Consider the following 55,299-nt stretch of genomic DNA (forward strand, 5'->3'; position numbering starts at 1 on the left):
TCGGTGCGGCCATCGCCGAACGCCTGGGGCATGACGGCCACACGGTGGTAGTGGCCGACATCAACCTCAACGCCGCCGAGGAGATGGTCGCCGGCCTGCAGGCCCAGGGCATCGATGCCCTGGCCCTGGCCATCGACATTGGTGACGCCGCCTCGATCAGCGCGCTGTTCGCCACCCTGCGTGAGCGCTGCGGGCGTTGCGACGTGCTGGTGAACAATGCCGGCATCGCCCGCACCCAGCCGTTCCTCGACACTGAACTGGAGGGCTGGCAGCGGCTGATGAACGTCAACCTCACCGGCACTTTGCTGTGCAGCCAGCAGGCGGCGAAGCTGATGCGCGAGCAGGGCTGGGGGCGGATCATCAACGTCGCCTCGATCAGCGGCATGCGCGCCAGCATGGGGCGCACCGCCTATGGCACGTCGAAGGCGGCGGTGATCGGCCTGACTCGGCAGATGGCCATCGAACTGGCCGAGCATGGCATCACCGTCAACGGCATCGCCCCAGGGCCGGTGGACACGCCGCTGACACGCACCCTGCATTCGGCGGCGACCCGCGAGTCGTACGCCCGGGCGGTGCCGCTGCGGCGCTACGGCACACCAGCGGAGATGGCCGGGGCGGTGGCGTTTCTGGCGTCGGAAGATGCGTCGTACATCAGCGGGCATGTGATCCCGGTGGACGGCGGGTTCATGGCCTCGGGGATTCTGGAGATCTGAGTCGCTGGTTTCGCGCAAAACCAAAGGCTGGCGCGGTCGTTGTGGGAGCGGGCTTGCCCGCGAAGCAGGCGACGCCGTGGATGGCACGGGCTCCGCCCGTGTTCGCGGGCAAGCCCGCTCCCACAACGACCGCGCCAGCTTTTTGAAGTCGGGCAAGACAGTTTCGCCCAGAGTATGGGGGTCAGTCTTCAGTCTGGCGCCGCGCCTCATCCTCCCGCGTCGCCTGCTCGCCGGCCTGCAGCGCGGTGTCGACGAAGGTGGCGATGCACGGGTTGTGGTTGTCGGCCTTCCACACCGCCACCACCTCGATCACCGGGGCCTCGCGCAAGGGCCGGAAGCTGGTACTGGCCAGGCGCATGTTGCGCATCGAACGCGGCACGATGGCCACCCCCAGGCCTTCGCCGACCAGGTTGACGATGGTCTGCTGCATGTTGATCTCCAGGCCGATGTTCGGCGTTACCCCGTGCTGCAGGCAATAGCTGCAGATCATGTCGTGCAGGGCAGGGGCGATGCGCCGGGGCACGATGATGAAGGTCTCGTCGGCCAGTTCCCGCGGCTCCACCAGTGCCTGGCCGGCCAGGCGGTGGCCGGGGGGCAGCACCAGGGTCATTTCTTCGCGGTACAGCGTGACCGTCTCCAGGCCGGTGCAATCCTGCGGGCGGTACATGATCGCCACATCCTTGTTGCCGCTGCTGATGTCCTGGGCCAGGTCCAGCGGCAGGGTCTCGGTGAGCTTGAGGTTCACCTGCGGATACAGCGCGGCATAGCGCCGGGTGATGGCCGGGGTGATGCTGTAGGCGGTGGACATCATGAAGCCCACCGACAGCCCGCCAGCCGCACCCCGCGCTGCGGCCAGGGCATTGCGCTTGGCCTGCTCGAAGGCGGCGAACACCGTGCCGGTATCGAGGTAGAAGCGCTGGCCGGCCTCGGTCAGCTCGACCCGCCGGCGTGAGCGGTCGAACAGCTTGACCCCCAATTCGTCTTCCAAAAACGCGATCTGCCGTGACAGCGGCGGCTGGGAGATGTGCAGCCGTTCGGCGGCGCGGCCGAAGTGCAGGGTTTCGGCCAGGGTGCGGAAGTACTGCAGGTGGCGGAGTTCGATCATGATGCTCTCAAAGGTATCAGTCGATGCTGGATTATGTATTGGAAAATATAACTGCGCCTCCCTAATGTGAACCTGCAACACCCCTTCGGCCCCGGCGGCGCCACAAGCGCCGCCCGCCGGCATAGTCACAAGCTATAGAACAAGAAAAAGGTGACGCTAATGACCGCTTCGACCGACCCTGTTCGCCCGTGCCTGCCCGCCGTACCCGAATGCGACATCGCCCACGACAGCGACCCGCGGGTGCGCCAGGCCTTCCGCCGTGCGCTGCGCCTGATGGAGCGCGGCATCGCCGTGTTGATTCGCGGCGAGACCGGTACCGGCAAGGAGATCCTCGCCCGCGCCCTGCATGCCCACAGCCAGCGCCGCGCCGCCCAGCTGGTGGCGCTGAACTGCGCTTCCATCCCCGAGACGCTGATCGAAAGCGAGCTGTTCGGCTACAGCCGTGGCGCCTTTTCCGGCGCGCTGCCGGGGGGCAAGAAGGGCAAGGTACAGCAGGCCGACGGCGGCACGCTGTTTCTCGATGAAATCGGCGACATGCCCTTCGAGCAGCAGACCCGCCTGCTGCGGGTGATCGCCGAGCGCGAAGTGACCCCGCTGGGCGCCGAGCGCAGCGTGCCGGTGAACTTCGCCCTGGTCTGCGCCACGCACCAGGACCTGGCGGCACGGGTGGCCGATGGCAGCTTCCGTGAAGACCTGTTCTACCGCATCGCCACCGGCGTGGTGGAGCTGCCGCCGCTGCGCGAGCGCAACGACCGCGGCGAATTGCTGTGCAACATGGTCGCCTACGAGTTGCCAGGCTGCGACCCTCGCCAGGTGCTTGGCGACGTCTGGGCGCTGCTGCTGGCGCACCCCTGGCCGGGCAACCTGCGCCAGATGCGCGCGGTGGTGCGCTATGCCTGCGCAGTGATGGAAGGCGCGCGCATCCAGCGCAGCGACCTGCCGCTGGACTTCCTCGGCCAGTGCCAGGCCCCGCGCCCGCTGCCGGCCAACATCACCCCGATCCGCCGCCCGGTGCAGCAGGGCGATGAACGCGCCGACGTGCTCGACACCCTGCAGGCCTGCCGCTGGAACATGTCCGCCGCTGCCCGCGAGCTGGGCATCTGCCGGCCCTCGCTGTATCGGGTGATGCGCCGGCTGGACATCCCGCCGCTCAAGGAACAGCTGGCGCTGGGGGCCTGCGGCAGCGCCTGAGCCTGTTTTCGTTCGCACATTCGATCAACGCCCTTTGCCATGCAGAGGGCGCGCCTGGCTACGGCCTTCTGAAAGGACAAATCACCATGAGCAACACTGCCGTGCACGCTGCACTGAACTTCACCCTGGCCGGGCGCACCGCGCTGGTCACCGGCGCCGCCCGAGGCATCGGCCATGCCATTGCGGCGGCGCTGGGGTATGGCGGGGCGCGGGTCGCCCTGTGCGATCTGGACCCGGACGCCGCCGAACAGGCCGCAGCACGTTTGCGCGAGCAGGGCGTCGAGGCGGTTGGCGTAGGGGTGGATGTGGCCGATGAGGCGCAGGTGCAGGCGATGGTCGAGCAGGTCGAGGCGCAGCTGGGCGGTGTCGACATCCTGGTCAACAACGCCGGCATCGTCTCCACCGCACCGCTGCTGGAACTGACCACAGCGGAGTGGAACCGGGTGATGGCGATCGACCTCAACAGCGTGTTCTTCTGCGCCAAGGCGGTATTGCCGGGCATGATGGCGCGGCGCGACGGGCGCATCATCAATATCGCCTCGGTGGCCGGCAAACGGGGCGGCGGGCTGTTGGGCAACAGCTGCTATGCAGCGGCCAAGGGCGCGGTAATCGCCCTGACCAAGGGCCTGGCGCGTGAGGCGGGGCCTTACGACATCACGGTCAATGCCGTGTCACCTGCATTGACCGATACCGAGATGACCAGCGTGCTCGCGCCGCACGCAAGGGCTCAGGTGCTGGCGCAGATGCCGCTGGGGCGGGCGGGGACACCGCGGGACATCGCGGCGGCGGTGTGCTTCCTGGCGTCGGCCGAGGCGGGGTTCGTGACCGGGGAAATCATGGATGTGGATGGTGGCTTCATGCGTGACTGATAGAGGGTAGGGGGCCGTAACGCAGCCCCCGGGCATCTCAAGCCTGCCAGATCCCTTTGCCCGCCAACCGCTCCCGGTCATGGGGCTGGTTGAAGTCCTGCAGCGGGCCTTTTGGCACGATGCCGTTCGGGTTGATGGTCTTGTGGCTCATGTAATAGTGCTTCTGGATGTGCTCCATGTTCACTGTACTGGCCACGCCCGGCCACTGGTACAGCTCACGCAGCCAGTTGGACAGGTTGTGGTAGTCGCTCAGGCGGCGCAGGTTGCACTTGAAGTGGCCATGGTAGACCGCGTCGAAGCGCACCAGGGTGGTGAACAGCCGCACATCGGCTTCGGTCAGGTATTCGCCGGCCAGGTAGCGATTGCGGCCCAGCAGGTCTTCCAGATGATCCAGTTCGTTGAACACCTCATCGAAGGCCGCCTCGTAGGCGTCCTGGGTGGTGGCGAAGCCTGTGCGGTACACGCCGTTGTTCACCGCCGGGTAGATGCGTTCGTTCAGTGTTTCGATGGCCGGGCGCAGTGGCTCTGGGTAAAGGTCCAGGGTGTTGCCGGTCAGTTCGTTGAACGCGCTGTTGAAGATGCGGATGATCTCGGACGACTCGTTGTTGACGATGCGCTTCTCTTGCTTGTCCCACAGCACGGGCACGGTCACCCGGCCGGTGTAGTGCGGGTCGTCCTGGGTGTAGCGCTGGTGCAGGTACTGCAGGGCGTCGAGGTGGTCGCCGGTGGAGCCTTGCTGCGTGTCGAAGGTCCAGCCATGGTCCTGCATCAGCCAGCTGACCACCGACACGTCGATCAGCGGCTCCAGGCCTTTGAGGGCGCGCAGGATCAGGGTGCGGTGGGCCCATGGGCAGGCCAGCGAGACGTACAGGTGGTAGCGACCGGCCTCTGGAGCGGGCAGCTGATTGCGGCGCTGGGCGTTTTCGCGTTTGAAGGTGCCGTCCTTGCCGTTTTCATACCACTGGTCGTGCCAGCGGCCGTCGATCAAAAGGCCCATGGTGAGCTCCTCGGAAACAAAAGTGTTTGTCGTTGGAGCCCAGTCTAGGGGAAATCGTTCGAATAACTAACGCAAAGAATGCCCTTTTACTATCTAGTTATTCGATTGGTCTCGTGTGGCCCAGTAACCCCGCGCGGTGGCAAACGCCTGTTCGCCATCCTGGCCCAGGCCACGCAGCGCCAGGGCCATGGTCGCGACCACAGCCATTTCGCCGTAGCTGTCTTCGGCCTCGCCGTGCCAGACCGCCAGCAACTGCTCGGGCTGCAGGCTCGGTGGTTTCACGTGGCGGCGTTCGCTCAGTGCCGGCCATTCCTCGTCCCAGGCTTCGCCTGCGCGGGTGCCGTAGAGGTGGCTGATGACATCGGGGTTGACCTCGATCTCGCCGCCATCGCCCTTGATCACCACGGCGTGGTCGCCGAGCAGGCGGCTGGCTTCGCGGTGCACCGCCTGGTAGCCGGGGTGGAAGATGCTCTGCAGGCCGCATCGCGCCCCCAGCGGATTGAGCACCCGCGCCAGGGAGTGGATGGGCGAGCGCAGGCCCAGCGTGTTGCGCAGGTCGATCATCCGCTGCAGCTGCGGCGCCCAGTCGTGCAGCGGGGCGAAGGCCAGGCGCTGTTGGTCGAGGGCCTGGCTGACCGCTGCCCAGTCGCGGCACAGGGGGATCTGCAGCAGTGCCAGCAATTGTTCGGTATACATGCGCCCGGCGGTGTGCGCGCCGCCGCCGTGCATGAGGATGCGCACGCCATTGGCGGCCAGGCACTTGGCGCTGAGCAGGTACCAGGGCAAGTGGCGCTTCTTGCCGGCATAGGTCGGCCAGTCTATATCCACGTCGATACGTGGCGCCTGCAGGTGCGCACGCAGGGCTTCGGTGAAGCCGGCGAGCTCTTCGGCGCTTTCTTCCTTGTGCCGCAGCAGCATCAGGAAGGCACCCAGCTGGGTGTCTTCGACCTTGCCTTCGAGCAGCAGGGTCATGGCGGCGCGGGCTTCCTCGCGGGTCAGGCCGCGGGCGCCGCGTTTGCCTTTGCCAAGGATGCGCACGAATTCGGCGAACGGGTGTTCGGCCGGGGTTTCCAGGGTCAGCGGACGGGCGTCGGTCATATGCAATTGGTCGGCTTGGGCAGGCCCGCCAGCTTGGCGGCGAGTTTGGCGGGGGTGCCGTTGAACAGGCGGTTGAGGTGCGGGCTGTTGCCCTTTTCCGTGCCCAGCTTGAGCGCGGTGTACTTGATCAGCGGGCGGGTGGCCGGCGACAGCTGGTATTCGTCGTAAAACTGGCGCAGCAGTTCGAGGATTTCCCAGTGGTCGGCGGTCAGGGCGATGCTTTCGCGCTCGGCCAGGGCCTCGGCGACCGGGTGCGACCAGTCTTGCAGGTCGACCAGGAAGCCGTCCTTGTCCAGGGCGATGGCGCGATCGCCAACGTTCAGCGTACTCATAGCCAGCTGTTGACCTTGTCGTAGTGCAGCGACAGCTCGACGAACGCCTGGTAGTCCACGGCCTTGGCCAGCGCGCTGCTGATGGCGCGGGCCTGCAGGTCTTCGTCGAGGGCGAACAGGCGCTGAGCCAGGTTGGCAGCCTGCAGCTGGCGCTGGGTGTCGCTACCCTCGCGCAGGGCATAGACCGCATCGCCGCACAGCAGCACGCCGTCGTCGGCGCCCAGCAGGCGCAGGCAGCTGTCCAGGCGCTCGTCGCCGAACGGGGAGTGGGATAACACGTGCAGGGTTGGCATCAGAGCGTCACCACTTGGTCGTAACGGGCAATCAGGGCTTGCAGGGCGGTATCGTCCAGCACCTCCACCGGCAGTGCCAGGCCATCGGCGGCCAAGCCACGGCGTGCCAGGCTGTGCTGGCAGGCGAACAGTGCTTCGACGCCGAACATAGGCAGCGCCTGCAGGTTGGCGGCAAGGTTCTTCTGCTCCACGGCGGCCGGTTGCTGGCCGGGCGCCAGCTGGAACACGCCGTCATCGAGGAACAGCATGGCCAGCGGCAGGTCGAAGGCGCCGCCGGCCAGGGCGATGTCCAGCGCTTCGCGGGCGGACGGGCCGTTCCACGGTGCCTGGCGGCTGATGATCAACAGGGATTTGGCCATTTCAGTCGCCTCCGAAGCAGACCAGGCGGTCGGCAGTTTGCGCGGCTTCATGCAGCTGGCCGAGGCCAGACAGTTCCCACGGCTTGGGCAGGTTCACCGCCGGGCGCTGGTAGCGGCTGGCTTCGGCCTCATCGAGCACGCCACGGCGCAGGGCGGCGGCGATGCACACCACCGCGTCGAGCCGGTTGATTTCGATGAAGGCCCGCCATTGGGCGGCGATGTCCTGCTCATCCTGAGGCGCGACCACGTTGGCCGAGGCGCTGTGCACCCCGTCCTGATAGAAGAACAGCCGGGCAATCTCATGCCCGCCAGCCAGCACCGCCTCGGCGAAGCGCAGGGCGCGGCGCGAGGAGGGCGCATGGGCCGGGGAAAAAACCGCGATAGCGAATTTCATGGACAACTCGTGCAAGGGAATGCCGCCATGATAAAGCAAAAAAGCCCGCGCAAGTGGGCGCGGGCTTTGTCGGCAGGGCAGGCGCGGATCAGGCGTTTTCTTTGCTCTCCGGCAAGAACCAGTTCAGCAGCAGGGCGCAGATGCCGCCGGTCGCCACACCCGACTCCAGCACATTGCGGATCGCCGCCGGCATGTGCGCGAGGAATTCCGGCACCTGTGCCACACCCAGGCCCAACGCCAGCGACACGGCGATGATCAGCAGGGCACGACGGTCCAGGCGGGTACTGGCCAGAATGTTGATGCCCGACGCGGCAACCGCACCGAACATGACCATGGCCGCGCCACCCAGCACCGGCTCGGGCACTGCCTGAATCACACCGGCCACGCTCGGGAACAGGCCCAGCAGCACCAGCATCACGGCAATCCAGATACCGATGTGGCGGCTGGCAATACCGGTCAGCTGAATCACACCGTTGTTCTGGGCGAAGATCGAGCTGGGGAAGGTGTTGAACAGGCCGGCCAGCAGCGAGTTGGCACCGTTGACCAGCACGCCGCCCTTGATGCGCGACATCCACAGCGGGCCTTCGACCGGCTGGCGCGAGACCTTGCTGGTGGCGGTGACGTCACCGATGGCTTCCAGCGAAGTCACCAGGTAGATCACCAGCATCGGAATGAACAGCGCCCAGGAGAAGCCCAGGCCGAAGTGCAGCGGCATCGGCACCTGGAACAGCGCGGCCTCGTGCATGCCGGTGAAGTCCAGGCGGCCAAGGTAGCCGGCCAGGGCATAGCCGACCGCCAGGGCGATGACGATGGCGCAGCTGCGCATCCACACCACCGGAATGCGGTTGAGGATCACGATCACCGCCAGCACGGCGCCCGACAGCAGCAGGTTTTCGCCGTTGGCGAAGGTGCCATTGGCCATGGCGCCGAAGCCGCCACCCATGCTGATCAGGCCGACTTTGATCAGGGTGAGGCCGATCATCAGTACGACGATACCGGTCACCAGCGGGGTGATCAGGCGTTTGACGAACGGCAGGATGCGCGACACCCCCATCTCGACGAAGGAGCCTGCGATCACCACGCCGAAGATCGCCGCCATCACGCTTTCGACCGGCGTGCCTTGCTTGACCATCAGCGCACCACCGGCAATCAGCGGCCCGACGAAGTTGAAGCTGGTGCCCTGCACGATCAGCAGCCCGGCACCGAACGGGCCGAAGCGCTTGCACTGGACGAAGGTGGCGATACCGGAGATCACCAGCGACATGGAGACGATGAGGTTGGTATCGCGAGCCGAAACCCCCAGCGCCTGGCAGATCAGCAGGCCTGGGGTGACGATCGGCACGATGATCGCCAGCAGGTGCTGCAGGGCTGCCAGCAGGCCGATCAACAGCCGTGGCTTGTCCTCGAGGCCAAGTACCAGTTCGTTGGCAGGCGCCGCCGCGCCTGGGCTGTGTTCGTGTGAGCTCATCGGTGAAGCTGCCCCGGAAGAAAAAAGGAGCGCATTCTACGGGCAGAAGGGCGATTGCGGTAGGGGAAGGCACGATGGCGGCATGATCGCCGACCATTTGCCTTGTTTTCTGACTTTTAAGTCAGTGTTTGGGGTGGGATTTGAGGAGGGAGAGGGAGGCTGGCAGTTGTTCGTCGGGCGCTGACCCCCTCAAGGCGAACACCCTGCAGCCCACCACATTTCCAGCGCACAAAGAAAAGCCCGCCGAAGCGGGCTTTCTCAATCAGCAATCAATCAGTCATCACGACCCATGATGCCAAACAGTTGCAGCAAGCTGATGAACAGGTTGTAGATCGATACATACAGGCTGATGGTCGCCATGATGTAGTTACGCTCGCCCCCATGAATGATCGCGCTGGTCTGGAACAGAATGCAGACCGACGAGAACAGCACGAAGCCAGCGCTGATCGCCAGTTGCAGGCCGCTGATCTGGAAGAAGAAGCTGGCCACCACCGCACCCAGCAGGACAAAGAAGCCAGCGGTGATGAAGCCGCTGAGGAAGCTCATGTCCTTGCGGGTGATCAGCACATAGGCCGACAGACCCCCGAACACCAGTGCGGTCATGGCAAACGCCGAGCTGACCACTTCGGCGCCACCGGCCATGCCCAGGTAGCGGTTGAGGATCGGGCCGAGAATGAAGCCCATGAAACCGGTAAGGGCAAAGGTAGACACCAGGCCCCAGACCGAATCACGCAGTTTGGCAGTGAGGAAGAACAGACCGTAGAAGCCGATCAGCACGACGAACACGTTCGGGTAACCGACGCGCATCTGCTGGGCGACGAAGGCCATGACACCGCTGAAGGCGAGGGTGAGAGCCAGCAGGCTGTACGTGTTACGCAGGACCTTGCTGACCTCCTGCTGCTCGGCTTGCTGGCCGTGGTGTACGGCATAATCCTGTTCGCGCATGGCGACACTCCTTATGGAACCGTGGTTTGAGACGTTCAGATGCAAGCAGTCTAACAGAGGCTCGGGAACCCGCGACACAGAGAGTTTGACAGCGTGTTTCATTACGGTATTATGGCGGCCGCAAAACGAGCTGGAAGCGTGGCCGAGTGGTTTAAGGCAACGGTCTTGAAAACCGTCGATGGGCAACTATCCTAGAGTTCGAATCTCTACGCTTCCGCCACATTATTCAGCAAAAGCCCCGATTATTCGGGGCTTTTGCGTTTCTGGTATGGGACGTCCCCAAAATTACCGCAAAGGGATGCCTCTTCAAAAGCCTGGGGTGATCAGGCCCTCACTCATTGCATCATCCCCAACTCAGCATCATCCATCAGCGCCTTGGCCAGCGCACTCAGATAATGGGCAGCCCAGATCATCATCGGCTTTTCATCCATCAACCCGACAATCGTCAGCTCCCGCACATACCCCATCAATTCCGAAGCCTGTTCCCGGGCACTCCTGCAAGGAATACCTGCTTCGATCCGAAACAGCGGATGTGCCTGATTTTCTCCCTGAAAAAACGTGGTCTTGCCGACGGTGAACCTGGTGTCGTCTGAAGTCATTGTCTTCCCCTCAAAATCTCCCGCTGCCTGGGTCGACCTTCGGCAAGCCAGTTCCCACAGATGCGGCGCAAGCTTCAGGACTGCCGGCGCCCGGCCCAGGCAGCACATGGTTTGCGGCTTAGTGCAGCGTTCGCGGTTCGGTCGGCATCTGTACCTGAATCAATGCCGCCTCAAGCAACAACCGCAGCGTCTCAAGTTCATGTGTCGACGCCATCATCAACGCCGCCGCAGGCGACTTGGGCTGTAACAGCATTGCTTGCTGCGAAACAGCTAGTGCACAGAGTGCGTAGTCCGCAGCCTGGATGAGGGTGTCTTCGAGGGAGTGGAGAGTGCGGGGTGGATCGGGGACCATCTTCAACATCATTCAATTCCTTGTAGGTGCCGCCACCTTTCTGCTGTCAAACGGAAGGGTGGCAGCTGCACGTGGGTTGACAGACCGGCGGAATTGATAAGTTCCGGCGCACGCAAGCGTGCCCGCACGTACAGCCACCATAAGGTGTGCCATAACTCAAAACCGTTACGGCCTGTCAAAGCCGTGTCACTGATGTGCAGCGACAGGCCGAGACTAGAGCGCTGGCACAGCACCCGCAACGGAAAATAGGCGGCAGCAGTATCTTTCAGAAACAGACTACAAGGAAGGTAAAAATTCTGACTTTTCGAAACATTTGTAGTGGTTTCAAGCGTGGTGTGGCCACGGCGCTGGCTGTAGATGGGCTATTGAGTTCAGCCCGAACATGCAGCACCGATGGCTGCTAGCCTTACGTCGCGTGAAGGCATTCTCAAGGTCCGCAGCGGGGCTGGAGGAAACATGAAGTTTCACGACTACAACACCAGTGGAAAAGCCCCAACGCCCGGCACAGCGAAGCCATTCGAGCCATTCACGGCATGGGCCAGAAATTGCTGGCCGCTACCAATCCTGTTGCTCGCCACGCTGGTCCGGCTGTATGGCTCGACCGCCTCCGCCATATGGTGCGACGAGGGCTCCAGCTTGTTGATGAGCCAGTACTCACCCTCGCTCATCTGGATCCACAGTGCCCATGATGTACATCCACCGCTTTATTTCCTGCTGCTACACGCCTGGATAGGCGCCTTTGGGGACGGCCTCTTTTCGATCAGGTTTCTCAGCGTGCTACCCGGTATCGGTACGGTGGCCCTTGGCATGTGGCTCGTCTACCAGGTCGCAACCCGCCATGCAGCCATCGTGGCGGGCGTGTTACTGGCCTTGTTGCCAATTGCAGTGCGTTACAGCCAGGAAGTACGCATGTACTCACTGATGGGGCTATGGCTGCTCGGCGCAACCCTCGCGCTTGTGTATTGGGTGAGAAAACCTGAGCGCCACCGTTACCTCGTCATTTATGTGCTGTTGATGGCGGCCAGTTTCTATACGCATTACTTCACCGGGCTTTGCGCGCTGTCTCACTGGGCCTATCTATGGGGTGTGCGCGGCGATGAACAACGACTCGTCACGCGGCCAGCATGGTGGGTGGCCAACGGCTTTATCTTTATTCTGTATGCTCCCTGGATACCCGGCCTGATTGACCTGCTGCGGCACCTTGACCAACTCAGGGCGGGTGGCGACATTGGCTGGATCGAGCCCATCATCATGGCGTCACTGCCATCGACAATCTGGCAGTATCTGACCCTTGCGGATGCCCGGGACCTGGGGTGGTTGCTCTACCTTGCATTGCCACTGGCGCTGGCGTTGGTGACAGGCGTTGTCTGCCTGCGTGATCGAAGCGCGCACAAATTTCACGTTCTACTGGCGATCTATACGTTTCTACCGCTGATCGTCGTATTTCTGGTGTCATGGAAGGTACCGCTGCTGGTCGAGCGCTACCTGATGTTTTCCGCGCTGGGCGTGCCGATGATACTGGCCATCGCGATCGATCAGTTGAGGCATCATTTTCGGTATGCCGCAGTCGCCATGCTGGTGATGGTGCTGACGGTAGAGCTGATCGGCTTGCACAATGACTACCAAACGGATGATGAGCAGTTCGACAAGTTGGTCAACTACGTCAATGCAAACTATCAGGCGAATGACCGCATCGTGGTCAGCGATCTTTTCTGGTATTTCAGCTATGTCTACTACAACAAGACCGGCTCGGTGCCGCTGCTCTATACACCGCCACGCGCCGATGGTCTTTCCGGACGGCCAGGCGATTACGGGTTTGGTACTTTGGTCAACAATGACGCCGACAAGGTCTATCTCGACAGCCTTGAAAAGTTATCCTTGGGCCAAACGCGAGTGTGGTTGGTCAGCAACAGTGCACCGCCCGATGATTTCGCTTCCATCCCGAGTAACTGGAACAAGGTAAGCACGCTAAAGGTCGGGGATACCCAAGTCCGTCTTTACACGTCGAGGGGGAAGTAAAACCCTGAACTGCCCGTGCCGCTTCGTCCGCGCACGTAGGCCACCGTCGACACACCGTCGCATAGCCAAACCGCAACGCTGCCATCAGGAACAAAATGAGAAAGTACATCACCGTAGCAATCGCACTGCTGGCCTCACTGGTGCTCACGGCCTGCTCCACAACGGGCTCAGGAAAGCCGCCCGGCGAAACGGCAGTCACCACTGCCAACTACCAGAAAAGTGACCTGTACGGCCTCTGGTATTCCAACGCCGATGACGGCACCTCACAAGCGTTGGCGCTGTTGCTGCTCAAGGCAGACGGTTCAGCAACCGACTTTCTGATCGTCAGTGACAAGAACTCGATGCAAAAAATCGTACAGCAGTCGTCATGGTCGTATGACGCTGAACGCAATGTGTTCGAGCAAACCGTCAGCGAAGTCTCCACCCAGAACGGCAAGGCCCCCGCGACAGTCACTCATCCCCATGAAGTCATCCGGGCATCGGTCGAACTGGTCAAACTGGATAACAAAGTGATGGGCATCAAGTTCAAAAGGGAGGACGGCGAGGTTACTGGCTACCTCAAAGGCAGCGCCGCCATGCTCGAAAAGCTCAAGCACATCCGCTGAGCGCTTGCCTGTGCAGCCTTAGCGCTGGGCTTTGTGCTGCCGTGACCGCTGGATACGGTTGACCGCGATCTGCACGCAGGCTGCCACCAGGCACAGCACGCCGATTTTCCAGCTGCCCTCCAGACCAAAATGCTCGGCCAGTTTCCCCGCGAGGATCACGCTCACGAAAATGGCTACAGGCAGGATCAGTTTGTTCATCAGGACTCCGGGGAGGGGCAAGGAAAGGCCCAAGTCTACTTCACTGGGCTTGCGCCGTGACAACGCACGTCAATAAGCGCTTCTCAGTGGCGCAGCTTCAGGCATCATGCACCCAGCCCCACTCGAAAGCCGACCCTCGCCAATGACCGACAGCACCAAACCCAACCGCGCCATCTACGACCTGGACATGCTCCGCGCCGTGGTCATGGTGGCCGACTGTGGCAGCTTCACCACCGCCGCCGCACGCCTGCATTCCACCCAGTCCACGGTCAGCCAGAAGGTGCGCCGGCTGGAGGAAATGGTCGGCCACCAGTTGCTCGACCGCAGCAACCGTGAGGTGCACCCGACCGATGCGGGAGAAACCCTGTTGCGCTATGCCCGGCACCTGCTGGCGGTCAGCAACCAGCTGAGCGAAGCGATGTCCGGCGGGGTTTCGGTCACGGTGCGCATCGGCCTGCCGGATGACTTTGTCGCGGGCAAGACGATGCAGGCGCTGGCCGCGTTCAACCGGCTCAACCCGACGGTCAAGCTGGAGATCACCGGGGGCCTGAGCCGTGACCTGATGAGCACCTATGACCGCGGCGAGCTGGACCTGGTGCTGGTCAAGCAGCGCCGCCACAGCCGCGAGGCCAATGCCTGCCAACCGGAGCGTATCGAGTGGATCGACAGCGCACAGTACCCGAGCTTTGCCCAGGACCCGATCCCGCTGGTGACCTTTCCGCCACGTGGTTTGTACCGCGATGACATGATCAGCGCGGTCGAGGCCATGGGCCGCAGTTGGCGCATCGGCTTCACCAGTTCGAGCCTGGCGGGTATCCAGGCGGCGGTGGCCAATGGCCTGGGTGTGAGCCTGTTGCCGTCGCGGGTGGTGACACCTGGGCATCGGGTGCTGGGGGCGCAAGAGGGGTTCAAGCCGATTCGGGTGTTCGAGGCGGCGATCTTTCATCGGCCCACGGCAGACCCGATGGTCAAGGAGCTGGCCGAGATTCTGATCGGCATCCTGCGCGCCGAAGCTGAGTGAGAGGGGGATGCTTTGCAGCCCATCGCCGGCAAGCGCGGCTCATACAGGGATCGTGCAAGTGATCGGGACTTCCAGCTGGCGCGATCCTGTGTAGGAGCCGCGCTTGCCGGCGATGGGCCGCAAAGCGGCCCCAAGTAGCTCCCTATCGACGCAATTCGGCTGAAAATTGCGCAGCCTTCAACTGCAACTGCGCAGGCCCGCCCCAGAACGCACCATGGCGTACGATCACCCGCTCATGGATGGCCGCTGCCACCGCCGCCGCCGAATTTGGCGCCCTGAACAGCACGAAGCTGGCTTCGTTGCCCACCTTCAACCCGTAATCCTGCTTGCCCATCACCCCGGCACCGGCCACGGTCGCCATCTCCAGCGCTACCCGCAGCTCCTCGTCGGTATTGAAGCCCGAGCGGTAGCTGACCAGCATCGCCCGTTGCAGCATGTCGCCGTTGCCATACGGCCACCAGGCGTCCTGAATGTTGTCGTTGCCCGTGAACACCCGCACGCCGCCGGCGCGCAGGCGCAGCACCGGTGGGAAGGCGTGTTCGCCGGGGGCGTTGGTCATGATCGATACGCCGGCACGGGCCAGCACTTCAGCGCTGCGATCGACCACCGCGTCGCTGACGTCGCCCAGGCCATAGGCGTGGCTGACCGCCACCAGGCCTTGCATGCCCAGCGCCTGGGTGCGGGCGGCGATGCGCTCGAGCTGGGCGATGCAGGTGTCGCCGGGTTCGTGCAGGTGGATGTCGACCTTCACGCCATGCCGCTCGGCAATGCCGAATACGATGTCCAGCTGAGCTTCGGCGTCGCCGTCCAAGGTGCTCGGGTCGATGCCGCCGACCACCTGCACGCCCTCACGCACGGCGGCTTCCAGTACTTCGGCGGTGCCGGGGCAGGTCACCACGCCGGCCTGCGGGAAGGCCACCAGCTCGATGTCGATCAGGTCTTTCCACGTGTCCCGGGCTTCGAGGATGGCGCGCAGGTTGGTCAGGCCGGTGGTGGCATCGACGTCGACATGGCAGCGCATGGCCAGGGTACCGAACGAGGCGGCCTGGCGGATCAGCGCATCGGCACGCTCGACGATCGGCGGGGCGCTGGCGAGTTCGCGTTTTTCCACCGCCAGCCGCTCGCGCAGGCTGGCGACCGGCTGGTGCGGGCGCCAGCGGTCGCCGACAAAGCTCTTGTCCAGGTGGATGTGGCCGTCTACGAAGCCGGGTAGCACCAGCAGGCCTTCGAGGTCGATGGTTTCGCCGGCTGCGATGCTGGCGCGTTGTGGGCCGATGTGGCTGATGCGGCCGTTGTGTACGGCGATGTTCAGGGGCTGGCCATCGGCGTCGATGGCATTGATGAACTCACGGTCGTTCATGAGGGGGCCTTTTTTTCCGAGGCTTGGGTAGCGTCATACGGTAGGGAGGATCCCGCCCCCTCACAAATTAATTATCAGGATCGACCACAGTGCGTTTCTTGATACAGCCAGGGCAGTGGGCCTGTATTAAAAAGCCCACTGAAGTCGATTCCGATAATTAACTTTCAAAGCCATCAATCTCGGCCCAGGATGGCCCTCGTGACCCGCCCAGCCGCCTGCTACGGGGCTTTCGGCGCAGGTCAACACCCACAATAAAAACAAATGCCGTGTCGGAGTCCTGCCATGACCAATGATTCCAAGCTGCTGCGTGCCGCCTTGATTTTCATTGCCTGTACTTCATTCATCGTCTGTGGTGTGCAACCCATTTTCATGGGGTTGGTCACCGAGCAACTGAGCCTGTCTCTCGACCAGCAGGGCTGGGTGGTGTCGGTCGAGATGATCGGCATGACCCTGGGCACCTTGCTGTGCCCGATCCTGATGAAGCGCCACGGTGGGCGCAGCCTGTGCCTGTTCGTCGGTGCGCTGTGCGTGGCCCTGAGCGTGGCCACGGCTTTTGCCAGCAGCAACACGATGTTGCTGGTGGTGCGTCTGGCGGCCGGCACCTGTGCAGGGCTGGTGTATGCCTATGCGGTGTCGACGCTGGGCCGGTTGCCCAACCAGGACCGTTCGTTCGGCCTGATGCTGCTGCTGCAGACGCCGGAGTACTCGCTGTTCTCCGCAGCGCTGCCGTTGCTTGCCGCACAGAGCGGGACGGTGACCGCGTTGTGTGCGTTTGGTTTGTGGTACTTGCTGATCTGTGCTGCCAGCCTGGTGCTGCCGCGTCGCCCGGCGCTGTCGCTGGCCAGCGGCGAAGGCTCGTCGGCCCAGGGTGGCTCGGCGCGCACGGGGCGCACGGCGCTGCTGGGCATGCTGTTCATGCAGATCGCCATCTATTGCGTGTGGGGCTTCATCGACCAGCTGGCGCGTGACCAGGGCATAGAAGGTGTCGATATCGGCTGGGCGTTCGGCCTGTCGGCCATCGGTGGCTTGCCCGGGGCCGGGCTGCCGAGCCTGCTGGGCGCGCGGGTCAACCGCCAGCTGATGATCGCGGTGGGGCTGGTGGCGGTGTTCATCTCCATTGCCATGCTCACCGGCCACACCCGTACGCCGCTGCAGTTGTTCGTCGCACTGCTGCTGATCAACTTTGGCTGGGTGCTGTCGTTGTCGTACTACATGGCGCTGATCACCACCAACGACCCGACTGGCAAGCTCACGCCGCTGGTCAGCATTACCCTGATGGGCGCGGCAGCGGTGACCCCGGCACTGATTGCCCTGCTGGTGGAGGGCTCCAACCAGCAACTGATTTTCCTGCTGGGTACCGGGGCGTTGGTAATTGCCTTCGCCGTGACTTGCCTGGGGGCGGGGACCAAGGCTGTGCACAGCAAGGCGGCTGTCTGAACGACCGGGCCAAGCCCGCAAGGCCCTGTGCAAACCGCGCCCCGCGCTGACGGGGCGCTTGCCTTTCTACTGCAGCGTCGGCGGTTTGGCCTGAGCCGGCAATGCGGCGATTACCGCTTCTATCCGCGCAATGTCACGCGCCAGTCGCTCTGCCTCTTTGTGCTTGCCTTCGGCTTTCAAACGGTCCCGCTGCCGGCGCAGGTTGAGCAAGTTCTTCTGCAAGGCCAGGCCAGATTTATTGTATTGATCCATGTTTCTCTCGTGCCATTGGCGTCCGTGCCGTTGTAGGAAAAACGGACCGTAGCAGCCCAAAAATCCTGCGGAAACTGAGGTTTCATACAGGAAAAGGCAGATACCGCGATTCTGCCTACATGGCTCGAGTGAAACGTCCTACAAATCGCCCCGCTAGTTGTTTCAACTCATGTGCATCAAATGCCCCGCCGGATGCCCGGATTTGCTGCGGATTGCAGGGCGGCACCCGGTTCACGCGCAGGGGCAGCGCAGCCACGTTGATTTCACCGGTGGCTGAAACGTTATGTAGCAATGTTCAGGTCATTTGAAGAACTGGCTGGGGGTGATGCCGAACTGGCGCTTGAACATGCTGGCGAACGCACTGGGGCTTTCATAGCCCAGCGTGCCCGCCACATCGATGATGCGCTGGCCCAGGGCGATGCGCTCCAGCGCCTGCATCAGCCGCGCCTGCTGGCGCCATTGGCCGAAGGTCATGCCGGTTTCCTTGCGGAACAGGCGCTGGATGGTCTTCTCGTCGACGCCCAGGTGCGCGCCCCAGTCGGCCACGGTCGAAGTGTCGTGTGGCCGCTCGTGCAGGGCCGAGCAGATGGCCCGCAGCCGCGCGTCTTTGGGGTGCAGCAGCTTCAGCGGCAGCGTCGGCAGCACGCAGATCTCATCGAGGATCAGGCGCATGATTCGCGCCTCACGCGAGTCCTCGACAAACGGCCCTGTGAAGCCGACCGACGCCTTGATCAACTCACTGAGCAGGGGCGAGATGCTGATGGCCTTGCTCTGTTGCGGCAGGCCAGCGGCCGCATCGGGGCGCACGAACACGCTGCGCATCTTCACATCGCCGACGCAGCGAATGGCATGCACCTGGCCGCAGGGCATCCAGATGCCGCGGCTGGGTGGCACCGTCCAGCGCTCGGCCTCGGACTCGACCAGCATCAGGCCCTTGATGGCGTAGATCAGCTGGTGCTTGGCATGCGAATGGGGGGCGATGTACCAGTCCGGCGGGTAGTCGGTTGCCCGGCTGCCCACCTCCCAAGGCCATTCATCGACCTCCATCAGCAATTCGTGCTGGGGTTTGACCATGATGTGCTCGTGCAGTCCGGCAAGCGCCGCATCTTAGCAGCAGCGGGTAGGCTGCGCCTTCGAACGGGTCGCCGGCAGCAGTGCGGTGGCCAGGCCGAGCAGCGGCAGGAACGAAATCACCTGATACACCCACTCGATGCCATGCAGGTCGGCCAGCTCGCCAAGGCCCGCCGCACCGATGCCGCTGATGCCGAACATCAGGCCGAACATCACCCCCGACACCATGCCGACGCGGCCAGGCACTGCCTCCTGGGCGTACACCACCAGCGCGGCGAAAGCCGATGACATCACCAGGCCGATGGCCACCGCCAGCACGGCGGTCCAGGCCAGGTTGGCGTAGGGCAGGGCGAGGGCGAACGGGGCCACGCCGAGGAAGGAGACCCAGATCACCGCCTTGCGCCCGATGCGGTCACCCACTGGCCCGCCGGCAAAGGTGCCCATGGCCACGGCGGCGAGGAACACGAACAGGTACAGCTGGCTTTGCTGCACGCTCAGGCCGAAGTGCTCGATCAGGTAGAAGGTGAAGTAGTTGGTGAACGACGCGATGTAGACGAACTTGGCGAACATCAGCACGGCGATCACGCCCACGGCACGCCATATGGCACCTTTCGACAGCCCGGGCGCCTGTTGCCCGGCCAGGCCTTTGAGCTGGGTCTGGCCGTGGCGCAGGGTCCAGCCGGTGACGCGCAGCAGCACGAAGATGGCCAGGCCGGCCGCGAGCATGAACCAGGCGATGGCCGGCTGGCCGTGAGGGATGACGATGGCGGCGGTCAGCAGCGGGCCGATCGCCGAGCCGGTGTTGCCGCCGACCTGGAAGGTCGACTGGGCGGTGCCGAAGCGCCCGCCGGACGCCATGCGCGCTACCCGCGAGGCTTCCGGGTGGAAGGTCGCTGAACCGATACCCACCACGGCAGCGGCGCACAGCAGCATCTCGTAACTGTCGGCGAAGGCGAGCAGGGCGATGCCGACCAGGGTGAACAGCATGCCGGTGGGCAGCAGGTACGGCATGGGGCGCTTGTCGGTGTACATGCCGACCCACGGCTGCAGCAGCGAGGCGGTGACCTGGTAGATCAGGGCGATCCAGCCGATCTGGGCGAAACTCAGCGAGAAGTCGCTTTTGAGCATCGGGTAGATCGACGGCAGCACGGCCTGGATCAGATCGTTGAGCAAGTGGGCGAAGGCAGCGGCGCCGACAATGCGGACCAGGAAACCCTGGGGTTGGTCGACAGCGCTGGCGGGTGGGGCCAAGGTGGCGGCAGGCGTGGTCATGGGCGAGGCTCTTTTTCGAGTGATGGCAAGGCATTGCCCGACGGAGGTTATCCAGCCGGGCAATGCCTGTCTCACGCCGAACAGGCACTCACTGTCGCGATTCGGACATTCAATCGGCCAGGCTACAAGGATTGCGCCAGTCTTCGGCGGCTGAGCAAGACAGTTGCCTGCACAGGTGCTGCTCGATCCCTGTGGGAGCGGGCTTGCCCGGGAAGAGGCCGCTACAGATTCCGACAATCAGCCAGGCAATCGGTGGTTCATCCTGCTATGCCTAAACATGGCGCATTCACCCGCTCCAGGCCCCGGCGCCCCGGGGGTGGGTGTCTGGCTCAGGTGCCGAGCAACTGGGAGGTGCCACATGCTTTTCATCATTCAATGGAGCATTGCCCCGGAAAACCGTAACGCGGTCATGGCCCGCTTCGCCAAGACCGGCGGCCTGCCGCCTGCCGAACTGAAGGTCCATGGCCGTTGGCATGCGGTTGGCGAATTGCAGGGCTTTGCCGTGGTTGAAAGCAATGACCTGCAGCCGGTGTTGCAGTGGACAATGGACTGGAGCGACCTGGCGCACATGCAGGTCAGCCCGGCGATGACCGATGCCGAACTAGGCCCGATACTGGTGGCCGCCGTGAGCAAGATGACGCACTGAGCACTGTCATCAGGATGGCTGGGGTGTGGTGCCTTCTCTGGCCATCCACTTGAGCAAGGTGGCGATCGGTACGCGGCGATGCACTTCGTGACGCTGGGTATCGCCGCCACTGCCGTAACGTTCCCGATAACGGCTGACGATCAGTTCGCGCCCATCCGCCGAGACGCGGGCTTCAAGCTCGTGCAACAGCACAGGCTGCTCGGCCCCGCATTCCACACGGCGGAACAGTGAAACGGCATCACTCACTGGTATTGCCTCCCTGGCACTGGTCCGGGCGCTTGCCGGGTGCGCCGAGCTTGCCCTCGGCAACCCGGTTGGCACGCTGCTGCGCGGTGTAGTCGCGCAGGGCCTGGTAGTAGTCCGGCTGAGTGCGCAGTTTGTCGGTCAGCGGCAACGCCTGTGCCCGGCCATCCACCACGCCACCGGCCATGGCCACGGTGCCCAGGGTCTCGACGGTGTCGCTGTTGTCGCCGAACGGGTCCAGCGCCATGCTCAAGACCCGGCCAGTCGCATCGCGCAAGTTGTGCGTGCCCAGCAGCGGCAGCTCGACGATCGGGCCATCGGCGATATTCCACACGCCGAAGGTCTGGCCGAAGTCCGACTCATGGCGGGCAAGCCCCATCTTGCCGGAGACATCGATCAGGCCCGCCACACCGAGGGTGGTGTTGAAGATGAAGCGGCTCAGGCTGGTCATCGCCCGTTCGCCGTTGCCTTGCAGCAGGTCGTTGACGAACACCTTGGGCTCGCCGAAGTTGGCGGCAAAGTTGTGCACCCCTTGCTGGGCGTAAGTCGGCAACGCGGTATAGCCACGGGCGACCGGCGCCAGCAGGTAGTCGTCGACGCTGCGGTTGAACGCGAACACGGCACGGTTGGCGGGCTCGGCCGGGTCGCTGAGCTGGTAGGCGACTGGGCCGCAGGCACTGGCCGGCGGGCGCTGGCTGCAGCCGCTGGCGGCAAGCAGCGACAAGGCCAGGACCGTGTTGCGGGCAGATGACCGGGCAGCAGAATGAGTAGGCATAGGCACATTCCTGTGAAGAAGTGGCGCCGATGCTGCGTGGGTTTGATTGCCTGGGAATGTCCGGATTGTCTCGCGCCTGACACTTTGTTTCCGGGTTGAAATATATGACGGCAGCCCGGAGATGGCCTTACAGTACGCCGTAATTGCCTTTGTTCGCGGTACCTGTGTGTGAGCCATTTGCTGATTGTTGACGATGATGTTGAAGTACTCGACCTGCTGCAGAAGTTTCTGCGCCAGCATGGCTATGAGGTCGATGTGGCCCGCGATGGCAAAGGGCTGTGGCAAGCCCTGGAACGGCGGGTGCCTGACCTGGTGATTCTCGATGTGATGCTGCCGGGCGACAGTGGCCTGGTGCTGTGCCAGCGCCTGCGTGCCGAGCACAAGGTGGCGGTGATCATGCTCACCGCCATGGCCGAACTGAGCGATCGCGTGGTTGGCCTGGAGCTGGGCGCCGACGATTACCTGACCAAGCCTTTTGCCGCCCGCGAACTGCTGGCGCGGGTGCGCGCGGTATTGCGCCGGGTGAGCGAAGCGGCAGGCGGCGTGGCCGGTAGCCCGTGCACGGTGCTGGAGTTTTCCGGCTGGCAACTGGATGTGCTGCGGCGTGAACTGCGCTCCCCTGAGCAGGTCATGATTCCGCTGTCCAACGGAGAATTCGAACTGCTGCTGGTATTTGCCGAGCATCCGCGGCGGGTGCTCAGCCGCCAGCAATTGCTCGACCTGGCACGGGGTGAATCCTATGAAGCCTACGACCGCAGCATCGATGTGCAAGTCAGCCGGCTGCGACGCAAGCTGGAGGGCGACGCAGGCGCTGAACCGCTGATCCGCACCTTGCGCAATGCCGGCTACCTGTTCACTGCCACCGTGGTCAAGCGATGAGCGTATTTGCCAGGCTGCGCACAGCCCTGCCGCGGCCGCGGATCACCATCACCATCGCCCGCTGGATAGCCCTGACCACGCTGACGGCGATGCTCATCCTGTTGCTGCTCAAAGGGCTGTTCAGCCTGTTGCTGAGCGTGTGGGCACAGCCGCCGTTGCTGGAAAGCGGGGTGATCGAGAAGGTCGCTGCGGTGACCCGCATTCTTGATGCCGCGCCGGTCACGCAGCGGACCCGCCTCGCCAGCGCGGCGGGGGACAGTTCCTACACCGTGCAATGGTTGCGCAGCCATGACGAAGCGGGTGTGCCGGTGCTGGTCGATGCCGAATTCCGCAAGGGCGCGCCAACCCTGCGTGCCTTGCTGAAACGGCCTGACGCGCGCATCCAGGCCTTCGAGCCGTCCGATCTGCCGGAATATGCACCGGCGCGCGGCTATGCCCTGATGATCGAGCTGAGTGACAGGAGCTGGGTGCTGTACCGCGCCACGGACCGCAGCTGGGGCCTGGACGAACTGCCGCGCAACCTGATCATCCTTGCCTTGATGCTTGCCTCCAGCCTGCTGGTCGCGCTGTTCGCCACACGCTACCTGGCCCGCCCGCTCGAGCGTTTCGCCGAGGGCGCGCGACGCTTCGGCAAGGACTTCAATGCCCCGCCGATCCCGGTGGTCGGCCCCCATGACCTGCGTCAGGCCATTCTTGCCTTCAATGCCACCCAGGCGCAGCTCAAGCACTTCGTGAATGACCGTACCCAGATGCTGGCGGCGATTTCCCACGACCTGCGTGCGCCATTGACACGCATGCGCCTGCGCGGCGAGTTCATCGAGGACGGCGACCTGCAGGCCAGGCTGTTCAAGGATGTCGACGAAATGCAGGCCATGGTCGATGCCGCGCTGGAGTTCTTTCGTGACGATGCGCGGCTTGAGCAGACCACGGCGTTCGACCTGGCCGAGATGCTGCAAACGGTGGTGGAAGACTTCAAGGACGCGGGTATCAAGGTCGCGCTCGATGCGCCACGGCGCTGCGTCTATGTCGGGCGGCCGGTGGGTATCAAGCGGGTGCTGGTGAACCTGGTCGATAACGCGGTCAAGTATGGCCTGGCACCTGAGATGCGGCTGGCGGTCACTGCCGAGCACCTGGAAATCAGGGTGCTGGATCGCGGGCCGGGTATCGCGCCGGAATTGCAGGAGCGCGTTTTCGCGCCCTTTTTCCGCATCGAAGGTTCGCGCAATCGCGACACCGGTGGCGTCGGGCTTGGCTTGCCGGCGGTGCGCGCCATCGTGCTGGAGCAGGGCGGCAGCGTGACCCTGGCCAACCGCCCGGGCGGCGGGCTGGAGGTCAAGGTCTGCTTGCCGGTGGGCTGATCAGAGGCCCAGCTCGCTCAGGCCCGGGTGGTCGTCCGGGCGCCGACCGAGCGGCCAGCGGAACTTGCGCTCTGCTTCAGTGATAGGGTGCTCATTGATGCTGGAGAAGCGGTTCTGCATCAGGCCATCATCGGCGAATTCCCAGTTCTCGTTGCCATAGGCGCGGAACCACTGACCGCTGTCGTCGTGGTATTCGTAGGCATAGCGCACGGCGATGCGGTTGCCGGCGAAGGCCCACAGTTCCTTGATCAGGCGGTATTCCAGTTCGTGGTTCCACTTGCGGGTCAGAAACGCCTCGACCTCCGCGCGGCCACGGGGGAATTCGACGCGGTTGCGCCAGGCGGTATCGACGGTGTAGGCCAGTGCCACTTTGGCCGGGTCGCGGCTGTTCCAGCCGTCCTCGGCGAGGCGGACCTTCTGGATGGCGGTTTCGTGGGTGAAGGGAGGCAGTGGTGGGCGGGACATCGGGTGGCTCCTCGGCATTGGTTGGCAGGGAGTAGCGTAGTACTCGCTGGCGCTCCCGAGAATCCGTGCGCTTGGCATTTCATTGTTGCGTTTGGTGGAACAGTCAGCGTAGCTTCAAGTGCATGTCTTGAGTCTTACGGCGCCTATGAGATCAAGCGCCGCCCGCGCGGCGCATCGCGAGCTGCGCTCGATCTCCCAGGCGCAGAAAGTATCAAGCCGGGCCTTCAGCGCAAACGCAATTCCTTATCCACCCCCTCCATCATCACCCTGAAAAACGGATTCGAAGTCGCCCTCGAAAAACTCCCCGCGTCCACGATCAGCGCTCCACGTTCCCCGCGCATGTTCAAGCTGCCCAGGTTCACCCCGTAGTTCTCCTGGCCACTCGGCTGTTGCCCATACAGCGGATCATCGAGGGGGAAGGGCAGCGCCACATGGGACAGCGAGATCAGGCTGGCCGGATAGCTCGCGTCGATCAGGCGCTCGTCGGCCTTGCTCGCCTGGGCGGCAAAGCGCGACGACCTGAGCTGCGCATTGCCGGGACCGCGCGTGGCAATCAGGGTGCGTGCATAGGCGCGGGGCTGGGGAGTGAACATCCTGTCGCGCAGGGCCGCCACCGACGGTCTGAGCATTTCATCGATACCCAGCGAAGCGTTGGTGTCGAAGATCACCAGTTCGCTGCCATTGGCGGGCAGGTGGTCGTACAGGTCGGTCTGGACAGCTTCGGTGCTGACCGTGCCATCGACCAGCGATTGGTAGGTGAGAACCGGCGGTAGCAGGGCCAAGCGTTGCGGTTCTCGGGTTTCGGCCAGCAGATGCTGGCGCACGGCCTCCGTCAGCTCGTACGACTGGCGGGCGGCATTGATCGGAAACGAGTTGTACTTGAACGGGTTGAATTCGGGCAGCACGCTCAACCAGGCAGCCTTGGCAAATGCGGGGAATAGTGCCGGCAGCCCGGCGATGCCGGCAAAGCGGGCAAAGCGACTGACGCCGATCATGGGTGAGATCAGCACCAGGTGGGCTGGCTTGGCCAGGCGCGGGTCTTGCAGCGCGTCGAGGCTGTACTTGACGGCCAGGGCGCCGCCATTGGAGAAACCGACGATGTACAGCGGGGTACCAGCGGGCGCGCGGCGGGTCGCTTCGCGCACGGCCAGGCGGGTGGTGGCCATCCAGTCTTCCCAGTGGGCAGCGGTGAGGCCGGCCGGGACGGTGCCATGCCCGGGCAGGCGGGGGGCGACCACCACATAGCCCAGGTCCTGAAAGTGCCGGGCGAAATGGCGCAGGCTGTACGGCGAGTCGGTCAGGCCATGCAGCAACACCACCGCACCCTTGGCGGCCTGCGTGGGTTCGGCAACATAGGAACGGTTCCAGTCATGGCTGAGATTGCCTGGGAACACCCGGCTGCTGGTGGCGAAGCGGTTGTAGGCGGACTGCCCCGCGCTGGGCGGGTGTTCGCGCATGTGCCGGTTGAGCGCATTGAACACACGCTGTTCGGCCGCGAGGTAATCGCCCCAGCTGGCACGCTCGATGTCACTGACCGGCATCTCGTCAGGTACATAGGTGTGCCACGGCTCGAGCTGGAAGTCGGCAATTGCGGTGATACGGAAGGCGAACAGCGCAGCGATCAGCAAGGCCAGTACCACGAGTACCACGGCCACCAGCAAACGGCGAATCGTCATCACTCCTCCCTGATCCATATCTATGGCGCGATCGACCTGGCGCGGCTAGTGTCACTGGATTGTCCAGCGAGGCATCGAGCATGAACAGGATGTCAATTGCAGCGATCGGGCTGCTGGCAGTGAGTCTGGCCGCTAATGCCGAAGAAGGCGAGCGAGAAGGGGACTATTGGTACGTTCAGACCAGCGCCTATACCAAGCACTGGACCCACGACCCGGAGCACAACAACCACCAGGAATTGGTCGGCATCGAGCGTATCTACACCGACGGCTTGCTGTGGGGCGCGGCAACCTTCAAGAACTCGTTCTCCCAGCGGTCGTACTACGCCTACGTGGGCAAGGTCTGGGAGCACGAGCGCTATCCGGTGTATGCCAAGCTGAGCGGCGGATTGATCGAGGGCTACAAGGGCGAGTATGACGACAAGATTCCGTTGAACCATTTCGGCATCGCGCCGGTGATCATCCCGTCGTTCGGCGTGCACTGGGGGCCGGTGGGGGCCGAGTTCGTGGTGCTGGGCGGGGCTGCGGGGATGATCAACGTGGGGTTGCGGTTCTGAGCTGTCTCGTCAGGCGGTGCCCAGGGATTTGTCGGCGGCCTTGTTGCGCCCACCCAGCCACACCAGCAGCAACCCGGCAGCTGCCAGTACGCCACCGGCCATCGGTACCGCGGCGTAACCGAGGTTCAGGCTGATCACCGCGCCGCCCAGGGCGGCGCCCACGGCGTTACCCAGGTTGAACGCACCGACGTTGATCGACGACGCCAGCCCAGGTGCCTCGATGGCGGCGGTCATCACCCGCATCTGCAGCGGCGGCACCACGGCGAAGGTGAACATGCCCCACACCAGCAAGGCGATGGCGGCGCCGACAGGGCTGCCCAGGACCAGTGGCATCAGCAGCATGATCACTGCCAGAACGCCGAGGAAGATCCGCGCCGAGCCATCCAGCGACCAGTCGGCCAGGCGGCCACCCAGGCTGTTGCCCAAGGTGAAGCCAACGCCGATCAGCACCAGGCCAAGGGTGACGAAACTGTCCGAGGCGCCGGTCAGTTCCGCCAGCACAGGCGCCACGTAGGTATACAGGGTGAACATGGCGCCAGCCCCCAGCACCGTGGTGGCCATCGCCAGCAGCACGCTGGGCCGGGCGATCACTGCCAGTTCCTTGCGCACATGGGGCACGCTGCCGCGTTCACCCTTGGGCAGGGCATACCACAGCGCGGCCATGGCCAGCAGGCCGAGCACCGCCGTGCCGGCAAAGGCCATGCGCCAGCCGACTTGCTGGCCAACCCAGGTGGCCGCCGGCACCCCGCCGATGTTGGCGATGGTCAGGCCCATGAACATGGTCGCCACGGCGCTGGCTTGTTTTTCCTTGGGCACGACGCTGGCGGCCACCACCGCGCCAAGGCCGAAGAACGCGCCATGGTTGAGGCTGGTGACCAGGCGCGAGGCGAGCAGGGTGTAATAGTCCGGTGACAACGCCGAGAGCAGGTTGCCCAGGGTGAAGATCGCCATCAGCGCCATCAGCGCCGCGCGTTTGCCGAAGCGGCTGAACAGCAAGGTCATGATCGGCGCGCCGACCATCACGCCGATGGCATAGGCGGTAATCAGCATGCCCGCGCTGGGAATGCTCACGTCGACACCCTGGGCGATGACTGGCAGCAGGCCCATCGGTGTGAATTCAGTGGTGCCGATGCCAAAAGCTCCGATGGCCAGGGCAAGCAGGACGCGTCCGGGTTTCATTGGGCAGGCTCCTGGGTGTCGAGCTCGGTCAGTGGCCCTTCCAGGCGGTGGAAGCTCAGGTCGCTGGTGGTGAAGAAGGCCTGCGAGCGGCCGTTGCTGAAGTCATCGACATGCACCACGGTGGCGCCATCGGCTTCCTGCCAGGAGATCACGTAGACCCCGTTGGCGATCTGCCGCCATTGGCACTCGGCGGCGCCACTGGCGCCGGCATGGGGGCCGGAGACGATGGCATAGCGCACGTGGCGGCCGTCGTCGGAGTAGCTGTTGTGCGCGGCCAGGCCGGGGTATTCGACCTGGAAACTGCGGCCTGCGAAGGCCGGCAAGGGGGAGACGGTGCTCATCGGATGGTCTGCGTCAGTGGGGTTCACGGAATCGCGGCGGTACGCACGCTGTGATTTCAGGCCTTCGGGCAGGTGCCGTTGGCCAAAGCCAGCAGCGCACCGTCGCCCGACAGGCATTCGAGGGGGTATGGCATCAGTCCCAGATTGGCGCCAGGCCTTCAGGGCTGACTTCGCGGCCATTGCGCTCGAGGGTGGCTATGCGTGCCATGTCCTCGTCGTCCAGGCGCAGCTCACGGGCGAGCAGGTTGCTGGCCAGGTTCTCACGCTTGGTCGATGACGGGATCACTGCGTAACCCTGCTGCATGGCCCAGGCCAGGGCGACCTGGGCGACGGTTGCCTTGTGCTTGTTGGCGATCTCGGCCAGTACCGGGTCTTTCAGGACCTTGCCGTAGGCCAGGGTCATGTACGAGGTGACGGTGATGCCCTGTTCCTTGAGAAACGCAGTCAGCTTGGTGTTCTGCAGGTAAGGGCTGAGCTCGATCTGGTTGGTGGCGATCTGGCCTTTGCCGACCACGTCGATGGCCTGGCGGGTCAGTTCAATGTTGAAGTTGGACACGCCGATCTGACGGGTCAGGCCCAGCGCCTTGGCTTCGGCCAGGGCCGCCATGTATTCGGCCAGTTCGACGCCGTTGCCAGGGGCCGGCCAGTGGATCAGCAGCAGGTCGACGTAGTCGGTGCGCAGTTTCTGCAGGCTGTCGCGCAGGCTGGGGATCAGCTTGTCGGCGGCGTAGTGATCAACCCAGATCTTGGTGGTGATGAACAGCTCGCTACGCGGCACGCCGCTCTCGGCGATGGCCTGGCCGACGTCGGCTTCGTTCTTGTAGACCTGCGCGGTGTCGATGACCCGGTAGCCCAGTTCCAATGCCGACTTGACCGATTCGATGACGGCTTGGCCGGTCAGGCGGAAGGTGCCGAGGCCGAAGGATGGAATGCTCATGGATCTGCTCCTGGTGAGTGAGAGGTGAACCGAACCGAGCCTGGTCGCTCGGGTTCGCTCGATTCGAATGGGGAGCAGTGTGCGGGTTTCAGGGTGTTTGATTAAGGTGGGGCAGGGCCAAGGTCATTTGACTTGAAGTCACGAATTACCCATGGGCTCATGCGAATATGGCAAGGCGGTACGATCAGCCACTGATCAGTGACGGACTGGATTGCAGCAACCACAGCTGGCTGAGCCCCAGTACTTGTTGTTCCAGCGTGGATTGCGCGCCGACGCGCTGTGCCTCACGGTCCTGGCGCAACAGTGCGTCAAGAATGCCCAGCAGATCGCGCTCCTTGCTGTTGGAGGCATTGTTGCTGAGGTCGGTGAGCTCGATACCTTTCTGGTAGGTGCGAACCCGTTCTTTCTGGCTCGCCTGTTGCGTTGCACTGGCATCGGTCAGCACGCCATTGCTGAAGCCCTGGCGGGTAGTGCTGTTCGACTGGTCGTCGACCTCGTGGTATCGGTAGTTCTGCGATTCGCTGTCGCGGGTCAGCTGCAGGGCTACCAGGGGATTGAAACCTTCATGCCAGGCGGCGCTCAGCTTGGCCTGTTGCTGCTGCTCCACGGTCAGGTTGGTGCCACCCTTTATCTGGGTCGACTGTGAAACCTGGTAGCTGAAGTTGTCTGCCTCTTGCGGCTTTAGCGGATTGGGTTGCTGCGTGGTCTGACTGACCGATGCGTTGAAGTCGGCCAGGCCACTGAGCAGCAGGCGGCTGTTGCTGTTCAGGGCCGTTGCCGCACCGGCGGTGCGGGAGCGGTTGTCATCGACACTGTTGAGCTGGCTGAAGGCGTCCTTGAACAGCCCCATCAGTTGTTCGTCGCCGTGACCGCGTTGTTGCGCGGCGTCGAACTGCGTCAGGTAATTGGCCACTGCCGCCTGGCGCATGGCCTGGCTGCCCAGCAACGCGCCGGCCTGGGTGTCGAAGTTCATCTTTACCTCACCACCGGGGCCCTGCAATTTCAGGCTGCGGGTCTGGTCGTCCAGGCGCAGTGCGAAGGTTTGCTGTTCGCCGCCGCTGGTGACCAGCTTCGCGTCGAGTTGCAGCCCGGTGAACAGGCTCGGGTCGAGCTTGACCAATGCCCCCAGCTGCAGGCTCGGCGGTTCCTGGGTCAGGCCGTTGATGGCCGACTGGAAGCTGCTGGCCAGCGCCGCCAGGCCATCGAGTTCCTTGGCACTGAGCGTGCCGCCCTTCACCTGCGCATCCACGGCCAGGCCTTGCTCGCTGCTGTACAGGCCCAGGGTAATGTTGGCACCGGAGGCGGTGGTGAGGTTCAACGTGACACTGTTGCTGGCGTATTCGCGCAGTCGCGACTGCTGCAGGCCCAGGATCAGCCCACTGGGCGCGGACGCGTCATCCACCAGCAGGCCGGATTGGGCGATGGTCTCACCGCCATTGGCGGCCAGTTGCGCCAGCAGCGCCGCCCCCAGGCCCTGGAAACGTGCGCCGGTCGAGCCCGACTGCACGGCGCTGGCCATGTACTGGCTGAGCTTGTCGACGGCTGGTGCTTCCCAGAGGTAGCGGCTGGCGGTGTTCTCAAGGGTGCCTTTGGCGGAGTAGGTGTCGCTGTCTGTGCCGATTGATGGCTGGCCGAGGACCACCTGCGTGCTGGCGCGCATCACCGTGCCCGGGGCCTGGCTGGCGGTGTTCATCTGGATTGTCGCCGCGGGCGAAGCCTGGAGGGGGAGGGTGCGAAGGGCGGCAATCGGGTTCATCATCGGCGTTCCATGCGGATTTCGTGGGTATCCAGGCTATCGGCGTGCCATCAGGAAACCTGAGGGTGTATCGCGCACAAACGAAACGGCCCGCCAAGAGGCGGGCCGTCGGGTATTGCAGGTGACGATCAGCGGCGGCGGAACAGCGGCAGCGGCTCGTCGGTGGCACCTTGGTAGGTTACCGAAAAGTCCTTCAGGCTCTGCAGCGCGTCTTCCGGGTCCTTGTCGGCACGGATGGCGAACGCGTCGAAGCCGCAGCGGGCCATGAAGAACAGCTGGTCACGCAGCACGTCGCCGATGGCGCGCAGCTCGCCCTTGAAGCCGTAGCGGTCACGCAGCAGGCGCGCATTGGAGTAGTTGCGCCCGTCGGTGAAGGCCGGGAAGTTCAGGGCGATGACCTGGAAGTGCTGCACGTCTTCGCCGATTTCCTCTGCTTCCTGGTCGCTGTCCAGCCACACGCCCAGGCCGCCGTCGCGGGCCTTGAGCAGGTGGGCATGGTCGCGCCACATCTGCAGCGGGACGATGTAGTCGTCGCAATTGGTCAGCTCGTCGATCGAGGTTTCCTTGGGCAGCAGGTGCCAGGTTTCGTCGACGATCTGGTTGTTCTTAATGATTCGCTGCATAGACGCGTTCCTTGAAGGGGTCGATGCCGATACGCTGGTAGGTGTCGATGAAACGCTCTTCCTCGGTGCGTTGTTCGACGTACACGGCGATCAGCTTCTCGATCACGTCGGCCATGTCATCCTGGGCGAAGGACGGGCCGAGGATCTTGCCCAGGCTCGCGTCGCGCGCGGCATTGCCGCCCAGCGATACCTGGTAGAACTCCTCACCCTTCTTGTCCACCCCGAGGATGCCGATGTGGCCGACGTGGTGGTGGCCGCAGGCGTTCATGCAGCCAGAGATGTTCAGGTCGATCTCGCCGATGTCGAACAGGTAGTCCAGGTCGTCGAAACGGCGCTGGATGGATTCGGCGATCGGGATCGACTTGGCGTTGGCCAGCGAGCAGTAGTCACCACCCGGGCAGCAGATGATGTCGGTCAGCAGGCCGATGTTCGGCGTGGCGAAGCCGCCCTCGCGCAGCTCCATCCACAACGCGTGCAGCTGGCGCTGCTCGACGTCGGCGAGGATGATGTTCTGCTCGTGGGAGGTCCGCAGGAAGCCGAAGCTGTAGCGCTCGGCGAGGTCCGCGACGGCGTCCAGCTGCTTGTCGGTCAGGTCGCCAGGGGCAACGCCGGTCGGCTTGAGCGACAGGGTCACCGAGACGTAGCCAGGGCGCTTGTGGGCGCGGGTGTTGCGCGAGCGCCAGCGGGCGAAGCCAGGGAACTCGGCGTCCTGGGCGCTGTAGTCGACGTTGTCGAGGGCCAGGTACGCCGGGTCGACGAAGTGGCGCGACACGCGCTGGACTTCGGCTTCGGTCAGGGTGGTGCTGCCGCCACGCAGGTGAGCCATTTCGGCCTCGACCTTCTCGGCGAACACTTCCGGGGTCAGTGCCTTGACCAAAATCTTGATCCGCGCCTTGTACTTGTTGTCACGGCGACCGTAACGGTTGTACACGCGCAGGATGGCGTCGAGGTAGCTGATCAGGTCCTGCCATGGCAGGAACTCGTTGATGAACGAGCCGACCACCGGGGTGCGGCCCAGGCCACCACCGACCAGCACGCGGAAGCCCAGCTCGCCAGCGGCATTGCGCACCGGCTCCAGGCCGATGTCGTGCACTTCGATGGCCGCGCGGTCTTCCTTCGAGCCGTTGATGGCAATCTTGAACTTGCGCGGCAGGTAGGCGAATTCCGGGTGGAAGGTGGTCCACTGGCGGACGATTTCGCACCACGGGCGCGGGTCGACGACTTCATCCGCGGCAACACCGGCGAACTGGTCGGTGGTGGTGTTGCGCAGGCAGTTGCCGCTGGTCTGGATCGCGTGCATCTGCACGGTGGCCAGCTCGGCGAGGATATCCGGGATGTCTTCCAGCGCCGGCCAGTTGTACTGCACGTTCTGGCGGGTGGAAATGTGGGCGTAGCCCTTGTCGTAGTCGCGGGCGATCTTGGCCAGGGTGCGAACCTGCTTGGCGTTCAGCTGGCCGTACGGCACGGCGACACGCAGCATCGGCGCGAAACGTTGGATGTAAAGGCCGTTCTGCAGGCGCAGAGGGCGGAATTCTTCTTCGCTCAGCTCACCGGCCAGGTAGCGGCGGGTCTGATCACGGAACTGCTTGACGCGGTCCTCGATGATCCGCTGATCGTACTCGTCGTATACGTACATAAAAGTCCTGTCTCAGGCTGCATGCAGCTATTCGCGCGCACGGCCGCGCACTCCGGTTCGGAGCCGGAGAACGATAGCAGGTTGGGTTTATGCGCTAAAGTGATGTTTTTGCATATGAAAAGAACCAAACGAACTAAGTGAGACTGACTGGCATTTGTTACCCCTGGGTGCGACGGGTTTATACTCGATGGTTTGTCTCAACGGGTGTATCCGCATGCTCAAGGCGCTTTGCCAAAGCTTGTGCCTGGGCCTGCCACTGGCAGCTTCCGCTCAAGCCGCTTCGGTGGTGTTTCTCAATCCTGGCCACGCGAACGAGACGTTCTGGACCAGCTACTCGCGTTTCATGCAGGCCGCTGCCGATGAACTGGGCATGACCCTGCGGGTGGAGTACAGCGAGCGCGATGCAACGTTGGCGATGAACCAGGCCCGGGCGGTTCTCAAGGGCCCGCAACGGCCGGACTACCTGGTGCTGGTCAACGAGCAGTACGTGGCGCCGGAGATCATCCGCCTGTCCCAGGGTACCGGGGTCAAGCTGTTCCTGGTCAACAACGGCCTGACCGCCAGCCAGGCCAGGAGCATCCAGGCCCAGCCTGGCAAGTATGGGCAGGTGCTGGGTACCTTGACCGCCAACGATCAGCAGGCGGGCTTTCGCATGCTCCACGAGATGGTCGCCTTGCTGCCACGTGACAACGAGCCGATCGACCTGGTGGCCTTTGCCGGGGTCAAGACCACCCCGGCTTCGCAACTGCGTGAGGAGGGCATGCGCCAGGCGCTGGCCGACTTCCCCCAGGTGCGCCTGCGCCAGGTGGTGTATGGCGGCTGGAGCCGCGAGCGTGCCTACGAGCAAGCGCAACAGCTGCTGTTGCGCTACCCGAAGACCCGGCTGGTGTGGGCTGCCAACGACCAGATGGCCCTCGGCGCCATGCGGGCGTTCGAGGAGACCGGGCGCCAGCCTGGGCGCGACGTGGTGTTCGGTGCCGTCAACAGTTCGCCCGAGGCCTTGCGCGCCCGCATCGATGGCCGCCTGGGCGTGCTGATGGGCGGGCATACCACATTGGGCGGCTGGGCCATGGTGCTGCTGCACGACGATGCCCTGGGCCTGGACGTCAATCGGGATGGCAAGCATGAGCACACGCTGCCGGTGCTGCAGTCGATCGACCAGGCCAAGGCGCAGCGCTGGCTGAAGTTGCTGGAACGGGACGACTACGGTGTCGATTTTCAGCATTACAGCGCCGAAGGGCGCCCGCCGAGCTACCAGTACCCGTTTCTGACGTCACCCGTCGACTATTGAAAGACCTTGCTTGAGAGAAGGGCATTGCTCGTCTTAACTGCTGGTGGTGAAGTGCATTCCCATAACCACTACAAGAGGCAATGCAATGGGAAACTCTACCAAGGTCCGCAAAGCTGACAGCAGTGTCGATGCCTGGGCGATCCTCTGCCTGATCGTCCTGGTGGTGGTCACTGCCGTGTATTGGGTCAGCCACCAGTGACTTGAAATTCAAGACCGTGATGCAGCCACAGCGCCTGCGGGAGGGAATCCCGCAGGCGTTTTCGTTTTACTGCGCGGCGTTCAGCGGGCCGTGAGGTGCAGCGCCAGTTGCACCAGGCCGATCAGCACGGCGATGAACACCAGGGTGAACAGCGTGCCCAGGGCGATGAAGTGGCTGGCCTTGCCGTGGGTGAAGTCGCGGGCGCGGTTCTTGCCGCTTTGCACGCCAAAGGCGGCGGCGAGGATGCTGTGCAGCATCTGCCAGAAGGTCGGGGGCTTGCCCTGGCTGGAATCGTCCATGGTGGCTCCTTGAGGTATCGGAGGCAATCAGGGACAGTGTAGGCAATGGGTAAGGGGTTGCCCGTGCCGGCCTCTTCGCGGGCACGCCCGCCCCACAGGAGCATGCGGTCCCTGTGGGAGCGGGCGTGCCCGCGAAGAGGCCAACGCGGTTTTAGCTGTCGTACCCGAGGTTAGGCGCCAGCCAGCGCTCGCTCACGCTGACATCCTGGCCCTTGCGTGCGCTGTATTGCTCGATCTGGTCCTTGTCGACCTTGCCCACGGCAAAGTACTGCGCTTGCGGGTGGGCGAAGTACCAGCCGCTGACAGCCGCCGCCGGGAACATCGCGAAGTGCTCGGTCAGGAACACGCCGCTCGGCCCGGTCTCGCCAATGGCGCTGCCGTCGAGCAGGCGGAACAGGGTTTCCTTCTCGGTGTGGTCCGGGCACGCCGGGTAGCCCGGGGCAGGGCGGATACCGCTGTACTGCTCCTTGATCAGCGCTTCGTTGTCCAGGTGCTCGTCGCGGGCATAGCCCCAGTGCTCTTTGCGCACCTGCTCGTGCAGCCACTCGGCACAGGCCTCGGCCAGGCGGTCGGCCAGGGCCTTGACCATGATCGAGCTGTAGTCGTCGCCCTTGTCCTGGTACGCCTTGGCCACTTCCTCGGCACCGATGCCGGCGGTGGTGATGAAGCCGCCGACGTAGTCGGTGACGCCGCTGGCCTTCGGCGCGACGAAGTCGGCCAGGGACAGGTTCGGCTTGCCATCGGGCTTGATGGTCTGCTGACGCAGGTGGTGCAAGGTGGCCAGGGCCTGGCCGTCTTGCCCGTAGACTTCGATATCGTCATCGGCGACCTGGTTGGCCGGCCAGAAGCCGAACACCGCGCGGGCGCTGATCAGCTTCTCGTCGATCAGCTTGTCGAGCATCTCACGGGCATCCTTGTACAGCGCGGTGGCGGCTTCGCCGACCACTTCGTCGGTGAGGATGCGCGGGAACTTGCCGGCCAGGTCCCAGGAGATGAAGAACGGGGTCCAGTCGATGTATTCGGCCAGGGTGCGCAGGTCGATGTCTTCCAGCACCTTGACGCCGGTGAAGGAAGGTACCGCTGGCTGGTAGCTGGCCCAATCGTACTGCGGCTTGGCGGCGATGGCCTGGGCGTAGCTCAGGCGCTCGGTGCGGGCACTGCGGTTGGCGGTGCGTTCGCGCACTTCCACGTAGTCCTGGCGGGTCTTCTCGACGAAGCCCGGCTTCAGCTCCTTGGACAGCAGCTGGGTGGCCACACCCACCGCACGCGAGGCGTCGGTGACGTAGACCACGGCGTCGTTGCTGTACTTCGGCTCGATCTTGACCGCGGTGTGGGCCTTGGAGGTGGTGGCGCCACCGATCATCAGCGGCAGGTGGAAGTCCTGGCGCTGCATTTCGCGGGCGACGTGGACCATCTCGTCCAGCGACGGGGTGATCAGGCCGGACAGGCCGATGATGTCGCACTGCTGTTCGCGGGCGGTCTGCAGGATCTTCTCGGCCGGTACCATCACGCCAAGGTCGACGATGTCGTAGCCGTTGCAGCCCAGCACCACGCCGACGATGTTCTTGCCGATGTCGTGCACGTCGCCCTTGACCGTGGCCATCAGGATCTTGCCCTTGGCTTCCGGCTTGTCGCCTTTCTCCGCTTCGATGAACGGGATCAGGTGCGCCACGGCCTGCTTCATCACGCGGGCCGACTTGACCACCTGCGGCAGGAACATCTTGCCGGCGCCGAACAGGTCACCGACCACGTTCATGCCGTTCATCAGCGGGCCTTCGATGACCTCGATCGGGCGCGCACATTGCTGGCGGCATTCTTCGGTGTCTTCGACGATGAAGGCAGTGATGCCCTTGACCAGCGCGTGCTCCAGGCGTTTTTCGACAGGCAGCGAACGCCATTCTTCGTTTTCCACTTCCTTGGTCGCGCCGCCGCCCTTGTAGTCATCGGCAATCGCCAGCAAGGCGTCGGTGCCGTGCGGGGTGCGGTTGAGCACCACGTCCTCGACCTTCTCGCGCAGCGCGGCCGGGATCTCGTCGTAGATCTCCAGCTGGCCGGCGTTGACGATACCCATGGTCAGGCCGTTCTGGATCGCGTGGTAGAGGAATACCGAGTGGATAGCCTCACGCACTGGGTTGTTGCCGCGGAACGAGAACGACACGTTGGACACGCCGCCCGAGCTCAGCGCGTGGGGCAGGTGATCGCGGATGTAGGCGCAGGCCTCGATGAAGTCCACGGCATAGTTGTTGTGCTCTTCGATGCCGGTGGCGACGGCGAAGATGTTCGGGTCGAAGATGATGTCTTCCGGCGGGAAGCCGACTTCATTGACCAGGATGTCGTAGCTGCGTTGGCAGATTTCTTTCTTGCGCGCGGCGGTGTCGGCCTGGCCGACCTCGTCGAAGGCCATCACCACCACGGCGGCGCCATAGCGCTTGCACAGGCGGGCGTGGTGCTTGAACTGCTCGACGCCTTCCTTCATGGAGATCGAGTTGACGATGCCCTTGCCCTGGATGCACTTCAGGCCCGCTTCGATCACCTCCCACTTCGACGAGTCGATCATGATCGGCACGCGGGAGATGTCCGGCTCGCCGGCGATCAGGTTGAGGAAGCGGACCATGGCGGCCTGGGAGTCGAGCATCCCTTCGTCCATGTTGATGTCGATCACCTGGGCGCCGGCCTCGACCTGCTGCAGGGCGACTTCCAGGGCTTCGGTGTAGTTCTCTTCGCGGATCAGCCGGGCGAACTTGGCGGAACCGGTGATGTTGGTGCGCTCACCGACGTTGACGAACAACGACTGGCGGTCGATGGTGAATGGCTCCAGGCCCGACAGGCGGCAGGCCTTGGCGATTTCCGGGATCGCGCGCGGCTTGTACTTGGCCACGGCCTCGGCGATGGCCTGGATGTGGCCCGGGGTGGTGCCGCAGCAGCCGCCGATGATGTTGAGGAAGCCACTGGCGGCGAACTCCTCGACCACCACTGCCATTTCGGCCGGGGTCTCGTCATATTCACCGAAGGCGTTCGGCAGGCCGGCGTTGGGGTGGGCGGACACATGGGTGTCGGCCTTGGTCGCCAGCTCTTCGAGGTACGGGCGCAGGTCCTTGGCGCCGAGGGCGCAGTTCAGGCCCACGGAAATCGGCTTGGCGTGGCGCACCGAGTTCCAGAACGCTTCGGTGGTCTGGCCCGACAGGGTACGGCCTGAGGCGTCGGTGATGGTGCCGGAGATCATGATCGGCAGTTCGACGTTGTCGTCCTCGAACACCTGTTGCACGGCGAAGATCGCTGCCTTGGCGTTGAGGGTGTCGAAGATGGTCTCGATCAGGATCAGGTCGGCGCCGCCCTCGATCAGGCCGCGGGTGGCCTCGATGTAGTTTTCTACCAGTTCGTCGAAGGTGACGTTGCGGTAGCCGGGGTCGTTGACGTCCGGGGAAATCGAGCAGGTACGGCTGGTCGGGCCGAGCACGCCGGCGACGAAGCGCGGTTTGTCCGGGGTTTCCAGGGTCTTGGCATCGGCCACCTGGCGGGCGATGCGGGCACCCTCGACGTTCAGCTCGTACACCAGCGCTTCCATGCCGTAGTCGGCCTGGGAAATCTGCGTGGCGTTGAAGGTGTTGGTTTCGAGGATATCGGCGCCGGCATCCAGGTAGGCTTTCTCGATCGCGGCGATCACGTCCGGGCGACTGAGCAGCAGCAGGTCGTTGTTGCCTTTCACGTCGCTTGGCCAATCGGCGAAGCGCGTGCCACGATAGTCGTGTTCCTCGAGGCGATAGCTTTGGATCATAGTACCCATGCCGCCGTCGAGGATCAGGATGCGCTCTTTGAGTGCGTTCTGGAGTGCTTGGAGACGAGCGCTGCGGTCGGACATAGGAACTACCTGGTCGGGCAAATATCAGAAGGTGCCGAATCATAACAAAGCTGCGCGGTTTTTAGGCGCATTGCCCATTTGCATGAATTCTGTTCATGTTGGGCGGATGAATACAGAGCACCCAAGGACGACCAGGCAAATCGTGATGGCTTTCAATACCCAGGACTTTCCGCACATGGTGCATCGTATCCTTGTCAGCGCCTTCGCTCTGCTCATCAGCGGCGTGGCGTTCGCACAGGCCCCCCAGTCGAGCCCGGTCATTTCCTACACCCGGGACATCCAGCCGATCTTCACCGAGAAATGCGTGGCCTGCCACGCCTGCAACGACGCCGCCTGCCAGCTCAAGCTGGAAAGCCCCGAGGGCGCCGTGCGTGGTGCCACCAAGGTGCCGGTGTACCAGGGCGAACGCAGCCAGGCCGTGCCCCCCACGCGCTTGTTCTACGATGCCCACAGTGAAGATGAGTGGCGCAAGAAGGGCTTCTATTCGGTGCTCGACAACCAGGGCAGCCAGGCTGCGCTGATGGCGCGCATGCTCGAGCTGGGGCACAAGACCCCGCTCACGCCCAACGCCAAGCTGCCCGACGAGATTGTCCTGGGGCTCAACCGCAACAACATGTGCCCGCTGCCCCATGAGTTCGACGCCTACGCTGGCGCCCACCCCAAGGAGGGCATGCCGCTGGCGGTGACCGGCCTCACCGACAAGGAATACGACACCATGCGCCGTTGGCTCGCTGCCGGCGCGCCGGTGGAGTACCAGCCGATCCAGCCAAGCGCGGCCGAGGCCAGGCAGATCGCCGACTGGGAAGAGCTGCTCAACCGCCCAGGTTCCACCGAGGCACTGGTCGGCCGTTGGCTCTATGAGCACCTGTTCCTGGCGCACATCTACTTCGTCGGTGGCGAGCAGGGGCACTTCTTCCAGTGGGTGCGCTCGCGCACGCCAAGCGGCAAGCCGGTCGACATCATCGCCACGCGCCGCCCCAATGACCCGCCAGGCACTGACTTCTATTATCGCCTGATCCCGGTGCAGGGCGTGATCGTGCACAAGACCCACATCACCTACCCGATGGGGCCGCAGAAGCTCAAGCGCGTCAAGCAGCTGTTCTACGCCGGCGACTGGCACGCCAGCGCGTTGCCGGGCTATGGCCCGCGCCACCGGGCCAACCCGTTCGAAACCTTCGAGGCGATCCCGGCGGTGGCGCGCTACCAGTTCATGCTGGATAACGCCGAATACTTCGTGCGCACCTTCATCCGTGGCCCGGTGTGCCGCGGGCAGATTGCCACCGACGTGATCCGCGACAACTTCTGGGCGCTGTTCCAGGAGCCGGCCCACGACCGCTACATCACCGATGCCAAGTACCGCGGCGAAGCCACGCCACTGCTGGCCATGCCGGGGCAGATCGATGACGTCGGCAGCGTGCTGAGCCTGTGGCATGCCTACCGCGACAAACGCAACGACTACGAAAAACTGCGCCGTGAGGCCTATGCCGAAATGCCCGCGCCGGGTTGGGCGACCCTGTGGGCCGGCAACGACAACGCGTTGCTGAGCATCTTCCGCCACTTCGACAGCGCCTCGGTGACCAAGGGCCTGATCGGCGATGTGCCGCTGACCGTGTGGCTGTTCGACTACCCCTTGTTCGAGCGCACCTATTATCAGCTGGCGGTCAACTTCGATGTGTACGGCAACGTTTCGCACCAGTTGCAGACGCGCCTGTATTTCGACCTGATCCGCAACGGTGCCGAGGTCAACTTCCTGCGCCTGATGCCTGCCGACCAGCGCGGCAAGATCCTCGGCAGCTGGTACCAGAACAGCGGCAAGGTGAAGATGTGGATGGATTATGAAGACATCGACACCGACACGCCGAGCGGCATCAAGCTCGACCCGCGCGACCCCAAGCGCGACTTCGGCCTGAAGCTGCTGCAGCGCACCGGCAGCCTGAATGCTGCGCCAGACCCGATCAACCGTTGCACCGGCGCCTACTGCTCACGGCCGCAGATGAACGAAGAGTTCCGCAACGTCGAGCAGTCGCTCAGCCGCCTGGTGTCGCGCCCGGCCGCCGGCCTGAAGGTGATCGGCCAGCTGCCCGAGGCGACCATGCTGCGCATCGAAGGTGAGGGCGGCCAGCGCCAGGTCTACAGCCTGCTGCGCAACCGCGCGCACAGCAACGTGGCGTTCCTGCTCGGTGAGGCCTACCGCTACCAGCCGGGGCTGGACACCCTGACCCTGTACCCGGGCGTGCTCAGCAGCTACCCGAACTTCATCTTCAACATCCCGGCCAAGGATGTGCCGGAGTTCGTCGAAGACATGGAGTACGCCAAGGATGACGCGGCCAAGTTCGAGCGCATCGTCATGCGCTGGGGCGTGCGCCGCAGCAATCCTGAGTTCTGGCGTTACTTCCATGACCTGAACACCTACATCAAGGAAACCGAGCCGGTGGAGGCCGGGGTGCTGGACATGAACCGCTACGAGAACCTCTGATCGGTTGGGCTGACCTTTCCGAATACGCTGCGGTCGGAAACGGTGGGTGGTCCGCGGGCTGCTATGCAGCCCAATTCGCGGGCGAGCCCGCTCCCTCAGGGATTGCGCTACGCTGAAGAGCAGTGCAGTCCTTGTGGGAGCTGGCTTGCCGGCGATGGAGCGCAAAGCGCTCCCCGGGCCTCAATGCACCGGCAATCGCAGGGTATTCCATGCTGTATTCGCTTCAGGCACTGCGGGCGTTCGCCGCCTGGGTGGTGGTCTGCCACCATTTCATGCAGATCTTCTTCGACTTCCATGCCACCGGCCCCATTGGCCAACTGCTCACCGACCGCGGCGCTGTAGGCGTCGACATCTTCTTCGTCATCAGCGGGCTGGTGATCTACCTGTCGACCCGCGACAAGCCCATCGAACCGCGCCAGTTCCTGCTCAACCGGGCCCTGCGCATCGTCCCGGCCTACTGGTTCTACACCGCACTGATGGCAGGGCTGTTGCTGGCGTTCAGCCAATGGATGCCGCACCAGGCCTTCAACTGGCATCACTTGCTGCTGTCGCTGCTGTTCATCCCCGCGGAAAACCCCGGCGGCTACGGCTTGTACCCGACCTTGAACGTGGGCTGGACGCTGAATTTCGAGATGTTCTTCTACCTGTTGTTCGGCCTGGCTTTCCTGGTGCGCCAGCGCCACCACCTGTTGCTTGTGACCGCTGCATTGCTGCTGGTGAGTGAGGTGCTGGGGCGCATGGGCGTGCTCAGCCGCTTCTACAACAACGACATCATCTACGAGTTCCTGCTGGGCATCGGCCTGGGCGTGATCCACCGCCGTGGCCTGATCCGCGAAGGCCTGTGGCTGCCACTGGCGGTGCTGGGCGTGGCGGGCTATGCGATCTATCACCTGGACGCTTCGCAACGCTTGCTGCACTGGGGCGTGCCAAGCGCCATGATCGTGCTGGCGTTCATCGCCCTGGAGCCGTACTTCAAGGGCAACCGCCTGCTCAAGGCGCTGGGCGACTGCTCCTACTCGGTGTACCTGGTCCACGTGCTGGTGCTGTACGCCGGCTGGTTCGCCAGCCAGCGCCTGCACCTGAACCCGTACCTGGTGTTCGCCCTGTGCGTGCCGTCCATTGGACTAATGTCGTGGTTCAGCTATCAATGGCTGGAGCGCGGCCTGTACCGGCGGATGCAGGCCTGGCTGGCGGCACCGCGGGAGCAAACCCCGGCATTTGCGCTTTCCCGAGTCAAATACTAGGACTTTGTTCGAAGGCCAGGTTGGCGTACACTTGGCCGCAAGTCTGTGAGGAACTTCCATGAGCGCTATAACCATTACTGACGCCGCCCATGACTACCTGGCCGATCTGCTCTCCAAGCAGAACACGCCTGGCATTGGCATCCGTATTTTCATCACCCAGCCGGGCACCCAGTACGCCGAGACCTGCATCGCCTACTGCAAGCCGGGCGAAGAGAAGCCCGACGACGAACCCGTCGGCCTGAAGAGCTTCACCGCCTACCTCGACGCGGTCAGCGTGCCGTTCCTGGAAGACGCGCTGGTGGACTATGCCACCGATCGCATGGGCGGCCAGCTGACCATCAAGGCGCCGAACGCCAAGGTGCCGATGGTCAACGAAGACAGCCCGATCAACGAGCGTATCAACTACTACCTGCAGACCGAGATCAACCCGGGGCTGGCCAGCCATGGCGGCCAGGTGAGCCTGGTGGACGTGGTCGACGACGGCATCGCCGTGCTGCAGTTCGGTGGTGGTTGCCAGGGCTGCGGCCAGGCCGACGTGACCCTCAAGGAAGGCATCGAGCGCACCTTGCTCGAACGCATTCCGGAGCTCAAGGGCGTGCGTGACGTGACTGACCACAGCCAGAAAGAGAACGCCTACTACTGATCCGGACGAGGTCGCTCCTACAACGATCGCGTCAGGTCAAGGCCTAGCAACAAAGTGTTACTGTTTCAACCCCTGCGACAACAGGCCGCAGCCCGTATTCAAAGGGCTGCGGGCCATCACCGCCTTGGTCGGGTAGAAGCTCACCGGGTGTCATGCCAGAATGCCGCGGTTTTCGACCGGCCCGTCCCGAGGGCCGGCACCTTCCCTGTAAAGGATGGTTCAATGAATGATCAGTTTACCCGGCGCGCGGTTGTCGCCGGGATGGGCGTTCTCGGGCTCGGCCTGCTGGCAGGTTGCAACCCGGCCCGAGGGCTCGAGTTCAAGTACGGCAAGAACATGAGCAACGAAATCCTGGGGCGCAAGTTCAGCCTCAAGGACCCTCAAGGCAATGTCCGCACCTTGTCGAGCTTCTACGGCAGCATGCCGATGATCTTCTTCGGTTTCACCCAGTGCCCGGCCGTGTGCCCGACCACCCTGGCGCGTGCGGCCCAGATCAAGAAGCTGCTCAGGGGCCGCGACCGCGAGATCTTCCAGGTGGTGTTCATCACCCTGGACCCGGAGCGCGACACCCCGGAAGTGCTCGATGCCTACGTCAAGGCCTTCGACCCGTCGTTCACCGCCCTGACCGGCACCCCGGAAGAAATCGCCGCGGTGGCCAAGGAGTTCAAGGTGTTCTACGAGAAAGTCCCGGCTGGTGACACTTACACCATCTCTCACTCGTCCACCAGCTACGTCTACGATACACGTGGCACCCTGCGCCTGAGCCTGGGCCATTCGCTGAATGCCAAGGAATGCGCTGAAGACCTGGCAACCCTGATGGAGATTTGCTAATGGCAGTATCACTGCAACCGATCAAACGCGGCCTGGCCGCCATCGCCTTGCTGGGCCTGGCCCTGCCAGCCCTGGCGCAGACCACCGTGAGCGATGCCTGGGTGCGCGCCAGCGTGCCGCACCAGCCGTCCACCGGCGCCTTCATGACCCTCACCGCCAGCAGCGACAGCAAGCTGGTCGGCGTGGCATCGCCAGTGGCCAAGACCGTGCAGGTGCACGAGATGACCATGAACGGCGACGTGATGGGCATGAAGGAAGTCAAGGCCGTGGCACTGCCAGCCGGCAAACCGGTGAGCCTGGACCCCAATGGCTACCACGTGATGCTGATGGGCCTGACCCAGCAGGTGAAGGAGGGCGAGAAGGTTCCGCTGACCCTGACCATCGAAGATGCCAAGGGCGCCAAGGAAACCGTCGAGGTGCAGGCGGAAGTGCGCCCGCTCAACGCCGAGGCCGGCGCCGGGCATGATCACATGCACATGAATCACTGACACACGAAAGGGCCGCATCAGCGGCCCTTCTTCTTTGTGCTGCGCGCGTCAGCTACGGAAGCGTGGCAGCGGCCTTTCGAGCGTCAGCGAGGTCAGGGTCTTGCGGACCTGGGCTTCATCGGCCTCCAGCGCCTTGAGGCTGGCGCGGATCTTGCCCGCAGCGGGCACATCGCCCTGGCGGTCGATCCAGTCGGCAATTTCCTTGCAGGCACTGCTCAGGCAGGCTTGGCGCTGGTTCATCAGCGATATCAGGGTGGTGAGCTCTCTTTCGGACATGGCAGGATCCTCCGTTCAGCTCTGTCAGTGTAGCAGTGACTGGCCGGCTTGCCTGAGGCCTTGCGTCGCAGGCGCTAGCTGTGCAGGCAGGCGCTGCGATAGGCCCCCGGCGTCACGCCATAAGCCTGCTTGAACTGCCGGCTCAAGTGGCTCTGGTCGGCAAAACCCAGCGCGAACGCCACGTCAGAGGCCGCCAATCCGCTTTTCAGAAGTTCCCGTGCCCGTGCCAGGCGCCGTTGCTTCAGCCAGGCATGCGGTGGCAAACCGGTGGCCTGGCGGAACACGCGGGCGAAGTGGAAGGGCGACAGGTTGACCGCAGCGGCCAGGGCCTCCAGTGACGGCGGGTCCGCCAACTGGCTTTCCAGCAGTTCCCGCGCACGTGCCACCGCCAGCGGTTCGTTGCCGGGGGCCGTTGGTTCGGGGCAATGGCCGTGGCGCTGCACCAGCGCCAGTACCGCCTGGCGCCACGCAGTCTGTTGCTCCAGGGCGCTGGCGCCGGCTTCCGAAAGCTGGTGCAACTGGCTGAAGGCCAGCGCCAGGGCCGGGTCCTGAATCACGCTGTCCTTGAAGCGCGGCATGCCGTGACGGCTCAGTTCGAGCTCGTCCAGCACGCCGGTGACCCGCTCATGCTCCGGATAGAAGCCTCGGTAGCGCCAGCCGGCTTCGTGGGCGGTGGCGCCGGTGTGCAGCTCGTCCGGGTTGATCAGCACCATGCTGCCGACCGGCGCCAGGTGCTCGCTGCCACGGTGCCAGAAGCGCTGTGCGCCCGACTCGATCACGGTGAACACGTAGCCTTCATGCACATGCGGGGCGAAGCGCTGCTGGAAGTAGCGCGCATGCAGCATCTCGACGTCGCCGAGGGCTGGCGCCTGCCAGAGGTGGGTCTGTTCGCGCAGGGGCGTGCTCATGCCAGCCAGCTGCGCAGCAGGAAGAAGATCAACATGCTCACCAGCATGCTCAGCAACACGCTGCGGGTCAACAGCACCAGCGCAATGGCCACCAGTGCGCCGAGCAGGTAGGGGTTGAGCGGGCTCAGGTCGAGCTGGTGGCCGGGCAGGAAGATGATCGGCCCGCAGATCGCGGTGAGCATGCCGGGCACGGCAAAGCCGAGGAACTGCCGGGCGTTGGAGCTCAGGCGCAGCGGCAGGCGCGGCTCGAGGAAGGCGTAGCGGTTGAGGAAGACAACGGCGCCCATGGCGAAGATCAGCAGCCAGATCATGCGCGGCCTCCGGTGAGTTTCTGGCAGACGAAGCCGGCCGCCATGCCCAGCAGGCCGGCGGCGACCAGCGCGGTTTCCCAGTGCCAATAGCTGAACAGCACTGAGCAGAACAGCGACACCGCCACGCACACCACGGTGGCCAGGTTGCGCACCAGGGGCGCGATCAGTGCGACGAAGGTGGCGACGATGGAAAAGTCCAGGCCGAGCTGGTCGAGGTGCGGAATGTTCTGGCCCAGGACGATGCCGGCCAGGGTAAACAGGTTCCAGGCGACGTAGAAGGTCAGGCCCACGCCCAGTGCGTACCAACGGTTGAACTGTTGCTGGTCGTAGTGGCTGGTGAGGGCGAAGAATTCATCGGTGAGCAGGAAGCCCAGGCCCAGCCGCCAGCGTAACGGCTGGTTCGACAGCACGGGGCGCATGGACAGGCCGTAAAGCAGGTGCTGGGACGTCAGCAGCAGGGTGGTGAGCAGGATCGACAACAGGTTGGCGCCGCCCTTGAGCATGCCGATGGCCACCAGTTGTGCGGCGCCAGCGAAGACGATCGCCGACAGCCCCTGGCCTTGCCAGGCGCTGAGGTTGGCCTCGATGGCCATGGACCCGGCGAGCAGGCCCCAGGGGGCTACGGCCAGGGACAGCGGCAGGATGGCGATGGCGCCGTGCAGGAAGGCTTGGCGGGCGATGGGGGGGCTGCTGGGCATGATGGCTGCGACACATTTTGCGAGGTAGGGCAGCATGCCAGAGCCGTGGGGCGGGTGGCTTGAACGATCTTGCTTGTTTGCAATCAGCGCTTGCTCAGCCGGTGCTGCGCCACCACGCAGCCATTGATGTCCACTGCCTTCTGCAGCAGCGCCTGGCGATGCTCTGGATCCAGGTCGCCGAGTAGCCGGTAGACCTCGGCCTGGTAGTCGCGCTGGCGCCCCCACTGCATCTGCAGCCCCTGCGGGTGGCTACGGCTGCAGGCCAGGCGGGTGGCCGGCTGCGGGTAATAAGGTGCGTACAAGGTCGCCATGCTCGGGATCGCTTCGAGGGCTTCGCGGTAGGCCGGGCTTGCGTTGTAGGGTGGGCACCAGGTGGCAATCGCAGTGGCTGGGGGGGCAAAGCCTTGTTCAAGGCTGGCTTCCAGCAGCGGGCAGGCGGCATCGGCGATCTGTGCTGCTGGCAGGTAGGTGGTGTAGTACAACGCCAGGCGATACTGCGCCACCGGGTGGCCAAGCTCCACCGACTTTTTCAGCAACGCCACTGCCGTCGGCAGGGTGTGCGCCATCGCCCGCCCCTGGCGGTTGAGCTCCGGGTCCACGCCGATGGCGGTACGCAGGGTGCTGTTGTCGTCCGGGTTGTCGGCCTGCTCCAGCAGCGGCAGGGCCTGGCGGTAAAGCAGGTCGGCGTGTGGGTCGATGCGTACTTCGAGCGCGTTTGCGGCAAGCGGCGTGAGCGCGATGAACAGTGCCGGCACCAGCGTAGCGCGGCTCACAGGCGTGCCCCGGGCAACCAATGGGGCCGGCAGGCTGCCAGGTAACGGTGGGCGGCTTGATGATTGATCACAACTGCGCGTACGCCTCGGGCGAATCGGAACGACGGGGTATTCTAGCCAAGCGCGGGCTGAAATCGAAACCCCGACGGTCGGCTGTCAGACCAGCTTGATCGGTGTGACCTTGCGCTGGGCGTGTCGTTCCTGGGCCAGCCCCAGCTTGGCGGTGATCACCTTGGCCAGGGCATTGTTGCCCAGGTCGTTCAGGTGCAGGCGATCGACGAAGAGGTCGGCGCCGAATACCGGCGAACTGCTGAGCATGCTGTTCATGTCGTAGCAGGCCACGGGGTCTGCCTGGCTCTTGATGCGGCGGAAGAAGGCCATGTGCAGCTGGCTGTCGAATGCGCCTTCAAGCAGGCGGTCAAAATTCGTCGGTCGCTGATTCAAAGCGGACAGCATCGCTTGTTCACCCGTCGGCAGGGTTTCCCGGCACCAGGGCAGCAAGGGCTGGAGGATGAAGGTAAAGGTGGCGTGGCTGTCAGCCAGCATGCGCTCCCATTGGCGCAAGGTGCGGCCGATGCTGTCGGCGGCTCGCGCCAGGCGTTTTTCCGGGGCGGACAGCGGCCAGCTGAGGGCAGGTTCGTTGCGCCGCGGGGCCAAGGCCTGGCTCAGGCGTTGCCACAGCGATGCCCGGCGAGCCGGGCCAACGGGCGGCATGCCCTCGTTGAAACTGTTCAGGTAGGCCTGGTGAGCCTTGGCCTGTTGGGGGCCTTGCGGGCCGGCCAGGACTTCGCCGAGGGCCTCATGGGCCAAGGTGTTCAGCCCGCTGAGCAGCACCACATGGCCGATTTCGCCGAAGCGGTGCTGGTGGGTCAGGAACAGCAGCAGCTCCTGGCTGGCGTTGAGCCCGCAGCCGGCCAGGTTCAGCCAGACTTCACCGGTCAGCATCGACAGGTGCGAGGCCACCGTATGTTCATCGGAGCTGGCGCCGATACCCAGGGCGGTGGAGCCGCCGACCAGCAGGTTGATGCGCGGCGCACCGCCGCGTTCGGCAGCGGAGTAGCGTTTGCCGGCGCAATGGCTGTAGCGCAGGCCAAGGGCATCGGTGTTGATGGTGCCGGAGCGGTAGCCGCACTCGTGCACATGCAGGGTGTGCGGTGCACGGCGGTTGCCCAGCAGCAGAAAACGCTGGTAGTCCTGATGCAATGGCGAAGCGAGGCCCGGGGCGTGCGTGGCGGCTACGGTCGGTGTCATGGGCGCTCCTTCCCGGCTGGCGTTGCGGCGGCGCAGGGCGTTCAGCCCGCCAGCTCCTTGAGGTTGTAGGCCAGGCCACCGGCGGCGATCAGCAGCAGGACAACCCCCGAGGCCAGGGAAATCATGCGGTTGCTGCGTTGCGAGGTGATCTTGCCGATGGCGAAGATGTACAGGCTGAGCACGGCAAAATCGATCAGCACCCACAGCAGCGACAGCACCACCATGCTCTTGCCGAACGATTCGGTGATCTGGATGAACTGCGGGAAGAAGGCGATGAAGAAGATGATGTCCTTGGGGTTGGAAATGCCCACCATGAAGCCTTGCCACAACCCGCCGCGCCCGGCTTTGGCCGGTTGCAACTCGGCTTCGTCGGTGGCCGGCGCCTGCAGGCACTCGCGCAAGGTGCCCACGGCGATGTAGCCGATGAACAGGCAGCCCAGCAGGCTCATGCCGCTGAGCCAGGCCTTGTCGATGGCTGCGCTGGTGAGGATGACCCAGGCAGCGGCGCCGATCAGGACCAGTGACGCCCAGTTGGTGCCAACGGCGGTGAACATGGCCTTGCGCGAGCCGGAGGCCGCGGCGGTGTTGACGATCAGCGCCACCACCGGGCCGGGGGTGGCGATCAACAGCAGGACGGTGAGTGCGTAAGTCAGTGTCAGTGCGGTATTCACGGTCAGTTCTCGATCTGAGTGTCGGGTGTCGCATGGGCGTGGGCATGGAAGGGGCAGCGCGACGGATTGAGCGAGCCTGCTTCCTGCAGTTGGTACTGCTTCCATTCGAAGTTGTCGTCCTGGCCAAAGAAGCCCAGGGTTTCGGGCATGACCCCGTCGTTGTAATGGCGTACGCGATCACGTATGCGGGCGCGAATGCGTTGCCCGCTTTCGGTGCTGGCGTTGGCCACTTCGTCGAAGTTCTCCCGTGGGTTGATGACGAAGGTGATGTGCGGGCCCAGGTTGCGGCTTTTCATCAGTTGGTGGCCGGGGAAGTTCATGTTGATGAACAGCGGCATGCCGGCGTAGCAGAACGACCAGGCGTTGTCGTGCGGGTCGGTGGGGATCGCCTGTGGCCACGGATGCGGGTCACGGGCGTGGACCCCACGCAGTACCTTCCAGGCCAGCGCCTGTTGCTCGGCCAGGCTGCTGTCGGCAGCGGTTTCGAGAAACACCACCAGGGGGCTGCCGATGCGTTGCTTGATCGGCACGGGGGTCATGGTGCGAACGTATTCGGCCAGGCCCTGGGCGATATCATCGGCCAGTTGCTCGGCACGGGCGAAGAGGATGTGGCAGGATGCGCCGGCTACCGCTTTGCGCCCGAACAGGCACGGGAAGTCGGGGTTGGCGAGCACGCTGCGAAAATGCTGTATGGTTTGGTGCGTCCAGTGCTGATTGTTCCGTACATGTTCATCGGCCAGCTCTAGCGCATCCAGGCGATAGCAGTTTCCATAAACCGTAAACATGATTTCCCCAGGAGATTCAAGTAAGAGAGCGTTCCACTCATATGCAGGCAGGTTGGATACTTATCTTTGTTATTTACCTGCATTTTCTGAGACGCTCTTCACGTTGTAAAACGCGTGGAACTATGACCTACTATTAGTCTCACTCATGCTTCGAGGGCGCCATGTCGGAACGGATTCAAGCTTTGCACGCCCTGCGTGCCTTCGAGGTGGCCTCGCGCTACGGCTCGTTCACCCGGGCCGCCGAAGAGCTGGCCCTGACCCAGGGCGCGGTCAGCCATCACATCAAGACGCTCGAATCCATGTTCGGGTGCGACCTGTTCGAGCGCCGCGGCCCCAAGTTGAGCCTCACCGAGCATGGGCGGCTGTTGGCCCAGGAGCTGAAGGTCGGCTTCAAGATCATCGAGAATGCCTGCGCGCTGCTGCGCCAGGACCGCTATGGGCTGCGTCTGAAAGCCCCGTCGACGCTGACCGTGCGCTGGCTGCTGCGGGCGCTGGACGGCTTCAAGAAGCTCGAAGACAACTGCAGCGTGCAGCTGTCGAGCGTGTGGATGGACATCGACTCGGTGGACTTCTACTCCGAGCCCTACGATTGCGCCATCCTCCTCGCCAACGGCCGTTTCCCGGCCGATGTCGAGAGCGTCAAGCTGTTCGATGAATGGCTGATTCCGGTCTGCCATCCGGACTACATGACGCAAGCGCAACCGGAGCTGGCCGACCTGCGCCAGTGTGAGTTCCTGCATCCGTCCCCGGACCGCCGCGACTGGCGGCGCTGGCTGGCACGCATGGATGCCCTGGACATCAGCATCGACCAGGGCCAGGTGTTCGACACCCTCGACCAAGGCATCTCGGCAGCCCAGCAGGGGCTGGGCATTTCGGTGGTCGACCTGGTGCTGGCCAGTGCCGACCTCGGCGCCGGGCGCCTGGTGACACCGTTCAAGCACGCGGTGTCGACCGGCGACGGGTATTACATGACCTGGCTCAAGAGCAGCCCGAAAGCGCGGCAGATGCACAAGCTGCGCGATTTTCTGCTGGCCCAGGTGCCGCCGCTGGCCTACAAGGACATCGACTACCTGTACGGCTGAAACCCCGATGCGGCACAGCGGCTTCGTGGCGACGGCGCGCTGGCGTAGAATCGTCGCCATCAACCGTGCAGACGAGGCGAGGACCACGCAGTGGAGTTGCAACAGGGCTTTGTCCTGACCCGGCATTGGCATGACACGCCCGACGGTACCTGTGTGGAGTTCTGGCTGGCAACGGATGCCGGGCCAAGGTTGTTGCGCCTGGCCGCGCAGGAGTCGGTCGCGTTCATCCCCCAGGCGCAGGCCGAGCACGCCCGTGTGCTGTTGGCCAAGGAGCAGGGCGTGCAGCTCAAGCCGCTGCGCCTGAAAGACTTCGATCAGCGGCCGATGCTTGGCCTCTACACCCGCCAGCACCGTCAGTTGATGCAATTGGAACAGCGCCTGCGTGCAGCCGGGATCGACGTGTTCGAAGCCGACATACGCCCCCCCGAGCGCTACCTGATGGAGCGCTTCATCACCGCGCCGGTGCAGTTCGCCGGCCAGCCGGATGCCCAGGGCGTGTATTGCGATGCTCAGCTCAAGCCCTCGCCGGGCTACCGCCCGACGCTGCGCCTGGCCTCGCTGGACATCGAGACCAGCGAGCGTGGCGAGCTGTACAGCATCGCCCTGGAAGGCTGCGGCCAGCGCCAGGTATACATGCTCGGGCCGGCCAATGGCGCTGCCGATGAACTGGACTTCGACCTGCATTATTGTGCGGACCGTGCCGAGTTGTTGCAGTGCCTGAACCAGTGGATGGCCGAGCACGACCCGGATGCAATCATCGGCTGGAACCTGATCCAGTTCGACCTGCGCCTGCTGCACGAGCATGCCAAGGCGCTGCAGGTGCCCCTGGCCCTGGGCCGCAACGCGGCGCCGATGACCTTGCGCAGCCAGGCCGGTGGTGGCCACGTGTTCGCCGATGCGCCCGGGCGGCTGTTGATCGACGGCATCGAGGCCCTGCGTTCAGCGACCTGGAGCTTCCCTTCGTTCAGCCTGGAAAGCGTTGCCCAGACCTTGCTGGGCGAAGGCAAGGCCATCGATACGCCGTACCAGCGCATGGATGAAATCAACCGCCGTTTCGCCGAGGACAAGCCGGCCCTGGCACGCTACAACCTCAAGGACTGTGAACTGGTCACCCGTATCTTCGCGCATACCCGCCTGCTGGAGTTCCTCATGGAACGCGCCTCGGTCACCGGCCTTGCCGTGGACCGCAGCGGTGGTTCGGTGGCTGCATTCTGCCACCTGTACATCCCGCAGATGCACCGCCTGGGCTTCGTCGCGCCCAGCCTCGGCAGCCGCCCGGACGAGGCCAGCCCGGGTGGTTTTGTCATGGACTCGCGCCCGGGGCTGTACGATTCGGTCCTGGTGCTGGACTACAAGAGCCTGTATCCGTCGATCATCCGCACGTTCCTGATCGACCCGGTGGGCCTGGTCGAAGGCCTGCGCCTGGCGGATGACGAGCATTCCGTGGAGGGCTTTCGCGGCGGGCGGTTCTCGCGCACCCGGCACTGCCTGCCGGCCATTGTCGAGCGTGTATGGCAGGGCCGGGAGGCGGCCAAGCGCGAGGGTAATGCCCCCCTGTCGCAAGCGCTGAAGATCATCATGAATGCCTTCTACGGCGTACTCGGCTCCAGCGGTTGCCGCTTTTTCGACCCGCGCCTTGCCTCGTCGATCACCCTGCGCGGCCACCAGATCATGCGCCAGACCCGCGCGTTGATCGAAGCGCAGGGTTATGAAGTGATCTATGGGGACACCGACTCCACTTTCGTCTGGCTCAAGGGCGCCCATGACGAAGCGGCTGCGGCGCGGATTGGCCGTGACCTGGTGGCACAGGTCAACCAGTGGTGGCGCGAGCACCTGCGCACCACCCTGAACCTGGAAAGCGCGCTGGAGTTGCAGTTCGAGGTGCATTACCGGCGTTTCCTGATGCCCACCATCCGAGGGGCGGACGAGGGCAGCAAGAAGCGCTACGCCGGCCTGGTGCAGCGCGCCGATGGCAGCGAAGACATGGTCTACAAGGGCCTGGAATCGGTGCGCACCGATTGGTCGCCGCTGGCTCAGCGCTTCCAGCAGGAACTGTACGGGCGGATCTTCCGTGGCCAGCCCTACCGTGAATATGTCGTCGAGTATGTGCGCCAGACCTTGGCGGGCGAGCACGACGCGTTGCTGGTGTACCGCAAGCGCCTGCGCCGGCCGTTGGCCGACTACCAGCGCAATGTCCCGCCGCATGTGCGCGCTGCACGCCTGGCGGATGATTACAACGGCCGCCTGGGCCGCCCTCGGCAATACCAGCGCGGCGGCTGGATCAGCTACCTGGTCACCACCGCAGGCCCCGAGCCGCTGGAGAACCTGCAGGCGCCGATCGACTATGAGCACTACCTGAGTCGGCAACTGCAACCGGTGGCCGATGCCATCCTGCCCTTCGTCGGTGATGACTTCAGTGCCCTCACCGATCGCCAGCTGCTGTTGTTCTGAGTCGCGGGGTAGCTATGTAACCCATGCCGGCAAGCCTGGGAATTAGCGTTGCCTCTTCATCAAACGTGAAGGTGCGACATGAACCAAGCTAATGCCCCTCTGGATGATCGCCGGCTGGCGATGGAACAAGGCTTTCAGGACGGCATGATCGCCCGCAGCCTGCCAAGCTGGGTTGCCCGGCTCCGGCTGGATTCTCCAGCAAGCGGCAGGCAAGGGCCGGCGCTGACTGCCGGGCAGATGGCGGCGCTGCAGCAGGCGCTGAAGGCCAGCCTGGCCTGCCGGCAGCGGCTGAGCCTGGACCTGGCGCGTCTCCAGGGCATCCGGCAACACTGCAAACCGCTATTGCAGCAGGCCCTGCGCGAAAGCCTGCATACCTCGGTCGACTGCGATTCGCTGTATTACCGGCATTTCCACTTTGTGATCACCGGCAAACCCGTGTTCGCCACCGGTCATTGGCCGCAGCAAGAAAAAGCCAGTCACGATTCGCCAGTGCTCGATGCAGCCCTGGCCAACTTCACCGAAGCGCAAGCCAGTGGACATGCCCTGCCGCGCAGCGACCGCGTGGTCGAGCGCGATGGCTCGACACTGCAGATGATGAGCGCCCAGGCATTCGCCAGAGGGTGTCGCAAACTGGACCTCGGTCAACGCTACCAGGATCACCTCGCCGCCATTCTCGATGCACCCGCCGCGCATACTGCAAGTGGGCATGCCGTGAGCGCATCATTGAAAGAGCAGCAATCGGCGACCTGGTTGGTCGACGCTTGCCAGGCCCATGCCGAGGGAGTGCTGACGGTCGCCGAGCTGGAGCTGGTGTTTGCCTTGTGCCGTGGCGACTGGCCTGTGTCGCTCGCCGGTTACCCGGTACGGGCACGTCAGCTGACGGTTTACGAATGCGCGCTCGAACAGATCGTCGTGCTCGAAATCGACGGCGCCGCCGGGTTCGGCTCGAACCGGCGAGTACTGGTGCATGTTCCCGCAGACCCGGTCAGCCCATGGAGCGCCGCGGCGGACCTCGACACCTTCATTCGTCGCACGCTGGGCAAGCGCCTGGCCGATGAGGCGTATCAGCGCTTTTTCAGCCGCTTCGTCCGCCGCCGTGACCAGGCGTCCTTTTTTGCCAGGGTCGGTCTTGAGCTGATGGACGTGGTCGAAGCCGCTTCGCGAGACATGGACCAGCACATGGCCGATTATCCGTTGCCGCTGTTCGATCACCTCGCCCAGGCCCGGATCGAGCAGATCAAGGCCGATGCAGCCTTCATCGCCGTGCCGGTCAAGGTGCTCGATAGCGAGGTCCAGCAAGCGCGGCAGGCGCGCTTCATCTCGGCCCTGTGGACGGTGGCGGGGCTGGCGGGGCTGTTCGTGCCGGCAGTGAATGCCGTGGTTCTGGCTGCAGTCGCCTGGGACATGTTCAAGCATGTGTTTCATGCCGTGGAGGCCTGGCGCGATGGCGATGTTCGGGCTGCACAGGACCATCTGCTAAGCATTCTCGGCACCGTCATTGCGGGCGGCGTCACCGCCGTGGCAGTGCGTGCGCTGAGTCGGGAGTGGAACCTGGTCGACAGCCTAGTGACGGCTCGCCTCGAAGATGGCCGCGAGCTGCTCTGGCAGTTCGACATGGCGCCTTTGCGCAGCGTCGCGCCCCCGGTCCAGGCGCTGCCTGATGAACAGGGCATCTACCGCCTGGGCGACAACTGCTGGGTGCGCATGCAAGGCCATTTCTATGCGGTGCGCCAGCGCGACGACGG

The 55,299-nt window shown here is 64.0% G+C and carries 56 protein-coding genes and 1 tRNA gene (2 of these 57 cut by a window edge); 21 read left to right on the forward strand and 36 right to left on the reverse strand.

Annotated features, from left to right (window positions below; translation table 11 throughout):
* A protein-coding gene (locus CAF78_RS04310) for an SDR family NAD(P)-dependent oxidoreductase (protein WP_085674374.1) crosses the window boundary here: on the forward strand, positions 1-713 show its 3' portion. 79 nt of this gene lie to the left of the window's left edge; only the last 713 of its 792 coding nucleotides appear in the window; its start codon lies beyond the left edge, outside the window; it ends in the stop codon at positions 711-713.
* A 181-nt stretch (positions 714-894) separates the two neighbouring features.
* Here the strand turns inward: CAF78_RS04310 and CAF78_RS04315 are convergent, their stop codons facing one another.
* A complete protein-coding gene (locus CAF78_RS04315) occupies positions 895-1,818 on the reverse strand; it encodes a LysR family transcriptional regulator (protein ID WP_085674372.1) in 924 nt (307 codons plus the stop codon).
* Between the two features lie 159 nt (positions 1,819-1,977).
* On the opposite strand from CAF78_RS04315, the gene CAF78_RS04320 reads away from it, so the two are divergent.
* Together CAF78_RS04320 and CAF78_RS04325 are read left to right on the forward strand one after the other, a co-directional pair.
* Positions 1,978-3,009, forward strand: a complete 1,032-nt coding sequence (locus CAF78_RS04320; RefSeq protein WP_085674370.1) for a sigma-54-dependent Fis family transcriptional regulator — start codon at positions 1,978-1,980, stop codon at positions 3,007-3,009.
* An 86-nt stretch (positions 3,010-3,095) separates the two neighbouring features.
* Positions 3,096-3,878 carry an SDR family NAD(P)-dependent oxidoreductase gene (locus CAF78_RS04325; RefSeq protein WP_085674368.1) on the forward strand — a complete coding sequence of 261 codons (783 nt, stop codon included), beginning with the start codon at positions 3,096-3,098 and terminating at the stop codon, positions 3,876-3,878.
* A 37-nt stretch (positions 3,879-3,915) separates the two neighbouring features.
* Here the strand turns inward: CAF78_RS04325 and CAF78_RS04330 are convergent, their stop codons facing one another.
* From CAF78_RS04330 to CAF78_RS04370, 8 genes are all read right to left on the reverse strand, one after another.
* Positions 3,916-4,875, reverse strand: coding sequence for a glutathione S-transferase family protein (locus CAF78_RS04330; RefSeq protein ID WP_085674366.1), 960 nt, complete (start codon positions 4,873-4,875; stop codon positions 3,916-3,918).
* Positions 4,876-4,968: 93 nt separating this feature from the next.
* The gene (locus tag CAF78_RS04335; protein ID WP_085674364.1) at positions 4,969-5,973 is read right to left on the reverse strand and encodes a glycosyl transferase family protein; all 1,005 of its coding nucleotides are present in this window, start codon (positions 5,971-5,973) and stop codon (positions 4,969-4,971) included.
* Positions 5,970-6,305 (reverse strand): TusE/DsrC/DsvC family sulfur relay protein, encoded by a 336-nt coding sequence (locus tag CAF78_RS04340; protein WP_085674362.1) that lies wholly within the window; start codon positions 6,303-6,305, stop codon positions 5,970-5,972. Before CAF78_RS04340 ends, CAF78_RS04335 begins: the two co-directional genes overlap by 4 nt.
* Positions 6,302-6,598, reverse strand: a complete 297-nt coding sequence (gene tusB / locus CAF78_RS04345; RefSeq protein WP_085674360.1) for a sulfurtransferase complex subunit TusB — start codon at positions 6,596-6,598, stop codon at positions 6,302-6,304. Before tusB ends, CAF78_RS04340 begins: the two co-directional genes overlap by 4 nt.
* Entirely contained in the window at positions 6,598-6,957 is a 360-nt protein-coding gene (tusC, locus tag CAF78_RS04350) for a sulfurtransferase complex subunit TusC (RefSeq protein WP_085674358.1), read from the reverse strand. Before tusC ends, tusB begins: the two co-directional genes overlap by 1 nt.
* A 1-nt stretch (position 6,958) precedes the next feature.
* Positions 6,959-7,351 (reverse strand): sulfurtransferase complex subunit TusD, encoded by a 393-nt coding sequence (gene tusD / locus CAF78_RS04355; protein ID WP_085674356.1) that lies wholly within the window; start codon positions 7,349-7,351, stop codon positions 6,959-6,961.
* A gap of 88 nt (positions 7,352-7,439) precedes the next feature.
* Positions 7,440-8,819, reverse strand: coding sequence for a nucleobase:cation symporter-2 family protein (locus CAF78_RS04360; protein ID WP_085674354.1), 1,380 nt, complete (start codon positions 8,817-8,819; stop codon positions 7,440-7,442).
* A 273-nt stretch (positions 8,820-9,092) separates the two neighbouring features.
* Positions 9,093-9,764 (reverse strand): Bax inhibitor-1/YccA family protein, encoded by a 672-nt coding sequence (locus CAF78_RS04370; protein WP_027919754.1) that lies wholly within the window; start codon positions 9,762-9,764, stop codon positions 9,093-9,095.
* Positions 9,765-9,896: 132 nt separating this feature from the next.
* Here CAF78_RS04370 and CAF78_RS04375 point away from each other — a divergent pair.
* A tRNA-Ser gene (locus CAF78_RS04375) sits at positions 9,897-9,984 on the forward strand.
* 115 nt (positions 9,985-10,099) lie between these two features.
* On the opposite strand, the gene CAF78_RS04380 is transcribed toward CAF78_RS04375, so the two are convergent.
* A complete protein-coding gene (locus CAF78_RS04380) occupies positions 10,100-10,363 on the reverse strand; it encodes a DUF3077 domain-containing protein (RefSeq protein WP_085674352.1) in 264 nt (87 codons plus the stop codon).
* Positions 10,364-10,481: 118 nt separating this feature from the next.
* Positions 10,482-10,724 (reverse strand): hypothetical protein, encoded by a 243-nt coding sequence (locus CAF78_RS04385; protein WP_085674350.1) that lies wholly within the window; start codon positions 10,722-10,724, stop codon positions 10,482-10,484.
* Between the two features lie 447 nt (positions 10,725-11,171).
* On the opposite strand from CAF78_RS04385, the gene CAF78_RS04390 reads away from it, so the two are divergent.
* Both CAF78_RS04390 and CAF78_RS04395 read left to right on the forward strand, forming a co-directional pair.
* Entirely contained in the window at positions 11,172-12,734 is a 1,563-nt protein-coding gene (locus CAF78_RS04390; protein WP_158090040.1) for a glycosyltransferase family 39 protein, read from the forward strand.
* A 95-nt stretch (positions 12,735-12,829) separates the two neighbouring features.
* The gene (locus CAF78_RS04395) at positions 12,830-13,339 is read left to right on the forward strand and encodes a hypothetical protein (protein ID WP_085674346.1); all 510 of its coding nucleotides are present in this window, start codon (positions 12,830-12,832) and stop codon (positions 13,337-13,339) included.
* An 18-nt stretch (positions 13,340-13,357) separates the two neighbouring features.
* Here CAF78_RS04395 and CAF78_RS04400 read toward each other — a convergent pair whose 3' ends face one another.
* On the reverse strand, positions 13,358-13,537 hold the full coding sequence (locus tag CAF78_RS04400) for a hypothetical protein (RefSeq protein ID WP_085674344.1): 180 nt from the start codon (positions 13,535-13,537) through the stop codon (positions 13,358-13,360).
* A 142-nt stretch (positions 13,538-13,679) separates the two neighbouring features.
* Here CAF78_RS04400 and CAF78_RS04405 point away from each other — a divergent pair, with 142 nt between their 5' ends.
* Positions 13,680-14,558 (forward strand): LysR substrate-binding domain-containing protein, encoded by an 879-nt coding sequence (locus CAF78_RS04405; RefSeq protein WP_085674342.1) that lies wholly within the window; start codon positions 13,680-13,682, stop codon positions 14,556-14,558.
* A gap of 142 nt (positions 14,559-14,700) precedes the next feature.
* Here CAF78_RS04405 and CAF78_RS04410 read toward each other — a convergent pair whose 3' ends face one another.
* Positions 14,701-15,918, reverse strand: a complete 1,218-nt coding sequence (locus CAF78_RS04410; RefSeq protein ID WP_085674340.1) for an amidohydrolase family protein — start codon at positions 15,916-15,918, stop codon at positions 14,701-14,703.
* 282 nt (positions 15,919-16,200) lie between these two features.
* Here CAF78_RS04410 and CAF78_RS04415 point away from each other — a divergent pair, with 282 nt between their 5' ends.
* Positions 16,201-17,355, forward strand: a complete 1,155-nt coding sequence (locus CAF78_RS04415; protein ID WP_085674338.1) for an MFS transporter — start codon at positions 16,201-16,203, stop codon at positions 17,353-17,355.
* A gap of 66 nt (positions 17,356-17,421) precedes the next feature.
* Here CAF78_RS04415 and CAF78_RS04420 read toward each other — a convergent pair whose 3' ends face one another.
* The 3 genes from CAF78_RS04420 to CAF78_RS04430 all read right to left on the reverse strand — a co-directional run bounded on the left by CAF78_RS04420 (position 17,422) and on the right by CAF78_RS04430 (position 19,950).
* Complete coding sequence (locus CAF78_RS04420) at positions 17,422-17,607, reverse strand: hypothetical protein (protein WP_085674336.1); 186 nt, start codon at positions 17,605-17,607, stop codon at positions 17,422-17,424.
* 300 nt (positions 17,608-17,907) lie between these two features.
* Entirely contained in the window at positions 17,908-18,681 is a 774-nt protein-coding gene (locus CAF78_RS04425; protein WP_085674334.1) for a helix-turn-helix transcriptional regulator, read from the reverse strand.
* 33 nt (positions 18,682-18,714) lie between these two features.
* Positions 18,715-19,950 (reverse strand): MFS transporter, encoded by a 1,236-nt coding sequence (locus tag CAF78_RS04430; RefSeq protein WP_085674332.1) that lies wholly within the window; start codon positions 19,948-19,950, stop codon positions 18,715-18,717.
* A gap of 358 nt (positions 19,951-20,308) precedes the next feature.
* On the opposite strand from CAF78_RS04430, the gene CAF78_RS04435 reads away from it, so the two are divergent.
* Positions 20,309-20,596, forward strand: a complete 288-nt coding sequence (locus tag CAF78_RS04435; protein ID WP_085674329.1) for a DUF3303 domain-containing protein — start codon at positions 20,309-20,311, stop codon at positions 20,594-20,596.
* A 9-nt stretch (positions 20,597-20,605) separates the two neighbouring features.
* Here the strand turns inward: CAF78_RS04435 and CAF78_RS04440 are convergent, their stop codons facing one another.
* Positions 20,606-20,842 carry a hypothetical protein gene (locus CAF78_RS04440; RefSeq protein ID WP_085674327.1) on the reverse strand — a complete coding sequence of 79 codons (237 nt, stop codon included), beginning with the start codon at positions 20,840-20,842 and terminating at the stop codon, positions 20,606-20,608.
* Positions 20,835-21,614 carry a VacJ family lipoprotein gene (locus CAF78_RS04445; RefSeq protein WP_085674325.1) on the reverse strand — a complete coding sequence of 260 codons (780 nt, stop codon included), beginning with the start codon at positions 21,612-21,614 and terminating at the stop codon, positions 20,835-20,837. Before CAF78_RS04445 ends, CAF78_RS04440 begins: the two co-directional genes overlap by 8 nt.
* A gap of 168 nt (positions 21,615-21,782) precedes the next feature.
* Between CAF78_RS04445 and CAF78_RS04450 the strand changes: the two genes are divergently transcribed.
* Together CAF78_RS04450 and CAF78_RS04455 are read left to right on the forward strand one after the other, a co-directional pair.
* Positions 21,783-22,493 (forward strand): response regulator, encoded by a 711-nt coding sequence (locus tag CAF78_RS04450; RefSeq protein WP_085674323.1) that lies wholly within the window; start codon positions 21,783-21,785, stop codon positions 22,491-22,493.
* On the forward strand, positions 22,490-23,851 hold the full coding sequence (locus CAF78_RS04455; RefSeq protein WP_085674321.1) for an ATP-binding protein: 1,362 nt from the start codon (positions 22,490-22,492) through the stop codon (positions 23,849-23,851). Before CAF78_RS04450 ends, CAF78_RS04455 begins: the two co-directional genes overlap by 4 nt.
* On the opposite strand, the gene CAF78_RS04460 is transcribed toward CAF78_RS04455, so the two are convergent.
* Positions 23,852-24,316, reverse strand: a complete 465-nt coding sequence (locus CAF78_RS04460; RefSeq protein WP_085674319.1) for a nuclear transport factor 2 family protein — start codon at positions 24,314-24,316, stop codon at positions 23,852-23,854.
* A 224-nt stretch (positions 24,317-24,540) separates the two neighbouring features.
* Positions 24,541-25,992 carry a carboxylesterase gene (locus CAF78_RS04465; RefSeq protein WP_085674317.1) on the reverse strand — a complete coding sequence of 484 codons (1,452 nt, stop codon included), beginning with the start codon at positions 25,990-25,992 and terminating at the stop codon, positions 24,541-24,543.
* Between the two features lie 80 nt (positions 25,993-26,072).
* Between CAF78_RS04465 and CAF78_RS04470 the strand changes: the two genes are divergently transcribed.
* Positions 26,073-26,546 carry a sn-glycerol-3-phosphate transporter gene (locus CAF78_RS04470; protein ID WP_143515014.1) on the forward strand — a complete coding sequence of 158 codons (474 nt, stop codon included), beginning with the start codon at positions 26,073-26,075 and terminating at the stop codon, positions 26,544-26,546.
* Between the two features lie 9 nt (positions 26,547-26,555).
* On the opposite strand, the gene CAF78_RS04475 is transcribed toward CAF78_RS04470, so the two are convergent.
* From CAF78_RS04475 to CAF78_RS04500, 6 genes are all read right to left on the reverse strand, one after another.
* On the reverse strand, positions 26,556-27,725 hold the full coding sequence (locus tag CAF78_RS04475; RefSeq protein WP_085674313.1) for an MFS transporter: 1,170 nt from the start codon (positions 27,723-27,725) through the stop codon (positions 26,556-26,558).
* Positions 27,722-28,066 (reverse strand): adenylate cyclase, encoded by a 345-nt coding sequence (locus CAF78_RS04480; protein WP_085674311.1) that lies wholly within the window; start codon positions 28,064-28,066, stop codon positions 27,722-27,724. Before CAF78_RS04480 ends, CAF78_RS04475 begins: the two co-directional genes overlap by 4 nt.
* Before the next feature lie 133 nt (positions 28,067-28,199).
* Positions 28,200-29,003 carry a 2,5-didehydrogluconate reductase DkgB gene (dkgB, locus tag CAF78_RS04485; RefSeq protein ID WP_085674309.1) on the reverse strand — a complete coding sequence of 268 codons (804 nt, stop codon included), beginning with the start codon at positions 29,001-29,003 and terminating at the stop codon, positions 28,200-28,202.
* A 184-nt stretch (positions 29,004-29,187) separates the two neighbouring features.
* Positions 29,188-30,696 carry a hypothetical protein gene (locus tag CAF78_RS04490; protein ID WP_256573837.1) on the reverse strand — a complete coding sequence of 503 codons (1,509 nt, stop codon included), beginning with the start codon at positions 30,694-30,696 and terminating at the stop codon, positions 29,188-29,190.
* A 191-nt stretch (positions 30,697-30,887) separates the two neighbouring features.
* Positions 30,888-31,382: a DUF934 domain-containing protein gene (locus CAF78_RS04495; RefSeq protein WP_085674307.1), complete on the reverse strand. Its 495-nt coding sequence runs from the start codon at positions 31,380-31,382 to the stop codon at positions 30,888-30,890.
* Positions 31,366-33,018 (reverse strand): nitrite/sulfite reductase, encoded by a 1,653-nt coding sequence (locus CAF78_RS04500; RefSeq protein WP_085674305.1) that lies wholly within the window; start codon positions 33,016-33,018, stop codon positions 31,366-31,368. The genes CAF78_RS04495 and CAF78_RS04500 overlap by 17 nt, the downstream gene beginning before the upstream one ends.
* 214 nt (positions 33,019-33,232) lie before the next feature.
* On the opposite strand from CAF78_RS04500, the gene CAF78_RS04505 reads away from it, so the two are divergent.
* Positions 33,233-34,309: an ABC transporter substrate-binding protein gene (locus CAF78_RS04505; protein ID WP_085674303.1), complete on the forward strand. Its 1,077-nt coding sequence runs from the start codon at positions 33,233-33,235 to the stop codon at positions 34,307-34,309.
* 279 nt (positions 34,310-34,588) lie between these two features.
* On the opposite strand, the gene CAF78_RS04510 is transcribed toward CAF78_RS04505, so the two are convergent.
* Complete coding sequence (locus CAF78_RS04510) at positions 34,589-34,807, reverse strand: DUF2970 domain-containing protein (protein WP_012271636.1); 219 nt, start codon at positions 34,805-34,807, stop codon at positions 34,589-34,591.
* Between the two features lie 151 nt (positions 34,808-34,958).
* Positions 34,959-38,666, reverse strand: coding sequence for a methionine synthase (metH, locus tag CAF78_RS04515; RefSeq protein ID WP_085674301.1), 3,708 nt, complete (start codon positions 38,664-38,666; stop codon positions 34,959-34,961).
* 175 nt (positions 38,667-38,841) lie between these two features.
* On the opposite strand from metH, the gene CAF78_RS04520 reads away from it, so the two are divergent.
* The 5 genes from CAF78_RS04520 to CAF78_RS04540 all read left to right on the forward strand — a co-directional run bounded on the left by CAF78_RS04520 (position 38,842) and on the right by CAF78_RS04540 (position 44,348).
* A complete protein-coding gene (locus CAF78_RS04520) occupies positions 38,842-41,142 on the forward strand; it encodes a fatty acid cis/trans isomerase (protein WP_085674299.1) in 2,301 nt (766 codons plus the stop codon).
* Positions 41,143-41,351: 209 nt separating this feature from the next.
* Positions 41,352-42,386 (forward strand): acyltransferase, encoded by a 1,035-nt coding sequence (locus tag CAF78_RS04525; protein ID WP_085674297.1) that lies wholly within the window; start codon positions 41,352-41,354, stop codon positions 42,384-42,386.
* 58 nt (positions 42,387-42,444) lie between these two features.
* Complete coding sequence (gene nfuA, locus CAF78_RS04530; RefSeq protein WP_016393607.1) at positions 42,445-43,029, forward strand: Fe-S biogenesis protein NfuA; 585 nt, start codon at positions 42,445-42,447, stop codon at positions 43,027-43,029.
* 222 nt (positions 43,030-43,251) lie between these two features.
* Entirely contained in the window at positions 43,252-43,860 is a 609-nt protein-coding gene (locus tag CAF78_RS04535; protein ID WP_060511040.1) for an SCO family protein, read from the forward strand.
* Entirely contained in the window at positions 43,860-44,348 is a 489-nt protein-coding gene (locus CAF78_RS04540) for a copper chaperone PCu(A)C (RefSeq protein ID WP_085674295.1), read from the forward strand. The genes CAF78_RS04535 and CAF78_RS04540 overlap by 1 nt, the downstream gene beginning before the upstream one ends.
* Positions 44,349-44,396: 48 nt before the next feature.
* Here the strand turns inward: CAF78_RS04540 and CAF78_RS04545 are convergent, their stop codons facing one another.
* From CAF78_RS04545 to CAF78_RS04580, 8 genes are all read right to left on the reverse strand, one after another.
* Positions 44,397-44,624 carry a hypothetical protein gene (locus CAF78_RS04545; protein ID WP_012313790.1) on the reverse strand — a complete coding sequence of 76 codons (228 nt, stop codon included), beginning with the start codon at positions 44,622-44,624 and terminating at the stop codon, positions 44,397-44,399.
* A 74-nt stretch (positions 44,625-44,698) separates the two neighbouring features.
* Positions 44,699-45,532 (reverse strand): AraC family transcriptional regulator, encoded by an 834-nt coding sequence (locus CAF78_RS04550; protein WP_085674293.1) that lies wholly within the window; start codon positions 45,530-45,532, stop codon positions 44,699-44,701.
* The gene (locus CAF78_RS04555) at positions 45,529-45,843 is read right to left on the reverse strand and encodes an AzlD domain-containing protein (RefSeq protein WP_079227485.1); all 315 of its coding nucleotides are present in this window, start codon (positions 45,841-45,843) and stop codon (positions 45,529-45,531) included. Before CAF78_RS04555 ends, CAF78_RS04550 begins: the two co-directional genes overlap by 4 nt.
* Positions 45,840-46,541 carry an AzlC family ABC transporter permease gene (locus tag CAF78_RS04560; RefSeq protein ID WP_143515015.1) on the reverse strand — a complete coding sequence of 234 codons (702 nt, stop codon included), beginning with the start codon at positions 46,539-46,541 and terminating at the stop codon, positions 45,840-45,842. Before CAF78_RS04560 ends, CAF78_RS04555 begins: the two co-directional genes overlap by 4 nt.
* A gap of 83 nt (positions 46,542-46,624) precedes the next feature.
* Complete coding sequence (locus tag CAF78_RS04565) at positions 46,625-47,314, reverse strand: hypothetical protein (protein ID WP_085674289.1); 690 nt, start codon at positions 47,312-47,314, stop codon at positions 46,625-46,627.
* Between the two features lie 156 nt (positions 47,315-47,470).
* Positions 47,471-48,565, reverse strand: coding sequence for a hypothetical protein (locus tag CAF78_RS04570; RefSeq protein ID WP_085674287.1), 1,095 nt, complete (start codon positions 48,563-48,565; stop codon positions 47,471-47,473).
* A gap of 41 nt (positions 48,566-48,606) precedes the next feature.
* Positions 48,607-49,236: a LysE family translocator gene (locus CAF78_RS04575; protein WP_085674285.1), complete on the reverse strand. Its 630-nt coding sequence runs from the start codon at positions 49,234-49,236 to the stop codon at positions 48,607-48,609.
* A 2-nt stretch (positions 49,237-49,238) separates the two neighbouring features.
* Entirely contained in the window at positions 49,239-50,021 is a 783-nt protein-coding gene (locus CAF78_RS04580) for a YqcI/YcgG family protein (protein WP_085674283.1), read from the reverse strand.
* A 161-nt stretch (positions 50,022-50,182) separates the two neighbouring features.
* Here CAF78_RS04580 and CAF78_RS04585 point away from each other — a divergent pair, with 161 nt between their 5' ends.
* From CAF78_RS04585 to CAF78_RS04595, 3 genes are all read left to right on the forward strand, one after another.
* Positions 50,183-51,103 carry a LysR substrate-binding domain-containing protein gene (locus tag CAF78_RS04585; RefSeq protein WP_085674281.1) on the forward strand — a complete coding sequence of 307 codons (921 nt, stop codon included), beginning with the start codon at positions 50,183-50,185 and terminating at the stop codon, positions 51,101-51,103.
* A gap of 90 nt (positions 51,104-51,193) precedes the next feature.
* Positions 51,194-53,554, forward strand: a complete 2,361-nt coding sequence (locus tag CAF78_RS04590; RefSeq protein WP_085674279.1) for a DNA polymerase II — start codon at positions 51,194-51,196, stop codon at positions 53,552-53,554.
* 78 nt (positions 53,555-53,632) lie between these two features.
* Positions 53,633-55,299 carry the start of an NEL-type E3 ubiquitin ligase domain-containing protein gene (locus tag CAF78_RS04595; RefSeq protein ID WP_085674277.1) on the forward strand. 2,821 nt of this gene lie beyond the right edge of the window, so only the first 1,667 of its 4,488 coding nucleotides appear in the window; its start codon is at positions 53,633-53,635; the stop codon falls past the right edge of the window.

Source organism: Pseudomonas sp. R28(2017), assembly GCF_002112505.1.
Taxonomy (GTDB): Bacteria; Pseudomonadota; Gammaproteobacteria; order Pseudomonadales; family Pseudomonadaceae; genus Aquipseudomonas.

Coding starts and splice junctions, on each gene's coding strand:
- metH (WP_085674301.1), bottom strand. CDS start 38,666: ATGTCCGACCGCAGCGCTCGTCTCCAAGCACTCCAGAACGCACTCAAA.
- CAF78_RS04465 (WP_085674317.1), bottom strand. CDS start 25,992: ATGACGATTCGCCGTTTGCTGGTGGCCGTGGTACTCGTGGTACTGGCC.
- CAF78_RS04470 (WP_143515014.1), top strand. CDS start 26,073: ATGAACAGGATGTCAATTGCAGCGATCGGGCTGCTGGCAGTGAGTCTG.
- CAF78_RS04360 (WP_085674354.1), bottom strand. CDS start 8,819: ATGAGCTCACACGAACACAGCCCAGGCGCGGCGGCGCCTGCCAACGAA.
- CAF78_RS04405 (WP_085674342.1), top strand. CDS start 13,680: ATGACCGACAGCACCAAACCCAACCGCGCCATCTACGACCTGGACATG.
- CAF78_RS04560 (WP_143515015.1), bottom strand. CDS start 46,541: ATGCCCAGCAGCCCCCCCATCGCCCGCCAAGCCTTCCTGCACGGCGCC.
- CAF78_RS04445 (WP_085674325.1), bottom strand. CDS start 21,614: ATGCCTACTCATTCTGCTGCCCGGTCATCTGCCCGCAACACGGTCCTG.
- nfuA (WP_016393607.1), top strand. CDS start 42,445: ATGAGCGCTATAACCATTACTGACGCCGCCCATGACTACCTGGCCGAT.
- CAF78_RS04325 (WP_085674368.1), top strand. CDS start 3,096: ATGAGCAACACTGCCGTGCACGCTGCACTGAACTTCACCCTGGCCGGG.
- CAF78_RS04500 (WP_085674305.1), bottom strand. CDS start 33,018: ATGTACGTATACGACGAGTACGATCAGCGGATCATCGAGGACCGCGTC.
- CAF78_RS04535 (WP_060511040.1), top strand. CDS start 43,252: ATGAATGATCAGTTTACCCGGCGCGCGGTTGTCGCCGGGATGGGCGTT.
- CAF78_RS04510 (WP_012271636.1), bottom strand. CDS start 34,807: ATGGACGATTCCAGCCAGGGCAAGCCCCCGACCTTCTGGCAGATGCTG.
- CAF78_RS04540 (WP_085674295.1), top strand. CDS start 43,860: ATGGCAGTATCACTGCAACCGATCAAACGCGGCCTGGCCGCCATCGCC.
- CAF78_RS04370 (WP_027919754.1), bottom strand. CDS start 9,764: ATGCGCGAACAGGATTATGCCGTACACCACGGCCAGCAAGCCGAGCAG.
- CAF78_RS04555 (WP_079227485.1), bottom strand. CDS start 45,843: ATGATCTGGCTGCTGATCTTCGCCATGGGCGCCGTTGTCTTCCTCAAC.
- CAF78_RS04475 (WP_085674313.1), bottom strand. CDS start 27,725: ATGAAACCCGGACGCGTCCTGCTTGCCCTGGCCATCGGAGCTTTTGGC.
- tusB (WP_085674360.1), bottom strand. CDS start 6,598: ATGCCAACCCTGCACGTGTTATCCCACTCCCCGTTCGGCGACGAGCGC.
- CAF78_RS04480 (WP_085674311.1), bottom strand. CDS start 28,066: ATGAGCACCGTCTCCCCCTTGCCGGCCTTCGCAGGCCGCAGTTTCCAG.
- CAF78_RS04430 (WP_085674332.1), bottom strand. CDS start 19,950: ATGACCACGCCTGCCGCCACCTTGGCCCCACCCGCCAGCGCTGTCGAC.
- CAF78_RS04435 (WP_085674329.1), top strand. CDS start 20,309: ATGCTTTTCATCATTCAATGGAGCATTGCCCCGGAAAACCGTAACGCG.
- tusC (WP_085674358.1), bottom strand. CDS start 6,957: ATGGCCAAATCCCTGTTGATCATCAGCCGCCAGGCACCGTGGAACGGC.
- CAF78_RS04545 (WP_012313790.1), bottom strand. CDS start 44,624: ATGTCCGAAAGAGAGCTCACCACCCTGATATCGCTGATGAACCAGCGC.
- CAF78_RS04585 (WP_085674281.1), top strand. CDS start 50,183: ATGTCGGAACGGATTCAAGCTTTGCACGCCCTGCGTGCCTTCGAGGTG.
- CAF78_RS04505 (WP_085674303.1), top strand. CDS start 33,233: ATGCTCAAGGCGCTTTGCCAAAGCTTGTGCCTGGGCCTGCCACTGGCA.
- CAF78_RS04410 (WP_085674340.1), bottom strand. CDS start 15,918: ATGAACGACCGTGAGTTCATCAATGCCATCGACGCCGATGGCCAGCCC.
- CAF78_RS04570 (WP_085674287.1), bottom strand. CDS start 48,565: ATGACACCGACCGTAGCCGCCACGCACGCCCCGGGCCTCGCTTCGCCA.
- CAF78_RS04520 (WP_085674299.1), top strand. CDS start 38,842: ATGGTGCATCGTATCCTTGTCAGCGCCTTCGCTCTGCTCATCAGCGGC.
- CAF78_RS04525 (WP_085674297.1), top strand. CDS start 41,352: ATGCTGTATTCGCTTCAGGCACTGCGGGCGTTCGCCGCCTGGGTGGTG.
- CAF78_RS04340 (WP_085674362.1), bottom strand. CDS start 6,305: ATGAGTACGCTGAACGTTGGCGATCGCGCCATCGCCCTGGACAAGGAC.
- CAF78_RS04380 (WP_085674352.1), bottom strand. CDS start 10,363: ATGACTTCAGACGACACCAGGTTCACCGTCGGCAAGACCACGTTTTTT.
- CAF78_RS04320 (WP_085674370.1), top strand. CDS start 1,978: ATGACCGCTTCGACCGACCCTGTTCGCCCGTGCCTGCCCGCCGTACCC.
- CAF78_RS04495 (WP_085674307.1), bottom strand. CDS start 31,382: ATGCAGCGAATCATTAAGAACAACCAGATCGTCGACGAAACCTGGCAC.
- CAF78_RS04460 (WP_085674319.1), bottom strand. CDS start 24,316: ATGTCCCGCCCACCACTGCCTCCCTTCACCCACGAAACCGCCATCCAG.
- CAF78_RS04455 (WP_085674321.1), top strand. CDS start 22,490: ATGAGCGTATTTGCCAGGCTGCGCACAGCCCTGCCGCGGCCGCGGATC.
- CAF78_RS04385 (WP_085674350.1), bottom strand. CDS start 10,724: ATGTTGAAGATGGTCCCCGATCCACCCCGCACTCTCCACTCCCTCGAA.
- CAF78_RS04580 (WP_085674283.1), bottom strand. CDS start 50,021: ATGTTTACGGTTTATGGAAACTGCTATCGCCTGGATGCGCTAGAGCTG.
- CAF78_RS04330 (WP_085674366.1), bottom strand. CDS start 4,875: ATGGGCCTTTTGATCGACGGCCGCTGGCACGACCAGTGGTATGAAAAC.
- CAF78_RS04550 (WP_085674293.1), bottom strand. CDS start 45,532: ATGAGCACGCCCCTGCGCGAACAGACCCACCTCTGGCAGGCGCCAGCC.
- tusD (WP_085674356.1), bottom strand. CDS start 7,351: ATGAAATTCGCTATCGCGGTTTTTTCCCCGGCCCATGCGCCCTCCTCG.
- CAF78_RS04395 (WP_085674346.1), top strand. CDS start 12,830: ATGAGAAAGTACATCACCGTAGCAATCGCACTGCTGGCCTCACTGGTG.
- CAF78_RS04400 (WP_085674344.1), bottom strand. CDS start 13,537: ATGAACAAACTGATCCTGCCTGTAGCCATTTTCGTGAGCGTGATCCTC.
- CAF78_RS04335 (WP_085674364.1), bottom strand. CDS start 5,973: ATGACCGACGCCCGTCCGCTGACCCTGGAAACCCCGGCCGAACACCCG.
- CAF78_RS04420 (WP_085674336.1), bottom strand. CDS start 17,607: ATGGATCAATACAATAAATCTGGCCTGGCCTTGCAGAAGAACTTGCTC.
- CAF78_RS04415 (WP_085674338.1), top strand. CDS start 16,201: ATGACCAATGATTCCAAGCTGCTGCGTGCCGCCTTGATTTTCATTGCC.
- CAF78_RS04315 (WP_085674372.1), bottom strand. CDS start 1,818: ATGATCGAACTCCGCCACCTGCAGTACTTCCGCACCCTGGCCGAAACC.
- CAF78_RS04390 (WP_158090040.1), top strand. CDS start 11,172: ATGAAGTTTCACGACTACAACACCAGTGGAAAAGCCCCAACGCCCGGC.
- dkgB (WP_085674309.1), bottom strand. CDS start 29,003: ATGAGCATTCCATCCTTCGGCCTCGGCACCTTCCGCCTGACCGGCCAA.
- CAF78_RS04490 (WP_256573837.1), bottom strand. CDS start 30,696: ATGAACACCGCCAGCCAGGCCCCGGGCACGGTGATGCGCGCCAGCACG.
- CAF78_RS04425 (WP_085674334.1), bottom strand. CDS start 18,681: ATGGTCAAACCCCAGCACGAATTGCTGATGGAGGTCGATGAATGGCCT.